Genomic DNA, 51,598 nt, shown 5'->3' with positions numbered 1-51,598 from the left:
GCCCTGAGCTTGCTTGAGGGCCCGCCCCGTGGCCCAGAACATCCTGATCGTCGACGACGAGTCTTCCCTCTGCTGGGTGTTGGGCCAGTTCTTCTCCGGGGCCGGCTACCGCGTGGACTCGGCGGGCGCGCTGGATGAAGCGTTGGACTTGATGACGACGGGCCGCTACGACCTGGTCATCAGCGACCTGCGCTTGAGCGGAACGCTCTCCGAAGAAGGGCTGATGCTGGCGGACTTCGTGCGCCGCTTCACCCCCCAGACGCGGGTGGTGCTGCTGACGGCGTTCGCCACCCAGGAGCTCACCGACCGCGCGCAGGTGCTGGGCGTGGACCTGGTGCTCTCCAAGCCGCAGCCGCTGCCCGCGCTGGCCGAGCACGTCTCACGCCTGCTCGCCGCCACCGCGGTGTAGTTCGCGCCCTGCCGCCGCGCGCGAGTCCACCCGGGCTCCAAATCAGCAATCCCTGACTTTCGTTCGCCGTGGCCGCGAAGCGCCCCACCGCGCGCGTTTCCAGATTCCAGAAACCAGATCCAGGCTTCGGACAACCACCACGCTGTTGCGTTCCAAGCTGGCTTCAAACGCAGACAACTCGGCTGAGATTTCACTTTTTCACGTTGGCACCCCGGTTGCTCTGGCACCTCGGCGTGACTGAGCGAGCCCCGTCCCCCAGCGAGCCTTCTCCCCGGCGGCAGGTATTTGTCAGGGACTTCACGCCCCACGGCGATTCCCCGGCTTTTGCCGCACGTCTGCCCTGGGCACTTGCCCTCCTGGTGGCGGTATCGGCGGCCCAGGCAACGGCGGCCCCCGTCCTGCGCCACACCGCGAATCAGCGCGGCGACATCCTCATGGTTGGCAACACGCTGGCCCAGGACTGCTCCAACGACGTCCCCAGCCCCATGGTGGGCACCGTGGGGAGCTGCGGGTCGAACACGTCGGACGACTCCGTGGACGTGTATTGGACCATTCAGACGGGCACGGCCTTCGCACACACGTCCGTGTCGGCCACCCAGGCCCGGACGCGGGCCGCGCTGCAGGTGCCCGCGGGCGCCGTCGTGACGTATGCGCGCCTGTACTGGGCGGCGCACCTGTCCACCACCACGTCGAACCGGACGCCGGACACCACCGCGGAGTTCAGCCGGCCGGGCGTGTTCTCACAGTTGCTGACGGCCGACGTCACGCACAACTACTCCCCGAATGGCCGGTACATCTACGAGTCCTCCGCGGACGTCACCAGCCTGGTCGCCGCCCATGGCACGGGCGTCTTCGAGGTGAGTGACGTGGATGCGGCCCCCATCAGCAGCCTCAACAGCACGGACCCGTTCAGCGCCTGGGCGCTGGTCGTCTTCTACCGGCACCCGGCCTCGCCCATCCGCAACCTGACGCTCTTCGATGGCATGGACTACGTCAGCAACGGCAATCCCCAGACGGTGACGCTGTCTGGCTTCAACGTCCCGCCGTCGGGCTTCGACGCCAAGCTGGGCGTGCTGGCCTTCGAAGGTGACGCCACGCGCACCGGCGACCAGTTCCGCGTCAACGGCGTGGCCATCTCCGATGGCAGCAACCCCTCGAACAACTTCTTCAATAGCACGCGCTCGGAGCTGGGCAGCTCGGCCACCCATGCCAATGACCTGCCCCGGCTGACGGGCGCGCAGGGGAGCATGTCCGGCGTGGACCTGGACATCGTGGACATCACCGACCGTGTCTCGGGCGGCGCCACCTCCATGACGGTGACCGCGACGTCCTCCGGTGACTCCTACATCCTGGGCGCCTTCGCGACGTCCATCGCCACGCTCCGGCCGGACTTCACCAACACGTACAAGACGGCGTCGCCCGTGAATCCCCGCGCGGACGGCTCGCTGCGCGGCGGCGACGTCATTGAATACACCATCGTCACCACCAACACCGGTGACGACGTCAGCATCGAGACCGTCCTTACCGACCCGCTCCCCTCCCAGCTCACCTACGTGCCGAACTCGCTGGAGGTGGTCTCCGGCCCCAACGCGGGCGCGGTGACGGATGCTTCGGGAGACGACGTGGGCGAGGTCAGCGCCGCGGGCGTCATCACCGTGCGCCTGGGCACCGGCGCGACGGCCACCCTGGGCGGCAGCCTGGCGCTGAACCAGAGCACGAGCATCCGCTTCCGCGCCGTGGTGAACGCGGATGCCTCCGGTGTCGTCGCCAATCAGGCCACCATCACCGCGGAGGGTGAGCGCGGCGCGCCCGCCAGCTCCGCGACCAGCTCCCCTTCCCCCAACACCACCGGTCCGACGACCATCGTCGTGTCCGTTCCGGACGCGCCCGAGGTGACGGCCCCGGCGCCCGGCAGCACCGTGGTGACGAACGCGCCCGTCTTCACCGGCACGGCCGAACCCGGCAGCACCGTGAGCGTGGTGATTGATGGCGTCGAGGTCTGCAGCGCCACGGCGCACGCGACCACCGGCGCCTGGTCCTGTACCAGCGCGACGCTTCCGGAGGGCACGCACACCGCCACCGTCACGGCCAGTGACCCGGCCGGCAACGTCGGCCCGCCCACGCAGGTGAGCTTCACCGTCGACACCGTCGCCCCGGACACGAGCATCCTCACCGGGCCCACCGGGGCGGTGGCCTCCACCAACGCGAGCTTCACCTTCGCGTCCAACGAGAGCCCCGTCACCTACGATTGCAGCCTGGACGGCGCGGCCTTCGCGTCCTGCGCTTCGCCGGCTGTCTATGCGTCCCTGGCGCAGGGCAACCACACGTTGGCGGTGCGCGCTCGGGACGTGGGTGGCAACGTGGACCCGACGCCCGCGACCCGCGCGTGGACGGTGGACACCGTGGCGCCAGACACCACCATCGTCAGCGGCCCGTCCGGCCTGACGAACTCCGCCAGCGCCACGTTCGACTTCGGCTCCAACGAGAGTGGCGTGACGTACCAGTGTGCGCTGGATGGCGCGGCCTTCACTGCCTGCTCGGATCCGCGGACATTCACGGGCCTGTCCCAGGGCAGCCACACCCTCCTGGTGCGCGCGGTGGACGCGGCGGGCAACATCGACGCCACGCCCGCCAGCCGGACCTGGACGGTGGACACGTCCGCTCCCGACACCAGCATCGTCAGCGGTCCTTCGGGGACGACGAGCTCCGCCAACGCCGCGTTCACCTTCACCGCCACGGAGAGCCCCGCCACCTTCGAGTGCAGCCTGGACGGCGCGACCTTCGCCGCCTGCGCCTCGCCCACGTCCTTCACCGGCCTGGCCGAGGGCACTCACTCCTTCGCGGTGCGCGCCCGCGACACCGCCGGCAACGTGGACCCGACGCCCGCCACCCGCTCGTGGACCGTGGACACGGTGGCGCCGGACACCACCCTGCTCACGGGACCGTCCGGCATGACGACCTCCAGCAGCGCGGCGTTCACCTTCGACGCCACGGAGAGCCCCGCCACCTTCGAGTGCAGCCTGGACGGCGCGCCGTTCACCGCCTGCACCTCGCCCACGTCCTTCACCGGCCTGGCCGAGGGCACTCACACCTTCGCGGTGCGCGCCCGTGACGCCGCGGGCAACGTCGACGCCACGCCCGCCACCCGCGCGTGGACGGTGGACACGGTGGCGCCGGAGACGACCTTCGCCAGCACGCCGCCACTGCTGTCCAGCTCCGCGGACGCGACGTTCGACTTCAGCGCCAACGAGAGCGACGCGACGTATGAATGCCGGCTGGACGGGGCGGTGCTGTTCACGCCCTGCACCGACCCGATGACCTTCCCGGCGCTGGCGCAGGGCAACCACACGCTGGAGGTCCGCGCCGTGGACGCGGCTGGAAACACGGACCCGACGCCGGCCGTCTACTCGTGGACCATCGACAGCATCGCGCCGGACACCACCCTCTCCGGTGGCCCCTCGGGCGCGACGACGGACACCGAGGCGACGTTCAGCTTCACCTCCAGCGAGACGCCGGCCACCTTCGAGTGCTCGCTTGACGGTGGGCCCTTCACCGCCTGCACCAGCCCCGTGACGATGACGGGCCTTGCGGACGGCGCGCACACCTTCGCGGTGCGCGCGGTGGATGCGGCGGGCAACGTAGACCCCACGCCCGCCACTCGCACCTGGACGGTGGACACCACCGCGCCGGACGCGCCCGCCATCGACGTGCCGGCCAACGGCGTCTCGGTGCCCACGCAGCAGCCTGTCATCTCCGGTACGGCGCAGCCGGGCACCCTGGTGACGGTGACGGTGGATGGCGACGTGCTGGGCACCGCCCCCGTGGATGCGAATGGCGACTGGACCTTCACGCCGCCCGTGATGCTGGACCAGGGGCCGCACACCGTCACGGCGACGGCCACGGACGCCGCGGGCAACGTGAGCGACCCGATCGCCCCCACCTCCTTCACCGTGGACACGGTGGCTCCGGACGCTCCGGAAATCACCATGCCCGGCAACGGCGCCACCCTTGCCATCGCGACGCCTGTCTTCGAGGGCACCGCGGAGCCTTACGCGCAGGTGACGGTGGTGGTGGACGGTGACGTGGTGGGCACGGTGACGGCGGATGGCGACGGAAACTGGAGCATCGCCAGCCCGGAGGCCCTCGACGAGGGGCCGCACACCGTGGAAGCCACCGCGACGGACGCGGCGGGCAACACCAGCGAGGAGACGTCACATGACTTCTCCATCGACCTGTCCACGCCGGAGACCTTCATCGACTCCGCCCCGGCGGCCTTCACCCGCGAGACGTCCGCGACCTTCACGCTCCGCACGGAGAACGGCGGCGTCAGCTTCGAGTGCAGCCTGGACGGCGCGGCGTTCACGTCCTGCGTCAGCCCCGCGGTGTTCAGCGGCCTGGCGGAAGGCCCCCATGCGCTGGCGGTGCGGGCCGTGAATGCCCTGGGCACCGTCGACCCGACCCCCGCGACCCATGCATGGACGGTGGACCTGGTGCCGCCGTCGGCGCCGGCCATCGTCTCGCCGGCCAGCGGCGCCGAGGTGGGCACCGCGACGCCGACCCTCACCGGCACGGGTGACGCGGGCAGCTCCGTCTACCTGGAGGTGGGCAGCGCCACGTATGGCCCCATCCCGGTGGATGCGAACGGCGAATGGACCTTCACGCTTCCGGATGCGCAGCCGGAAGGCCCGGTCACCGTCATCGCCACCGGCGTGGACGCGGCGGGGAACGCCTCCAGCCCGGTGTCCCACGGCTTCGTCATCGACCAGACGGCGCCGGAGACGTTCATCGACGCCGCTCCGGCGGCGCTCACGCGCGAGACGTCGGCCCCCTTCGAGCTGCGCTCCGAAGGGGGCGGCGTGGGCTTCCAGTGCAGCCTGGACGGCGCGTCGTTCGCGCCCTGTGCCTCGCCGGTGACGTACACCGGCCTGGCGGATGGCGAGCACCTGTTCCTCGTGCGCGCGGTGGACGCCGTGGGCAACGTGGACCCGACGCCGGCCGAGCACGCGTGGACCGTGGACACGGAGGCGCCGGACACCGTCATCGTGTCCGGTCCCACCTCGCCGACGAACGCGACGTCCGCGACGTTCGAGCTCGCGGCCAACGAGGCGGGCTCCACCTTCGAGTGCAGCGTGGATGGCGCGACGTACGCCGCCTGCGCCAGCCCGGTGACGTTCCAGGGCTTCGCCGAGGGCGAGCACACCCTGTGGGTCCGCGCGGTGGACGGCGCGGGCAACGTGGATGCCTCGCCTGCCACCTACACCTGGACGGTGGACCTGACGCCGCCGGCCGCGCCGGTCATCGTGTCGCCCACCTCTGGCGCGGTGCTCGATGATGGCACCGTGACGCTCACCGGCACCGCGCAGGGAGCGGTGTCCGTCCACGTGACGCTGGGCGGAACCACCTACGGCCCCATCGCCGTGGACGGCTCCGGCAACTGGAGCTTCACGCCGCCGGTGTCGCTGGGTGATGACACGTACACGGCCGTCGTCACGGCGACCGACTCCGCGGGCAACGAGAGCGCCCCGGCGAGCGTCACCTTCACGGTGGACACCTCGGCGCCGGACACTGCCATCGACAGTGGCCCGGAGGCGCTGACGAACGAGACCTTCGCGTCCTTCGTCTTCTCTTCGAACGAGTCCCCGGTGACGTACGAGTGCAGCCTGGACGGCGCGGCCTTCACGGCGTGCACGGCGCAGGCGCAGTTCGGTCCGCTGGCGGATGGCAGCCACACCCTGGCGGTGCGCGCGGTGGACGCCGCGGGCAACGTGGACGGGACGCCGGCCACGCACACCTGGGAGGTGGACACCGAAGCGCCGGCAGTGGCCATCACCTTCCCCGCCAGCGGCGAGGTGCTCGACACCGCGACGGTGACGTACACGGGCACCGCGGAGCCGCACAGCACGGTGGTGGTCGTGGTCGACGGAAACACCGTCGGCACGGTGGAGGCGGATGCCTCGGGCCAGTGGACGCTCCCAGTCGATACGACGCTGGCGGAGGGGCCGCACACCGTCTCCGTCACCGCGACGGACGAGGCCGGCAACAGCAGCGACGCGGTGACGCACACGTTCACCGTGGACGCCGAGCCGCCCGAGACGACCTTCACCCAGACGCCGCCTGCGCTGAGCGCCTCCGACATGGCCACCTTCGGGTTCGCGTCGGATGAGGCTCCCGTCACCTACGCGTGCAGCCTGGACGGCGCGCCCTTCTCGGCCTGCGACAACCCGGCCGAGCTGACGGGCCTGACGGACGGCGAGCACGTCCTGGAGGTCCGCGCCCGCGACACCGATGGCAACGTGGACCCGACGCCGGCCAGCTACACCTGGACGGTGGACACCACGGCGCCGGAGACGGTCATCACCGCCGGCCCGCCGCTGACGGAGGCCCCGGCCGTGGCCACGTTCGACTTCGACGCCTCGGAGCCGAACGTCACCTACGAGTGCAGCCTGGACGGCGCGGCCTATGCGCCGTGCACGGACCCAGCCACGTTCAACGACCTGGCGCTGGGCTCGCACACGCTCCACGTGCGCGCCGTGGACGCGGTGGGCAACGTGGACGCCACGCCGGCCACCTACACCTGGGTGGTCACCGCCGACGCGGACAACGACGGCCTCACGGACGCGGAGGAGCTCGCGCTGGGCACCGACCCGAACAACCCCGACACGGACGGTGACGGCCTGCCGGACGGCATCGAGGTGCAGGTCGCCGGGACGGACCCGCTCGACGACGACACGGACGACGACGGCCTCCTGGACGGCAACGAGGACGCCAACCACGACGGCATCGTCGACGAGGGTGAGACGGACCCGAAGAACGGGGACACCGACGGCGACCTGCTGTCGGACGGCCTGGAGCGGGGCCTCACCGAGCCCCAGGGCACGGGCACGGACATGACGCGCTTCGTGGCGGACGCGGACCCGGCGACGGTGACGGACCCGCTCAACCCGGACACGGACGGTGGCAGCGTGCGTGACGGCATCGAGGACGTCAACCACAACGGCCGGGTGGACCCGGACGAGACGGATCCGCTGCTGGCCGCGGACGACATCGACGCCGACCTCGACGGCATCGACGATGCGACCGAAATCGCGCTGGGGCTCGATCCCCACAACGCGGACAGTGACTCCGACGGCGTTCCGGACGGCATCGACGGCATCACCGACACGGATGATGACGGCCTCATCGACGCGTTGGATCCGGACAGCGACAACGACGGCATCCTGGACGGCACGGAGCTGGGCGTGACGCTGGAGAGCGCTCCGGCGGACACGGACCGCGACTCGCCCCACTTCCTTCCGGACGCGGACCCGGCCACCACCACCGACCCGAAGAACCCGGACACGGACGATGACGGCCTGATGGACGGCGAGGAGGACGCCAACCACGACGGCCGCGTCGACGCCACGGAGACCGACCCCAACAACGCGGACACGGATGACGACGGCCTGAGCGACGGTGTGGAGGTGCAGGGCACCAACCCCACCGACCCGCTCGACCCGGACACGGACGGTGACGGCCTGAACGACGGGGTGGAGGACGCCAACCACAACGGCGCGCTCGACAACGGCGAGACGGACCCGAACAACGCCGACACGGATGGCGGCGGCGCCAGCGATGGTGAGGAAGTCTCCGGCGGGACCCACCCGCTGGACGCCAACGACGACTTCACCATCGCGGGCCACGGCTGCAGCACCGGCGGCGCGGGCACCTTCGCTCCGCTGGCGCTGTGGCTGCTCGCCCTGCCCCTGCTGCGCCGCCTGCGCCGCACGGGAAGCCGCTCCGTCCGGGCCGCCTGACTCAGCACCGCCGCTCTGTCACGACGCCGGCGGATGTTCCTGCTCATCGTTTCTTGAGTCGGTCATCCGCCGGTGACAACCTTCGCGGCTCCTCGACGGGGCCCGTCTCAGCCTCGACCTGCCATGCCCCTTCCCGACTCCACACCGTCCGCACCGCGCAGCTTCCTTCGCCGCGTGACACGGCTCGCCGCCCCGTTGCTGCTGGTGGCTTCGGCCACCGCCAGCGCCCAACCCGCGGCGTCGCAGGCCATCGACGTGCAGCAGTACAAGCCGGCCCCGGGCGCCTATGACGTGCTCGGCATGCAGGGCGCGCGCATCGCGCCGCATCTGTCCTGGAACCTGGGCGCGTCGCTCAACTACGCGGATGACCCGCTCAACCTCGTGGACCCGCGCGCGGACCGGTTCCTCTACCGCATCGTGGACAGCCAGCTCACGCTGGACCTGATGGGCGCCATCTCCCTGTTCGACCGGGTGGAGCTTGGCGTGGCGCTGCCCGTCTCCCACACGACGTCCGAGCCCGCCGCCGCCGTGGCACCGGACCTGTCGAACGGCGTGGGGACCACGGGCGTGGGTGACCTGCGGCTGGTTCCGAAGGTCCGCCTGCTCTCCACGGACAGCGGCCTCCACCTGGCAGTGACGGCGCCCCTGACGCTGCCCACGGGCGGTGGCTCGAAGTTCCTGGGCTCGGACACGGTGACGTTCCAGCCGCGCTTCGTGGCCGAGTGGGCCACCACCGCCGTCCGCCTGCTGGCCAACGTGGGCTTCAACGTCCGGCGCGAGGAGCAGCTGCGCAACCTGCGCGTGGGCAACGAGTTCGCCTACGCGGTGGGCGCCGAGGTGCCCCTCACGCAGGCCCTCACGGCGCAGGCCACTCTCGCGGGCGCGCTGGGTTTGAAGGAGACGAGCTCCGAGGAGCGGCCCATGGAAGTCCTGGCCGCGCTGAAGTACCGCTTCACGCCGGGGATGGCCGCGCATGTGGGCGCGGGTCCGGGTCTGACGCGGGGCTATGGCACCCCGTCCTTCCGCGTGCTCGCGGGTGTGGCCTTCACGCCGTTCGAGTCCAAGAGCGGCCCCGCCACGGCCGCCGCGCCGGTCTGCGACCTGGGGCCGGAGGACCACGACGGCTTCCAGGACGACGACAACTGCCTGGACCCGGACGACGACGGCGACGGCATCCCCGACGTCGCCGACGTGTGCCCCACCGAGCCGGAGACCCTCAACGGCTTCCAGGACGAGGACGGCTGCCCGGATGACCCGAACGCCCACCAGCCGCCCTCCGAGGCGGGCCAGCCCGCGCCGGCCCCGGCCCCCCTGGCGCTGCCGCCCGCGCCAGCGGACACCGACAAGGATGGCATCGTCGACTCGGAGGACCTGTGCCCCAACGCGCCGGAGGACCTGGACGGCTTCGAGGATGAGGACGGCTGCCCCGACGCCGACAACGACCAGGACGGCATCCCGGACGCCGTAGACCAGTGCCCGCTGGAGGCGGAGACCATCAACGGCGTGAAGGATGACGACGGCTGCCCGGACAAGGGCAAGGCGCAGGTGCGCGTGGAGGGCGCGCGCATCGTCATCCTGGACAAGGTGTACTTCGGCACGGGCCGGGACGTGATTCTGGCCAGGTCCCACGGCCTGCTGCGGCAGGTGGCCTCCACGCTCAAGGCGAACCCGCGGATTCAGGGGGTCCGTGTGGAAGGCCACACGGATGCCCAGGGCAACGACGCGAAGAACCTGGACCTGTCCCAGCGGCGGGCGAAGAATGTGGTGGCCTTCCTGGTGAAGGAAGGCATCGCGGCGGAGCGGCTGGACGCGGTGGGCTATGGTGAGGCGAAGCCCGTGGACACCAACAAGACGGCCAAGGGGCGCGAGAACAACCGTCGCGTCGAGTTCAACATCGTGAAGGTCGCCGAGCCTTCGACGGGAGGAGGCACGCGTTGAGGCGGACAGCCCCTTGGATGATGGCGGTGGTGCTCGCGGGTGCGCCCGCGTTCGCCGCACAGGCGCAGGCACCGTGCGGCGGGCTACGCTTCGAAAGCGGCCGGATGGTGTTCGGCCGGCCGCTGGCGCCCCAGGGCGCGGAGACGGACGCGTGCCTGGCGCACGTGGCCCAGGCGGTCCTGGCGCGCCCCGCCATCCGTTCCGTGACGGTGGCGGCGAAGCTCCCGGACGCGGACCGGCTGGACGGCCGGGGCCTGGCCGCGGCGAAGCGGGCCGCGGACGTGTTGGTGGCGGCGGGCGTGCCCCGCACGCGCGTGTCCGCCGTGGCGCCGTCGTCCGTGGAGGGTGAGCCCGCACAGCTCCAGCTCGCCTACGTGGAGCGGCCCGCCCAGCCCGCGGTGGCCCGGCTGCGGGCGGCCAGCGGCGCGGTGGAGGCCGGCGCGACGGAAGCCCAGCTCCTCGCGCGGACGGTGGGTGACTCGCTCTACCCGGGTGAGCTGCTGCGCACCGGCGCGGGCGCCCAGGCGGAGCTGGCCCTGGCGGACGGCAGCACGGTGCGCGTGGTGGAGAACAGCCTCGTCAAGTTGGGCGCCATCGAGCTGATGGCGAACCTCCAGCGCAAGGTGCAGTTGGACCTGCTGCGCGGCTCCGTGGAGACGAACGCGGCGCCGGGTGGCGCGGGTTCCATCTTCGAGGTCCGCACGCGCGGCGCGGTGGCCGGTGTGCGGGGCACCCGGTTCCGCGTGGCGGCCCAGGACGACGGCACCAGCCGGCTGGAGACGCTGGAAGGCAAGGTGGCCCTCAGCGCGGAGCAGGCCGAGGTCGAAGTCTCTGGCGGACATGGCTCGCGCGCGAAGCCGGGCTCGCCCCCGGAGCCGCCTCGCCCGCTGTTGTCGGCGCCCACGCTGGTGGGCCCTCGGGGTGGCGCGTTCGCCACGGTCCCGAAGGTGTCCTGGCGGACGTTGGAGGGCGCCGCGACGTACCGCGTGGAGGTGGCTCGCACGGCGGACTTCGCCGCGGAGGTCCAGACGTATGCCACCGCCAGCGCGGAGCTGGCGATTCCCGGGCCCCGTCAGGGCAAGTGGTTCTGGCGGGTGATGGCCGTGGACGGTGATGGCTTCGTGGGCTTCCCCTCGAAGATCTACGCCTTCGACGTCCAGCCCTGAGACGGTTGCATTGCGTGCGCCCATCCGCGCACGCATGATGGCCGAGCCCTGCCTGCCAGCAGGCCCCGCCCATGGACTCCAGTCCCGCCGAGCCCCACCGCCGCGACGGTCTCCGTCTGCCCTCGCCCGCCGTCGCGCGGGGATTGGGCGCGTGCGTGGGCGTCGCGCTGGCGGTGGTGACGGCGGCCACGGGGGGCGCTCCCGGCTTCCTGGAGCGCTCGCTCTACGACCAGGCGGTGAGCCGGCTGCTGCCCGCCGTGCCGCCCAGCGCGGACCTGGTGCTGGTGGAAGTGGATGACCGCGCCCTCGCGACGCTGGGCGAGCGTTGGCCGTTGTCACGCACCACGTGGGCCCGCGCCTTCCAGGCGCTCGCCGCCCAGCGCCCCGCGGCCGTGGCGGTGGACGTCGTCTTCGACCAGCCCGGGCCGCGTGACGCGCTGGAGCTGGGTGAGGACATCCTGGAGGCGCTGCGCCGCTCGGGGTTGACGGAGCAGCCCGCGGGCGAAGCCTTGGCGGCGGAGTTGGAGGCGCGGCTCCGCGCGCGCGACGGCGATGCCCGGCTGGCCGAGGCGATTTCGGAAGGGCACGGTGTCGTGCTGGGAGCCGCCGCGCTCACGGACGACGTCCCGGTGATGGCGCCCCTGGAGGATGGTGCCCTGGGCACGCCGCTGGCCCTGCCCGCCCGGGCGCTGCGGCTCCAGGCTCAGGAGGTGGCGGGGAGCATCGCGCCCCTGCGCATGGCGGCCCGGGGCAGTGGAACCCTCAACATGCTGGTGGATGGTGACGGCGTCATCCGGCGCTATCCCTACGCCGTGGGCGTCAGCGGGCAAGCCTGGCCTTCCCTGGCGCTGGCCACCGCGCTGCAGCTGATGCCCGAGCGGGCGGAGCCCCTGCGCGAACGAGCGGCCGTGGACCATGGCGCACCGCTGATGCGGCTGCCCGCGCCCAACTGGCTGCCCCGGGTGAGCCTGGCGGACCTGCTGCACGCGGACCCGCGCTCGGTGGGCCTGGACCTGGCGCTGCGCGGCAAGACGGTCTTCGTGGGGGTCACCGCCACGGGACTGCATGGACAGAGCACCCTGCCCGGCCAGGTGGCCGTGCCCGGCGTGGAGATTCACGCCTTCGCCCTGGACAACCTGCGCTCGGGCCGGTTGATGCGCTCGTCGGGGCGGGTGGCGCTGCTGGGCGTTCTGGAGACCGCGGCGGTGCTCGCGGCCTTCGCCTGGTGCTGCCGGCGCGCGCGCACGTCGGGCGCGGTCCTCCGGTGGGCGGTGACGCTGGCCGTCCTGCACACGGCGCTGGTGGCGTGGCTGGCGTCGGACCCGGGCTGGGTCCTTCCCCTGCTCCCCTCGTGGGTGGGCCTGACGCTGATGCTGGTGGTGGACGCGGCGTCGCGCGCGCAGGAGATGGGCCGGCAGCGCGGCGCCCTTCGCCGGCTCTTCATCCGCTACCCCCAGGCCTCGATAGTAGACGCAAATCAAAACACGCCTGCTCAACCATCGACGTCCGACAAAGCCACCTCAACACCACGAGGCACCAACCAATAGAAGCAACAACTCCAGACAAGCCCAAACAACCCAACCCAAACGCCATGGCTACGAGCCTGAAGGCCGAGCTCGCCATCGCCGCTGATTGATGCCTCCGAAGCGCTGTCCTCCCTCGAACCCACGACACAAGCTTCGGGACTTGACCGCCCTGTCAGTCAAGGGTGCCAGTGAGCGGGGCACGCCAGCCGTCTACGGGGGGAAGTCGTCCACCCAGTGGAACGCGGGCCATCCCCGGGAGGGTCGGATATTCGCGAAACGTCTCCAGCCCGCACAACTCAGCGAGCCTCAGGAGCGCCAATCCGTTCATGAAGATGGCCCCCTCAGTGCGACGCAGCTCGTCGTTGGGCCCCTCGTCGCGAGGCTTTTTCTTGAAGGTGAGGATGCGCTCCGCGATGACGCCTTCCATCGCTTGGTTGAAGTCCAGGGCGCTTCGCGCCTGCAGCGCCCGGCAGACCATGAGGTAGCCGTCCTCCTTGCCTTGGAGTACGGACTCCCACCGGTCCAGAATCCCTGACAGCTCGGAAGCCACGCCTGCGTGCAACTGCATCGTGAAACGGTGCAGGAAGTGGTGCAGGAGGAAGTCCTCCTCGTACTCATGAGAAGGGTCACTCCTGCCCGCTTCGAGGCGGGCAATCTCCACAGCCAGGTCCAGCTGCCCCGCCGTCAGCGCATCAATAAAGGAGAAGGCTTTGCTGGCGCAGCGATAGAGGGGCTCACTTCCATGCCCGGCGGCGACGAGCCGCAGGAACTGGAGGCGAGCCCGCCCGGAGTGACAGAGGTGGGTGGCAAACCTGCCGACATCGGCCTGAGCGAGCAGGGCGCAGAAAGCCAGGCGGCGGTGGCAGAGCGCCACCGTGGAATAGACCTCACCGGATTGTTCGCGAGCATCTCCAACCCGCAGGGAGCGAAGGGCCTCTCCCAGCGAGAACAGCGTGTCATCCCGGATGACTTCCAAGGGGGTAGGTCGGAGCGAGGACATGACGAGCCCAGCAAGCGGGGTCAGTAGATGCTACAGCGCTTACCCATGGCGATGTAGTTGACTCCCGTCATGCCCTTCGCCTCAAGCGCGGCGCGCAAGTCCTCGCGGATGACGAGCACAGTGCCCATGGGTTTGATGCGGAAGAGCTTCGCGTTCGCGGGGATCTCGTCCTCGCGAAGGCTGAGCCGGAACAAGCCGGTGAACTCGTCGGGATTACTCGCGAAGGTGTCGAAGTCGCTCTTGTCACGGTCAACGCAATCGTAGGTATCCAGCACGTTCGCGATGAAGTACTCGCCAGGCACGCGCCGCCCCTTGTGATTGGCGATCGCCGCGGGAAGGAACTCGATGTTGGCGCCTGACTCTTGCTCGAGCAGCGCCTTGAGTCTGCCGGAGACGATGCACAGGTGGAGGGTGTTGGCGACCAGGTCGGGAACGTTGAGGCCCCGGTGCTCCTCGTCCATCTGCAGCGTGACATCCGGCGGGTAGCGTTCATCCATCCGCAGCCCTTCCGCAATCCTCCAGCGCTTCTCATCCAATGCTTCGGGGCACTTTCCGAGGAGGCAGTTCTTCGAGTCGGAAGCTTCATGAAAGATGACGTATGAGGCCATGGTTTCGTGCGTGGGGATGTGGCGTGCTAGCGTGAGTTCATCCACTCGAAGAGCTGATTGATATGCGAACCGGGGCTGCTGAGCCCGAACTCCCGCAGGTCCGCGCGAGTCCTCTTCGAGAACTGGTGCAGGTGATTGGCGAGGTCCGGGGCCGTCTCCTTGGTGACGGCCTTGTGGTTCTTCTTGTCCTCGGAATCCTTCGCCTTGGTGAGCTTCAGTTTGACCCTGTCGACCGCCAGCCGGACATCCCTGCTGTAGGTGCTGTGATACTTGGGATGCCTGGGAAGTTGATAGAGCCTGCTGCGCCTCTCTGACTTGGGCAGGTAGATGATGTTCACGCCCTTATGGACGTTGTACTTCGCTTGTTGGAGCAACTGGAGTTCGTCGAACTTCAGGAGACTCGTCAACACGTCATCAACCGGGATGATGTGGTGGGCGTTGTTGGCCCAGGGCCACCAGTCGCTGCCCTTGAAGTTGAGATGGGCATAAGGGCCGGCCCCCATGTACCAGACCTTGTCGACCTTCGTGGGGTCACGGTACGCGGCCTTGATGGGGGTATTGAAAATCTGGTCGAACCGCTGCCGGGCCTCGCCTGGGTTGTAGAAGTCCAGGTTGTACCAGTCCGCCTCATTGGCGAGCTGATAGTTGTAGCCGTTCTCTTTGTGGTCGTGCCCTGCCTTCTTGCAGACGAACTTGCCTCCCTGCCTCTCCCAAATGCAACGGGTGACACAGCCGTTGCCCTCCCCATCCTGATGGGACTCGTCAGTCTTGAGTTTCTCGATGTGGTCTTCATTATCGCCACTCATGGGGCCCTCCCGCCAGACTGCTCGTGGGCGTTCTCCAGGACGAAGGCGCCGCGGGCTTCCTGCTCATCAAGCAGGGCCACGAGGATGCTCGGGCTCCTGGCGTAATTCCGCGCAAATCCTCTCACGCCCAGGCAGATTGAAGCAGCCCCCGTGGCCGCGCCAACCTCTCCAAACTGCTCAACCGGATACCATTGCCGGAAGTGGGACGGTAAACCCACGCCAGCCAACCGGACGAGTGTCGTACCGAAGTCTCTGGCGCGGAACTCATCGCCGTTCAGGTTGACAATTGCGAGGTCAGGCTGCCGGGTGGCGTCCTTGCTCTGCTCGAGACAGCTCGACATGGACTTGAAGAGCGCGGTGCCCACGGGAGCTGCACCTGAGAACCGGTGAAACGACTCCCGATGGAGTGCCATGGCACCCAAGGCCGCCTCGATACGCCCACCGCGCGCTCGGGCCTCCTCCGTCCGCTCCAGCAACACGAAGGCAGCCGCTTCGCCTGGAAAGAACCCTACGGGCTGTCTCGGGGTCCTCACGAGCCCCAGCTCGTACGCACACGTCAAGACGTCGAGTTCCACGTAGGAGTCGATGCCGCCGACGATGCATCGGTCGAGCTGCCGAGTCCGCAGAAGCTCGCTGGCGTGGGCGAGCATCTGGACGAAAGTCGCGGGCCCGCCGAACACGCATTGCTGGATGGCGTGGACGGGAAGGGACAGCCCGTTCAGTTGCAGTGTTTCGGGAATCACCCGGCGTGAGAGTAGCGCCCGAGCGCGCGCCTGCTCGTCGCGGAACTCAGCGAGGACGCTGCCCCGCAGTTTCGCATCCGTCAGGGCCGCGAGACTCCGGGTGACGTGTGTCTCCAGGAGGTCCCCTCCCGGGAGTTGCACGAGGAACCCCGTCCTTGGGAGCGCTACGGCATCAAGGCCGGAGTACTCCAGGAGATCCGCGAGCGCGGCCTGCCCGAGTTGGATAAGCCTGCCAATGCCCTCGAACCCATCGGTGAGCCAGGGGATGGACTTCCCCTTCAAGGGAACGCTCTCCAGCGCGTCCTCATCCGAAACGAGGACATCCAGCTCCGCCCATTGGGAGAGTCCTGCACGCGCGGCGGCACAACTGGTGACCACATCGCCTGCCAGGGCGGACACCAGCCCCAGTCCCGTAATCGAGATCCCCTGCCCCTGCCACGAACCAGAAGCCGCCTGAGGCGAGACGCGATGGCTCATGCCTGAAGCCTCGTGAGGGGGGACGCTGAGTCCCTGGTAGCGTACGCCCGGTCCTCGTTGCAAGGAAGCCTGAGGCCCAGCGCGCCCGCGCCGACGCGATGCGCCAGGACTAGCGGACAGCCAAACAGCCGCTCCAGGCGCCCCTGCGTCACACGGAGCCTTGAGCCAGCCAGCAGCCGTGGCAGCATCCCCGCTCCCGCATGCGCCGCTACGCCCTCATCGCCGAGCCCGACCCGCAGCGAGCCGCTGGCCTCTTGTCCCTGGTGACGGCGGAGGGCCTGGAGGGCGTCGTCGCCAAGGATGGTGCGGAGGCCCAAGACGTCATGCGCCAGCGCGGCGCGCCCCTGCTGCTCGTCACGGACCTGGCGCTGCCCAAGCTGGACGGCTTCACGCTGCTGACGTGGCTTCGGGAACAGGAGGACTCCGCCGAGACGCAGGTCGTGGTGATTACCGCCTTCGACGAGCTGCGCGTCCGCGCATGGCAGCTCAAGGAGGTGCTGGGCATCCACGCGTTGCTCAGCCGCCGGACGTCCTCGGAGCTGATGCGGGAGACCCTGCGGCGCGTGCTCACCGGACAGCTCGCGCCACAGCCACCCGCGGCGGAGGTGTCCGGTGAGCAGGAGCGGCAACGGCTGGCGAGCATCGCGGCCATGCACCTGGTCGACAACGGACCACCCGAGGCGGAGCTCCAGCAGCTCGTGAAGGAGGTCGCCCAGGCCTTCGGTGTTCCCGTGGCGTTGCTGACGCTGATGCTGGGCGAGCGCCAGTGGTTCAAGGCCCACGTCGGACTGCCACCCTCTCTCGCGAAGGACCGGGGCACGCCGCGCGACTGGGCGTTCTGTCACCATGTGGTGCAGGGGCGCGAGCCGCTCGTCGTGCCGGACGCCCGGCGCCACCCCTACTTCCGTGACAACCCGCTGGTGCGCGACGGCGTCGTGGGCAGCTACGCGGGCGCGCCGCTGCTGACGTCCACGGGCGAGGTCCTGGGCTCGCTGTGCGTCATCGACACGCGCCCGCTCGTCCTGGGCGCCGAGGACCTGGCCGCGCTGCGGGAGCTCGCGAACCGCGTCGCCGAGGACCTGGAACAGCGGGCCCGGGTGAACCAGGCCGCCGGGAAGGCCCAGGCGGAGCCCGCGCTCACCGAAGCGTCGGCCCTGGGGCTCCTGCGCGATGCGGTGCAGGCCCTGGACGTGGCGGCGCTGCTGGTGGCGCCTGGGCGCAAACCTCACGCGTGCAACGCCGCGATGACGGACCTGCTCGGCCTGCCGCCAGAGCCCTTCCCGGCCATGACGTTCGAGGCCTTCTGCCAGCACGTCGCGGGACTCACCGCCGACCCGGCGAGCACGCTGCGGCAGCTCGACCTGGCCTCCGAGTCGTCCCGAGGCCTCCGCCTCACGCTCGTCCTGGAGCGTCCCCAGCCGCGCCGGCTGCGGTGGGTGGCTCGGCCCTTCCCCATCCCTGGCGGCATGGCGCAGATGCTGGCGCTCGCTGACATCGGACACACCCGGCCAGCCCGTGAGGAGCGGGAGCGACAGCACCGGGTGGACGCGCTGACGGGACTGGACTCGCGGCGCGCGGGCGAAGAACGGGTGCTGCGCGAGATTGGCCGCTGCCGCAGGGATGGAAAGCCCTTCAGCGTGCTGCTCGCGGACCTGGTGGGCCTGGGACACATCAACGCGACGCAGGGCTTCGACGCGGGAGACGCCACGCTGCGAGACGGCGCACGCATCACCGAAGCCCTGGGCGTCCCTGGAGGCTTCGCGGTGCGCTGGGAAGGCGGGACGTTCCTGCTGGCCCTTCCTGGCGTGGACGCGACGCGAGCCGAAGCGCAGCGCCAGAAGCTGCACGCCACCCCGGGCGCGCCCGAGGTGGTGTCCGCGACCGTGACTGTCGAGGGCGAGGAGGATCCGCAGGGGACGCTGGCCCGCGCCCAGGCGGCGCTCCTCCGGGCCAAGACGGAGCACCGGCCTCCGCGGCTGGCATGAGCCACGCTGAAACCCTTCACCGCGACGAGGAGCACCGCATGTCGACGCCCGTGCCCGACCGCCTCCGCCTGCCCTTCCACTTCGACGCCGCGCCGCTCCAGCAAGAGCTCGCGGCCCTGCCCGCCGAGGCGTGGGTTCCCCACTTCAACAAGCGCGAATACGAGGGCGATTGGAGCGGCGTGCCCCTGCGCTCCATTGGCGGAATGGAAGGCCGCATCTATCCGGACCCGACGGGGCGCGAGCGCTACGCCGACACGCCGCTGCTCGCGCGCTGCCCCGCGCTGCGCGCCGTGCTCGCCACGTTTCAGTGTCCCATCGGCGCCGCGCGGCTGTTGAAGCTCGCGGCGGGCGCGCGCATCCGCGAGCACACGGACTACAACCTGGGCTACGCGGACGGCGAGGTGCGGCTCCACGTCCCCATCACCACGCACCCCGACGTGGCCTTCTTCCTCGGAGGCGAGCGCGTCGTCCTCCAGCCCGGTGAGTGCTGGTACCTGGATTTCAACCGTCCCCACCGGGTGGACAACCCCAGCGACACCGACCGCGTCCACCTGGTGCTAGACTGCGACGTGAATGACTGGCTGCGAGACGTCTTCACGGGGGCCGTGAATGGGCGCTGAGGCCTTCGAGCGCTTCCGTCTCCGCGTCCTGGAGGACGTCACGCTCCAGGACGCGCTGCGGGAGACGCCGGACACCGCGGCCTTCATCGCACGCGCCATCGAGCTGGGCGCCGCGCACGGCTGCCACTTCACCGCCGAGGACCTCCACGAAGCCCTGCGCGCCGCTCGCCGGGTCTGGCGGGAGCGATGGATATGACACCGGACCTGGAGGGCTGGGTGCCCGCGCGCATCCATGTGGACGAAGGGCAGCCGCGCGTGGACTGGTGCCACCTGGGGGGCCAGCGCTTCACGGACCCGTTCTTCGACGAGACGCTGGAGCGGCGGCTCCGCCACCCCTTCGCCCTGCTCTTCCGGCATCAGACGTCCATGGACGCGCTGGTGGAACGACACGCCCGGCAGCCCGGCCTGCCGGTGCGCGGGCTCGTCTTCCACATGTCCCGCTGCGGCTCCACGCTGGTGGCGCAGCTGCTGGCCGCGCTGCCACGCCACATCGTGCTGTCCGAAGCCGGCCCCGTGGACACGGTGCTGCGCGCGCACCAACGCCTGCCAGGCGTCACGGACACCCAGCGCATCGAATGGCTGCGCGCGGCGGTGGGAGCCCTGGGACAGCAGCGCCATCCGGAGGAGCGCGCGGTGTTCCTCAAGCTGGACGCGTGGCACATCCTGGAGCTTCCGCTGCTCCAGCGCGCCTTCCCTGGCGTGCCGTGGATGTTCCTCTACCGGGACCCGGTGGAGGTCATGGCGTCGCATCAGAATCACCGGGGCGCGCACATGCTGCCGGGACTGCTGGACCCCGCGCACCTGGGCCTGGAGGCCGGGCAACTCGAAGGCATGCCGATGGACGAGTACGGCGCGCGCGTCCTCGCGGCCATCTGCGACGCGGGCCTGCGAGGCTATCGCGCGCGGACAGGCACGGCGCGGCTGATGGACTACCGGCAGCTCCAGCCGGAGGGGCTGCGAGTGCTCACGGAGTTGTTCGGTCTGGAGCCGACGGCCGAGGACGCCCCGCGCCTGCGCGATGCCCTGGAGCGGAACGCGAAGAACCCCGTGCTGCCCTTCGAGGACGACACGGAGGAGAAGGCTCGCCGCGTCTCATCGCATGGACGGGCCCTGGCGGAGCTCTGGGGCCGTCCCATCCACGACGCGCTGGAAGCCGAACGCCTGCGCGAGGATGGCGGGCTGTAGCACGGGCCAGGGCCGCCTGCGCCCGCTCAGTGCCGCCGCCGCGCCGCGACGGCGTCCTGGATGAGCCCGGCGAGCAGCACGAGGGACTTCGGATCCTTGCTCGCGCGCACACGCCAGGAGCCGGCGCGGGTATGCAGCACCAGCCGGTACGACTCCTCGGCCAGGACGAGCCGCGCGATGCACCCGAAGATGACCATGACGACGGCGACCAGCGCCGCCTCGTAGCCCCCCTTCGCCGCACTGCTGGAGACGGACAGCGCGGACAGTGCCGGCAGCCCCACGCTCATGCACAGCGCCAGCGTGGCCAGCACGGGAACCATGCGAGGCGTGCGCCGCACCGTCTCCACCCGCTGGACGTCCGCGAGCAGCAGCGTCCTGCCCCGGGCGACGACCCGCTCGGTCGTCACTCGCAGACCGGCGTCCTGGAAGAGCGACACTTCGGAAGGAGCGGACGGCGCGACGAGCGGGCGGTCCGGAAACGCGGGAGTGGCGGACACCGAGGACACGGCGAGAGGCTCAATCATGGGGCGACTCGGTCGACGGCGGCACGGCCCCGCCGGGAGAGATGAATACGGAGCTCCGGTGACCTGAAACGTGGGCCAGCAACACCCGGCGCAGCTCACCGAGCGGACGGCCCAGCGCGAAACAGTCGCGGGCGCCCAGCCGCAGGGCGAGTCCCATCAGCCGCTCATCGGCGAAGGGCACCAACGCGATGATGGGCCGCTGAGGCGAAAGCTCCCGGGCGCGCTGAAGCCGACGCTGGAGACTCTCACCCCGCTCGACGTGGACGAGCACGAGGTCCGGACACCCACCGGCCGGCGCGCCCGACTCCAGCGCGATGCCCAGCTCCGCCAGCACGTCCCTCAGGAGCGAGCTGAGCGACGCATCCCCTCCGAGCAGGAGGGCACGGGCGATGGACGAAGACTTCACGTTGCAACATCAAGCAATGCCCATGCCCGCTGGCCCCGCCCCGAGCGCCCAGGCGACATGCGGGCGAACCGTTGCATCACGCCAGACGCCCCTGGCGGATTACCACGGTGTCCCGCGCGCCCCTACCCGCGCTCCCGCTCGCGACGATGGATGGTGGATACATCGATGCCGAGCACCTCCGCGGCGCGCGTCTTGTTCCCGCCGCAGCGTGTCACCATCCACGCGATGTACTCCGCCTCCAGCCGCCGCAGGGGCCACAGCGCGTGCTGCGCCATCACCAGCGGCTGCACCTCCGGCGCCTCGGGTGGCAGGTGTGGGCGCAAGTCCTCCAGACTCACGACCTCGCTCGCCACCATCACCGCCAGCCGCTCGATGAGGTTCTCCAGCTCACGCACGTTTCCCGGCCAGGGCAAGGTGGCGAGCGCGGCCACCGCCTCCGGAGACAAGGACTGCATCCGCGAACGCGGGTTGCGCGCGCGGGCGCGAGCCGTGAAGTGCTCCACCAGCAAGGGGATGTCCTCGCGTCGCTCCGACAGCGGCGGCAACAGCAGGCTCACGACGTTGAGCCGGTAGAACAGGTCCGCGCGGAAGCGGCCCTCGCGCACGCGGGCGTCCAGGTCCTGGTGCGTGGCGGCGATGATGCGCACGTCCACGGTGCGGCTGCCGTCGGCGCCCACCGCGCGCACCTCGCCGTCCTCCAGCACGCGCAGCAGGCGGGCCTGGAGCTCCAGCGGCATGTCGCCAATCTCGTCCAGGAACAGCGTGCCCCCATCCGCCTCCACGAAGAGGCCGCGACGAGCGTGGGTGGCGCCGGTGAAGGCGCCCTTGAGGTGACCGAACAGCTCGCTCTCCAGCAAGTCATGCGGCAGCGCCGTGCAGTTGACGGCCACGAAGGGCCCGGAGGCGCGAGGCCCCTGGAAGTGCAGCGCGCGCGCGACCAGCTCCTTGCCCGTGCCGCTGGGGCCCCGCAGCAGCACCGCCGCCTGGGCGTAGGCCACGCGGTCGATGAGCGCGTAGAGGTTCCGCATCGCCGCGCTGCGGCCCACCAAGGCGCCCAGCCCGCTGCGCTCGGCGGCGGCGCGCCGCAGGGCCCGGTTCTCCACCTGGAGCCGGCGCTCCTTCAAGGCCCGCTCGAGGAAGAGCAGCACCTCATCCAGGCGGAAGGGCTTGGTGAAGTAGTGGTACGCGCCGCGCTTCATCGCCTCCACCGCGCTCTCCACGCCGCCGAAGGCCGTCATCATCAACACGGGGATGTCCGCGTCGAGCGCCCGCACGGCCTCCAGCACGTCCAGGCCGTCCACCCCCTCCATGCGCAAGTCACACAGCACCGCGTCGTAGGCCCGCGCGCGCGCCATCTGGATGGCCTCTTCGCCGCCCGTGGCCAGGTCCACGGCGTAGCCCGCGTCCGTGAGGGGCTCCCGCAGCATGAGGCCCATGTCCACGTGGTCATCGACGACCAGGATGCGTCCCTCAACCGACATACCGCTCCTCCGCGCTGGGCTTCGCGATGGGCCAGAGCACGGTGACGCAGGTGCCCCGCCCCTCCTCGCTCTCCAGCTCCAGCCGGCCACCATGATTGCGCACGACGTGGGCCACCATCGTCAGGCCCAGTCCCGTGCCCTGTCCCCGCTTCTTGGTGGTGAAGAAGGGGTCGAAGACCTGATTGAGGTGCTCCCGCGGAATGCCGCAGCCGTCGTCGCGGAGGGTGAGCGCCACCAGCCCCCACGGCTCCGCCTCCGGCACCGCCGCGGTCAACGTCACCTGTCCGCCCTCACCACACGCGTGGCAGGCATTGAGCGCCAGGTTCACCAGCACCTGCTGGAGCTGGTCCGGGTCCGCCGCCAGCGGAGGCAGCGTCTCCGGCACCGTCACCTCGAAGCGAACCCCGCGCCGCTCCACTTCCATGCGCAGCAGCTCCTGGATGTCGTGGAGCAGGGAGATGAGCGGCACCGGCCGCACCGCAGTGGGCTGAAGGCGCGAGAAGTCCAGGAGCTGCCGCAGCGTGCGGCTCACCCGGTCAATCTGCTCGATGATGACGGCGATGCCGGGCCCCTGCGGATGCTCCTTGCCCAGCTTGCCCAGCACGTACTCCGCGCGCCCGCGCACCACGCCCAGCGGCGTGCCAATCTCGTGCGCGATGCCGGCGGCCAGCACGCCCACCGTGGCCAGCTTCTCCGCGCGCAGCAACTGCGTCTCCAGCGCGCGCACGTTGCTCAGGTCCTCCACCACCAGCAGCGTGTGGACCTCCGGGTGGCGCGCCTCCAGCGGCACCGCGTGGAGGTTGAACCGGCCCTCCTCGCCGAAGAGCACCAGCGTCTCTCCCAGGATGCCGTGGGCGCGCGACTCGCTCACGGCCGCCGCCACCAGGGCGCGAATCCGGGACACCACCGGCGCCGGCGCCTGGGGGAACGCCATCTCCAACGGCGCGCCAATGGCGTCCGGGGGCATGCGCTCGCGGAGCACCTGGTTCACCGCGCTGATGCGCCCATCCACCGTGAGCGCCAGCACCCCGGAGGGAATGTGGTCGAGAATCTTCTGCGTCTTGTCCTGCAGGTGCGCCAGCTGGTCCGCGTGCTGACGGCTCTCCCGCAAGGCGGCCGCGCGGCGCTGCGCCAGCACCACGTACACGGCGAACGTCACCAGGAAGAGCGCCACCAGCAACGCCGCGGCCATGAGCCGCCAGATGAGCGCCTGCTGATGCGAGCGCAGCGTCGCGGTGGACACCAACGTGGCCGCGGCCCAGTGGCTGCCGCCGCGGACGCGGATGGGGGTGAACACGGCGATGGCCTCCGAGTGGCCCAGCCCCAGGCGCTCCGCCTCCTCCGCGCGAAGCGGCAACGCGCCGCGCTCGCCCTCGCGCATCCGCGCCGCCAGCGCCATGAAGCCCGGCACCCGCGAGCCCTCCGTCTCCAGCCGCCGGAACCAGTCCGCCAGGGTGGGGTCGCTCGCGGAGGTCGGCTGGCCATACGTGCCCAGGAGCAGCAGCCGCGCGTCCGGGTCCGACGTCACGATGCGCAGCGGCGTGAAGAAGGACGTCGTGTCGACCAGCACCGCCACCGCGCCCTCGGGCCGGCCTTGCGCATCCACGGGCAGCGCCGTGGCCATGACCCGCAGCGAGTCAAAGCCGCCATCCTCCATGGGCGGTGACAGCGTGACGTCCCCCGGCGGCCGCAGCAGGGCCCGCCGTCCCGCCTCCGCCATCTGCGCCAGCACGGGCGCTCGCGCCACCTGCTTGCCCATGCGCCGGTCCAACATGCGCAGCCACTCCTTGCCGCTGGCGTCGTAGGCGATGAGGACCTTGTACTGGCCTACCGCCTCCAGCAGGGCACGCATCTCCCGCCGGTGCTCCGCCTGCGTGCCGGGCTGGGACATCAGCTCCCCGGCGAAGCGCAGGTCCTCCGCCACGTCCTCCAGCGTCTCCGCCACCCCGCGCGTGGCCTCATCCAACTGGGCCTGGCGCTCCACCGCGAACTGGTGCCACTGGGCCTCCCGGTTGCGCTCCAACAGGGTGAACACCCCCACCCCCACCGTCGTGAGGGCAACACAAAGCAGCAGGATGGGAACGAGCGCGTACCGCATGGCCCGCCGAGTCTAACCGCCAGCCCCTCCCCAACCCCTTGAAATAGCAGGGAAACCCAGAGGACCGTCGGCCCGGGGGCCTCCTTTGGCGATTGACACCCCGCGTCGTGCGCTGCTACCTACCGGTCGGTAGGTCTCAAGGAGGGAGCAGACGTGACGAACACCGGAGGACGGAAGCCGGACGAGGGCGAGCGCTACCGCGCCATCCTGGAAACGGCGGCGCGGCTCATCTGTGACCGGGGGTACGAGGGCACGTCGATGCAGGAGATCGCCGCCGCGTGCCGGATGACGAAGGCGGGCCTCTACCACCACATCCAGAACAAGGAGCAGCTGCTCTTCGCCATCATGAACTACGGGATGGACCTGTTCGAGGAGCAGGTCCTCTCGCGGGTGCAGGACATCGCGAATCCGCTGGAGCGGCTCCGGGCGTGCATGCGCCACAACATCCTGCTGGTGACGCGGGGGTGGAGCAAGGAGGTCATCATCATCCTCCACGAGCACGCCACGCTCACCGGCGAGACGCGCGCCTTCATCGACGCCCGGAAGAAGAAGTACGTGGCCTTCCTGGAGGAGGCCTTCGCACAGGCCTCGCAGCAGGGCCTCATCCGCCCCGTGGACCCGACGGTGGGCGCCTTCTCGTTCCTGGGAATGGTGCTGTGGATCTACAAGTGGTTCAAGCCGGACGGGCGCCTCACGGACGAGCAGATCGCCGACGGCATGGTGGACATGCTGTTCCCGCCCTTCGCCGCCGCGGGTGACACCGCCGGACAGGCCGGGCCCTCTCCGCTGCGCATGGTGCCGGGCGTGCCGGCCACCGGCACGGATTCGGAGGGCGCATGAAGACGGCGCGCTGGTGCTCGCTGGAGGAGGCGGTGGCCTCCATTCCGGATGGCGCGTCGCTGGCCACCGGCGGCTTCATGCTGGGCCGCGCCCCCATGGCGCTGGTGATGGAAATCATCGCCCAGGGCAAGCGCGACCTGGGCCTCATCTCCCTCCCCAACCCGCTGCCCGCGGAGTTCCTCGTGGCGGGTGGCTGTCTGGGCAAGCTGGAGCTTGCCTTCGGCGCGCTGAGCCTCCAGGGCCGCGTGCGGCCCATGCCGTGTCTCAAGCGGGCCATGGAGCAGGGCACCGTCGCCTGGCGAGAGCATGACGGCTACCGCGTCGTCCAGCGGCTGCGCGCCGCGTCCATGGGCCTGCCCTTCATCCCCGCGCCAGACGCGGACGTGTCCGGGCTGGCGCAGGCCGAGCCGCCTCCCATGGTGGAGGACCCCTTCACCGGACTGCGCGTGGCGGTGGAGCCGGCCTTCTATCCGGACGTGGCGCTGATCCACGCGCGCGCCGCGGACGAGCGCGGCAACCTCTACATGGAGGACCCGACCACGGACCTGCTGGTGGCGGGCGCGGCGAAGCGGGTGATTGCCACGGTGGAGGAGCGGGTGGCGAAGCTGCCTCGCGCCACCCTGCCCGGCTTCCAGGTGGACCGCATCATCCTGGCACCCGGCGGCGCCCTGCCCACCGGCTGCGCCGGGCTCTACCCGCACGACGACGCGATGCTGGCCCGCTACCTGGCGCTGGCGGAGACGGGCCGCGAGGCGGAGTTCCTGGAGACGCTGCTGACGCGGAGGGCGGCATGAGCGCGGCGCTGGACATCACCCCGGCGGAGACCGTGGTCGCCCTGCTGGCGCGGCAGATTGAGGATGGCGGCGTGGTGGCCACGGGCGTGGCGTCACCGCTGGCCATCCTGGCCATCGCCGTGGCGCGCGCGACGCATGCGCCGGACCTGACGTACCTGGCCTGCGTGGGCGCGTTGGACCCGGAGCTCCCCACGCTGCTGCCCTCCTCCGAGGACCTGGGCTACCTGGATGGCCGGTCCGGGGAGATCACCATTCCGGACCTGTTCGACCACGCGCGGCGCGGCCGGGTGGACACCGTCTTCTTCGGCGCGGCCGAGGTGGATGCGGAGGGCCGCACCAACATGACGGCCAGCGGCAGCCTGGACACGCCGCGCACGAAGTTCCCTGGCGTGGCGGGCGCCGCGACGCTGCGGCAGTGGGTGCGCCGGCCGGTGCTGCTGGTGCCGCGCCAGTCGCGCCGCAACCTGGTGCCCCAGGTGCAGGTCGCCACCACGAGAGACCCACGCCGCCCGGTGACGCTCATCTCCGACCTGGGCGTGTTCGAGCTGGGCGCGTCCGGCGCGCGGCTGCTCGCGCGGCACCCGTGGGCCTCGGAAGCGCACATCGCGGAGCGCACGGGCTTCGCCTTCCAGGTCCCCGAAGCGCTGCCCGTCACCCCGCTGCCGGATGCCCGCACGGTGGCGGCCATTCGCGCCATCGACCCGCGCGGCTACCGCGACGCGCTCGTCGGCGCCTGAGCCGGGCCCTTCCCCTTTCACGAATCCAGATGCACGGAGGAACCCAGATGAAAGCCGTCGTACTGCGCAGCTTTGGTGAAGCGGGCAACCTGCGGATGGAGAGCGTCCCCATGCCTCGCCCCGGGCGTGGCGAGGTCCTCCTGCGCGTGCATGCCTGTGGCGTCTGCTACCACGACGTCATCAACCGCCGCGGCAACCTGCCCCGCACCAGCGTGCCCGCGATCCTCGGCCACGAGGCCGCCGGTGAAGTCATTGAAGTCGGCCCGGACACGCCGGGCTGGAAGACGGGAGACCGCGCCGCGACGCTCCAGCGCATGTCCTGTGGCGACTGTGCCCTGTGCCGCGGCGGTCGCAACAGCCTCTGCAAGACGGACAACCGCTTCTTCGGCGAGGAGCTGGCCGGTGGCTACGCCCAGTTCATGGTGGCCCCCGTCGGCGGCCTGGGCCGGGTGCCCGCGTCGCTGCCCTGGAACGAGGCGGCCACGGTGTGCTGCACCACGGGCACGGCCGTCCACACGGTGCGCACGCGCGGCAAGGTGCGCGCGGGCGAGACGGTGCTCATCACCGGCGCCAGCGGCGGCGTGGGTCTGTCCGCCGTACAGCTCGCGCGGCTGGACGGCGCGCGCGTCATCGCGGTGACGTCCAGCGAGGCGAAGGTGCAGGCGCTGAAGGAGGCGGGCGCGGACGAGGTCATCGTGTCGCGTGGGCTGGACTTCGGCTCGGACGTCCGCAAGCGCACCCAGGGCGCGGGCGTGGACGTGGCCGTCGAAATCGTCGGCAGCGCCACGTTCGACCAGACGCTGAAGTCCATGGCGCCCGGAGGCCGCGTGGTGGTGGTGGGCAACCTGGAGTCGGGGATGGTGCAGCTCAACCCGGGGCTCGTCATCGTCAAGGAGCTGGAGATACTGGGGGCCTACGCCACCACGCAGGCGGAGCTGGACGAAGCCCTGCGCCTGACGGCCACCGGCGGCGTGCGGCAGTTCGTGACGGACGCGGTGCCCCTGGAAGAGGCCGCGAAGGCCCACTTCCGACTGGAGAACCGCGAGGTGGCGGGCCGGCTGGTGCTGGTGCCCCCCGAGGCGTGAGCGAAGCGGCGGCTGGAATCCAGAGCACGACCAGGAATCGAGGAGTCGAATGAAGAAGCGCGTGGGAATCGAAGCGTTGGCGGTCGCGGTGCCGTCCCGGTACGTGGACATCGAAGACCTGGCCCGGGCCCGGGGCGTGGACCCGGCCAAGTACACGGCGGGCCTGGGCGCCCGGGAGATGGCCGTCACGGACCCTGGCGAGGACACCGTGGCCCTGGCGGCCACCGCGGCGGCCCGCCTCCTCCGTCAGCAGGACGTGGACCCCTCTCGCATCGGCATGCTGGTGGTGGGTACGGAGACGGGCATCGACCACTCGAAGCCCGTCGCCTCGCACGTGCAGGGCCTGCTGAAGCTGCCGCGCGCCATGCGGACCTATGACACGCAGCACGCGTGTTACGGCGGCACCGCCGGGTTGATGGCGGCGGTGGAGTGGATTGCCTCCGGCGCGGGCGCGGGCAAGGTGGCCGTGGTGGTGTGCTCGGACATCGCGCGCTACGGGCTGAACACCGCGGGCGAGCCCACCCAGGGCGGCGGCGCGGTGGCGCTGCTGGTCTCCGAGCAGCCGGACCTGCTCGCCATGGACGTGGGCCTCAACGGCGTGTGCACCATGGACGTGTATGACTTCTGGCGGCCCGTGGGCCGGCGGGAGGCGCTGGTGGACGGGCACTACTCCATCACCTGCTACCTGGAGGCCCTGTCCGGCGCCTACCGGGGCTGGCGCGAGAAGGCCCTGGCGGCGGGACTGGTCCGCTGGTCGGACACGCTGCCCGGCGAGCAGCTGGCGCGCATCGCCTACCACGTGCCGTTCTGCAAGATGGCCCGGAAGGCGCACACCCAGCTGCGCCTGTGCGACCTGGAGGATGCGGCGGGCGCGGCGGCTTCGACGCCGGAGTCGCGGGAGGCGCAGGCGAAGTCGGCCGCCAGCTATGACGCCCAGGTGGCGACGTCCCTGGGGCTCAACTCGCGCATCGGCAACGTGTACACCGCGTCCCTCTACCTGGCGCTGGCGGGGCTGCTGCACCGCGAGGCCGGCGCGCTGGCGGGACAGCGGATGGGCCTGCTGTCCTACGGCAGCGGCTGCGCGGCCGAATTCTATTCCGGCACGGTGGGCGAGAAGGCCGCTGAGCGGATGGCGAAGGCGGACCTGGAGGAGGTGCTGGCCCGGCGCGAGCGCGTCTCCATCGAGGAGTACGAGCGCCTGATGAAGCTGCCGGCGGACGCGCCCGAGGCCGTGGCCCCGGCGCCCGGTGCCTTCCGGCTGACGGAGCTTCGCGACCACCGCCGCCTCTACGCCGAAGGGACCTGAGGCAGGGCGCCAGCCGCCCACCCCAGGCGCGTGACGAGGCACCGGCAGGCTTCCCGGTGCCTCCCCTTCCGCCGCCGTCTCCCTACCGTGAAGCTTGAACCCCCGCCTCGACGACCGGGGCGCGGCGAAAAAGGAGACGGAATCATGGCGGACCTACCTGCCCGTAGAGGCGGAGGCGTGCTCGGAGCCCCACGCGGCTGGGACCCCTTCGAGCGCATGCAGGAGCTGTTGGGATTCGACCTCGGCCGGATGCTCGTTCCCCAAGGCGCACGGGAGGGAGGCTTCGTCCCCGACTTCGAGGTGAAGGAGACCCAGGACGCCTTCATCTTCAAGGCCGATGTCCCGGGCGTGGAGGAGAAGGACCTGGAAATCACCCTCGCGGAGAACCGGCTGACCATCAGCGGCAAGCGGGAAGAGGAGCGCCGCGAGGAGGGTGACCGCTACTACGCCTACGAGCGCAACTATGGCTCGTTCAGCCGCACCTTCACGCTCCCCCGCGGCGTGAATGCGGATGACGTTCAGGCGGACTTCAAGAGCGGCGTCCTCAACGTGCGCATCCCCAAGAAGTCCGAAGAGCAGCCCAAGCGCATCAAGGTCGGCGGCGAACGCAGTGAGAAGGCGAAGGCCTGAGCCGCGTCGAGCCTTCGAAAGAAGCCGGCTGTGATATGGGATTGGGCACGACTCCCGGCTTTTTCCGAAAGAAGGCTACCGAATGATGCGCCGTGCCCTTTCCCTGCCCTCGCTGGCCACCCTCCTCCTGCTGGCGTCCGCGTGCGCGACCACCGGCACGTCGCCAGCGGAGGCGGACCTCCTCCAACTCGTGAGTGACCAGACGGAGGCCTGGAACCGCCAGGACGCGGTGGCCTGGTCCAAGGACTTCGCCCCGGACGCCTCCTTCATCAACATCGTAGGCACCGTCTTCGAGGGCCGCGATGAAATCCAGCAGCGCCACGCGGGCATCTTCGCAAGCATCTTCAAGGGCAGCCAGAGCCAGGTCACGGTGCGCAAGGTCCAGTTCATCCAGGAGGACCTGGCCATTGTCGACACCACGCACGCGGTGACGGGCCACCCCGGCCTGCCCCCGGGCGTCCAGGACACCGAGCCCGGCGTGCTGCGCACGCAGATGCGCTACGTGATGAAGCACGTGAACGGGCAGTGGCAAATCCTGGCCGGCCAGAACACGGACGTGAAGCCCAGGCCCCAGGCGGCCGTGCCCCAGATGCCCTGAGGCTCAGTGGGTGTTGGCGTCCTCGCGCTGGGCGGCGCGCGCCTGGCGGAACAGCGGCGCCAGCGCGGCGAAGCCCGCCACCACCGTGGAGCCGTTGTTGACCACGGCGGCGGCGACAGGCGGCAGCCACCCCAGCGCCGCGAGCACCATGGCCACGGCGTTGGGCACCAGCACCAGCCCGAGCCCCCGGTGCACGCGGGCCAGGGTGTCGCGGCCCGCGTCGAACGCCAGCAGCAGGTCCTCAAGGCTGCCACGCAGCAGCACCACGTCCGCCGTCTCCAACGCCACGTCCGTCGCGCCCCGCAGGGAGATGCCGACGTCAGCGAGCGCGAGCGCCGGGGCGTCATTGATGCCATCCCCCACCATGGCCACGATGCGTCCCTGGCGCCGGAGCGCGCGCACATGCGTGGCCTTGTCCTCGGGGAGCAGCTCCGCGATGGCCTCGTCCACGCCCAGCCGGCTCCCGACCTCCGCCACCCGGGCCGGTGCGTCCCCGGACAGCAGCACGATGCGCCGGCGCCCATTCTCCTTCAGGGCATGGACCACGCCCGCGCTCTCCGGCCGCAGCGTCTCCACGTAGCGGATGCACCCGGCCAGCGCCCCATCCACGGTGACCCACAGGGTGGAGACCTCGCGCGGCACGGACCGGGCCAGCGCCGCGCCCGTCACGTCCACGCCTTGCTGCTGCATCCAACGCGCGCTGCCCACACAGACGCGGCGCCCGTTCACCTGGGCGCAGACGCCTCGTCCCAGGACGACCTCCTCCAGACCCGCCTCGGGCCGCGGCACCTCCACGCCCTGCGCCTGGGCATGCCGGCGCACCGCCTCCGCCACGGGGTGGGACTGACGCAGCTCGGCCGCGGCGCTCAGCGACAACACCTGGCGCGCATCCCAGCCCCGCGCGGGGATGACGTCCACCACCTCCGGGACACCCAACGTCAGCGTGCCCGTCTTGTCGAAGACGATGGTGTCCGCCTGGGCCAGCCGCTCCAGGTACTGGGCCCCCTTGATGAGGATGCCCTGGCGCGCCGCGAGCGTCATCGCCACCAGCGCGCTCGCGGGCACGACGATGCGGACCCCCGTCCCGAAATCCGTGATGAGGATGCTGATGGGCCGGGACGCCTCGCGCGTCCACAGCCCTGTCGCCGCGGCGAGCCCGAAGGTCGGCAGCACGACGCCGTTCGCCACCGAGTCCACCTTCGCCTGCAGCGTCATGGGCTTGGCGCCCGCCCCTTCCAGGATGTGGAGAATCTTGGCCGCCGTGGTCTCCACGCCCGCGCGCACCACCCGCACCCGGAGGCTGCCCTCGCCCACCACGGACGCGGCCAGCACGCGGTCTCCCGCCTCGCGCACGCGGGGCTCCGACTCGCCCGTGAGCGCCTTCTCATCCACCCACGCGGTACCGGACAGCACCGTCCCGTCGGCGGGCACGCTCTCCCCCGTGTGCACGATGATGAGGTCGCCCTCCTTGAGCCGGTCCGCCCGGACCTGCTCCACCTCTCCGTCCACCCTCAGTCGCCACGCGTACAGCACCTCCAACCGCATCAACCGGGAGATGGCGGACCGGGCGCGGTCCGCGCTGCGCTCAATCAGCAAGTCACCAATGCCCAGCAGGGAGGTGATGAGCGCCGCCGTCCGCACCTGCCCCGTGGCCAGGGACACCCCCACCGCCACCAGGTCGAGCAGGTCCACGGTGATGCGCCGCTCCGCGACGGACTGGAAGGCGCGCTGGGCCAGCGGCAGGCTCGTCAACGCGACGCCCGCGGTCAGCATGGGCATGGGCGCCGCGTTCACGACGCACGCGGCGAGCACCGCCGAATTGAAGGCGGTGGCGGCCCACTCCCGCCGGGGCGGCTCGGGCGCGGCGGGCCAGGTGGACGGCTCGCTCGTGCGCAGGGCCGTCATCAACTGGCTGGCGTTGAGCACCTCCGGGTCGAAGCTCACCACCAGCGAATGGATGGCCGGCGAGGCGCTCGCCTTGTGCACACCCGGCAGCGTCGCGGCCCAGGCCGCCAGCTTGAGGATGTCGTCGTCCTCCAGCCCGCGGACGCGCAGCCGCACGCGTCCGGGCAGCGCGTGTTGCACCTCCACCTGGAACGGCTTGAGCGGGAGCTGGTGCAACGTGAAGACGAAATCCCGCACCCGCAGCGCGAACGCGCCCGGAAGGCGCGACGCCTCCTGGTAGTGCACCTTGACCAGGCCCGTGCTGCGCTGACACGTGGCCACCTGGACTTCGGGGCGGGACTCCAACCAGCCGAGCACCTGGCGCAGCGTCTTGGAGTCCTCCGCCGCGCCCCGGATGAGGAGCCGGCCCGGAGCCACGTCCGTGACGTGGACGGACACGGGCCGCTGATGCCCATCCAGGGCCTCGTGCGCGCGCCCCTTGAAGCCGCGCGCCATGCCACTCAGGAACTCCACCTCCGTCCGCATGAACGCCCCCCGGCCTGAACGCAGTGCAACCGCGGCCTCACGCGTGGGGCCGGGGCCGGAAGGCCACCGTCCCGCTGACGCGCGCGGCGTCTTCCAGTTCCTGCTCTCGCACGCCGTCACGGAACACGCTGTAGGCCCAGTACAGCGCGTTGTCCCAGCGCGGCAGCCAGCCCTTCTGAGACGGGTTCGCCACCAGCGAGTAGATGCCCGTGGCCGTCAGCACCACGGGGATCAGCTCGTAGAGGCTCGCCCCCGTCACCTCACGGGCCAGTCCGTCCAGCCACCGGGCGCCGCTCACCACGTGCTCGGCGGGGGCCTTGCGCGACTTCGCCATGAACTTGGCGTCGACGATGCCGTCCAGGCCCGCCGTGTCGACGATGGCCGCCAGCAGCGACTCCACGTCGGCCGCTTCCGGGCTGTATTCGATGAGCAGGCTGCCCGTGAGTGGGGAATGGACGGTGCCGAACACCCCCTGCGTCTCCCCCAGCTCACCGCGCACGCGGTCCGCGAGGTCCGAGTCCGCCTGGAAGCAACGCGCGCGCACACGAAGCCGGCCCGGGGAGTGGTGCACGAGCAGCAACCACTCCCCTTCAATGGCGCCCGAGTCCGGGTCGAGCCTCATGCGTGCCCCTCCCGGCTTTCCGCGACGGGCCGCGCCCCACCGTCCGCCGCGCGCCGGCCGTGGGCCTGATGGAGGTTCGCTCGCGAGCGCGCCTCCGCCAGCAGGTCGGAGAGGAACTCGCGCTCGGTGGCGATGACCCGCCGCGTCCACCCCACCAGGTCGAACGCCGCCGTCGCCACGGAGACGACCGCGCCGCGCGAGTTGTCGACGGTGCTCCGGGCCATCCAGCCGGTGGCCACGCCCGCCAGGAAGGCCACCGTCGTCTTCATAGGGCCCCCGGAGCGCCATGGATGTCGGCGCCCAGCCCGACACCCTGGGACAACGGCATCCGCTCGTCGCGCGACTCGGCCTGGTCGCCCCACGGCGCGAGCACGACGCCATGGACCCGGAGCTGCTTCAGCAAGGTCTGCACCCGCTCGCGGCGCAGCGGGCGGTTGAGCGCGGCGGCGGCCTGCCGCAGCAGCAACCACTCCGCGTTCGACATGGACAGGTCCACCGCGACCATCACCTCCAGCGCGTGCAGGAACGCATCCCGCGCGGCCTCGGGCACCTCCTTGAGGCGCTCAACCCACTGCGCCTCATCTTCTCCCAGGCGCTCCAGCACCCGCTTGCGCGCCGCGGAAGGGCTGTTGCGCAGCAGGTGCGCCAGCATGACCGTCTCCTCGGCTCGCAGCACCCCATTCGTTCCGAACAGGCACCAGGCGCCTTCGATGAGCAGCTCCAGGCACCGCGCGTCCACGGCCCGCACGGCGGAGAACGCATCGTCCAGCGCGCGGCGGTAGCGCGCATACGCCACCGCGGCATGTCCGAGCCGGCGGGTGCGCCGCCAGCTGGTGACGGAGGAGGTGACGACGCTGGCGAAGGGAAGGAGGTTTCGCAGCACGCCCTCCCCTATCAAGCGGTTGCCCAACTTCCGCTCCGCCGCCTCCGTGTCCTCGGTCAACATCCGGCCCACGAGCCCCGCACCGCCGCGGTCCTCGTCCTCCCACACCTCCGAGCCCGAGATGATGGCGTGCAGGTGGAGCACATCCCACGGGTCATCCGGATCGATGCGCACGCCGAACGCGGACGCCACGTCACACATCATCCGGGCCTGGATGAGCGAGCGCAGCATCGTGTCCAGCCCCATGGCGGCGCCGGCCACGGGAACGGCCACGAGCGCGCCCACGAAGCCGGTGTCCAGGGTGAACACGGCGGCGCTGGTGGAGATACCCGCGGCGCTCGCCCCCACCAGCGCCGCTTCCTTGCTGGCGCGCCGGATGAGGGCCTCCGTCTCGGAGGCACGGACGGTGGACGCAGTACCGGCGCGCCGCGCCTCGTAATGCCGCACATAGGCTGTCAACAGGCGGGCGTGCCACGCGCCCGAACGGAGGTCCTCGAAGCGCAGCTCACGCCCGAGCTTCTCGGCGAAGTCTCGCAGCGGGTGCAGCGCGGCCGCGGGCATCGCGGTGTCTTCCGGGTGGAATGGAGTGGTTCGTGTCATGGGCATGAGTGCGAAGCAGCCGCGCGCGCCAGACCTGGAGGGCGCGACACGGCTGGTGGGGGTGCATCCGAGGTGGGCTTCCAGGAATCGGCGCACTCAAGCTAGGGGGATTCGAGGGCCGGGAGAACCGGTCCCGCGGGGCAACACCCGCGCCGCCGGGTTGACGGCTGCCTCAGCGGGCGATGATGGCGGCCCGGGCCGTGCGCAGGAGTTCGGTGAGCTCGACACGCGCCCGCGCCTTCGCCGCCGGGTCCTCCGCGGCCTCTCCTCGCTGCTCCAACAGGGCCGTCACCATGGCGCCCGCGGCTGCCTTGGCGCGGGCCCAGGGATTCGTCTCCGCGTCCGCTTCGTTCGTCGTCACCGCGGCCCAGACTTCACACAGGTGGCTGGCGGCGTCCGCGAACGCGGCGACGGCGGGCTTCTGTTCGAGGATGGACGCGTTGCGCAGGTCCCCCAGCCTCCCCGCGATGACGTGCCCCTGGCGCGGCGCCGCACCGCGGGCCTGGGCGAAGAGGTCCGCGGCGGCGGCACCGCCCTCGACGCGCGCCGCGGCCTGCCGCAGCCACTCCGCGCAGACCTGAAAGGCCGTGGGCTCGGGAAACCGCGCCGTCAGCCAGCCCAGCAAGGGATAGAGATACTCGGAGCGCTGCCAGGCCTCGTCCACGGAGCCGCAGGCCAGGCCCGACTTCTGGAACATGCCGAGCAGGAACGCATCAGGGGAGTCCGTCATCGCGGCGCCCACTCTCTCCCCTCGATGGGCGCGGAACAACCCCGAACGCGACCCTACGGCGCGCGAGTGGGCAGTGACAGATAGTGCTCACCCAATTCGGTCAACGTGCCCGCGGCGCCGAGCAGGCTCGCGAAGCACGGGTCGTTCGTCCACCGCCCCGTGAACCACGCGTAGCGGAACACGTCCTCGCGCCGCTCGCAGACGGCCACCATCTCCGTCATCTGCACCCGCTGCTTGGCGACCGAGTCAATCTGCGCGCCATCCGGCTGGCTGTGGCAGTTGGCGAACTCGGTGACCCAGAACGGCTTGCCGTACTTCGTGAGCCGGTCCAGGTGGTACTCCAGGCCATAGTCGTACCAGTGGAACCCGAGGTAATCGATGTGCGGGTCGCGGTTCCCGTTGGCGGCGCGATAGGCGGCATAGAAGGCGTCCAGCCAGACGACAGGGTCGCCATGGCCCGGCATGGTGCCCCAGTTCATCGCCGGCCCCACCAGCTTCACGCCGGTGTTCTGGGCGACACGCTCATACCGTGGCCACAACTCCGCCGCGGCCTGCGGCGACATGTTGGCCTGGTCGGTGAGGTTGGGCTCATTGAGGAGCAGCAGGTACTGGATGCGCGGGTTCGCCCGGAGGATGGACTCAATCCGCGCCGCGTCGAAGTTCCCGTTCCAGAGCATGGGAATGAAGTCCATGCCGTAGCGCGTCTGGAAATCCGCGGGCACGCCCGGATGCGGCGTGGGGCTCCAGTTGTACCACCAGCTCACGCCGGGAGCGACGGCCGCCAGGTCCTCGGGCGTCGAGAGGTCGAAGGCGATTCCCCGCTTCGCGCTCTTCGTCGTGGTGACGCCGGCGTCGGGCAACTCGGTGCCAGCATCCGGCGTCAGACCTGGCTCCGGCGCATCCCCGCTGCATCCCACGACGAGCGCGGCGAGCGCCACGATGAAGCCGCCGATGATGTTCATTCCCATGGCGCGGCATCCTATCCCGCCCCACGCTCTTCAAGACGGCGCGACTGACGCGTCAAGCACCTCCACTTGACGTGTCATGACGCGCGCCAGGCCTGCTGTCGCGCGGATAAGGCCTTGACCCGGTTGGGCAGCCACCCGGCACGTGACTTGCTGATGCCCTCCGCACTTGAAGCGGAGGATGCATTGCGATTCATGAGCGGAGTGGTCGTCACGGTGGCTCTTCTGGGGTGCGGTGGTCCGGAGCTGGAGCGGGACCCCGTCGATGCGGTCGGCCGCCTGGACCAGGAGATTGTGGGAGGAATCGAGGCTCGGCCTCACTCCCACCCCTGGATTGTCAGCTTGCAGCAATACAACAGCCACTTCTGTGGTGGTGCCCTCGTGCGGGTCGGCGCCAAGGAAGAGAGCGATATCGTTCTCACCGCTGCCCATTGTGTCTACGACGGGCTGTCCGCCGCCACCGCGGTCGCGGGGGCTCATGACCTGGACCGGCCCAGCACGGGACAAGTCACGGTCCGGGTGGTGAGGGCGGTCTATCACCCGCAGTACAATCCAGACACGACGATGAACGACATCGCCGTTCTCAAGCTCGAACAGCCCATCAAGTTCAACCAGGCCGTTGCCGGTGCCTGCGGCCAGTCATCCACCATGCGCCCCAGTCAGGCCCCGAAGTACGCCTCTGGAGGCAAACGCGCACCTGTCTGCCTCCCTGCCAGCGGGGAGCGGGTTCCAGACAACACGGTAACGACTGTCGCGGGCTGGGGCCTGACACGGGAGACCGGGAATGCCTCCCCTCTCTTGATGCAGGTGAACGTCCCCACCCTCAATCATCGGTCCGTGGCCAATAGCTACCACCGCCATGAAATCACCATCAACGAGTCGGCGATGCTCGGGGCTGGGTACACAGCAGGAGGCAAGGACGCATGCCAAGGGGACAGCGGAGGGCCGCTCGTCGTACCGGGTCCCCAAGGGTACGTGCTCCAGGGAATCGTGAGCTTTGGCCTGGGCTGCGCGAGGCCGGGGCTGCCCGGCGTCTATGCGCGGGTCTCCAATTACATCCCGTGGATCAACACGCAGATCAGGAACCTCAGCACCGTCAGGTAGGGGGGCGCGCGCGAGGGCTCCGGCAGGCCCTCGCGGCGTACACGGGAAAGGCTCCGCCTTGAATCAGCCCGCGCCTGGAGGACGCGCCTTCGCGACGGGCCCCAGCTCCACGCGGAGCGCCTGCGCGAAGGCCTCAGGCAACGGCTTCGGTGGCTCGTCCGCCAGGCCGTATTCCTCGATGCGAGGCGCCGAGCCCAGGAGGAACTCCAGCCACCGCTCCCGCAGCCGGACTGTTCGCTCAAGACGCTCGTCGATGGTGTTGGCAATCAACGGCAGGTGAACGTCCAGGGTGGTGTCCGGCTGTCGCGCCCGCAGCCGCTGGACGAGCGAGCCCAGCCGGTCGACGCGCCCCACGCGCTGCTCGAGCTGCGCGGGGTTCCACGCCAGGTCGTGGTGAACCACCCGGCGGCAGTGGTGATGCAGGTCCAGCCCCTCTTGCATGACCTCGTTGGCCACGAGCACCATCGGGTACAGGGGCGTGTTGAACGCCTCACGGAGCCGCTCCCGGCTCACACCCTCCACGGTGTGACGGACAAGCGCACCCGCGCGAACAGCGTCATCGAGCACCTCTCGCCGCCGCTCCTCGTCGAGCTTCCCCGCATAGGCCAGGAAGCGCTTCAGCAACTCGAACCACGGCCGTCCCCGAGGCGTGGTCCAGAAGCGGTCCACCACTGGCGACAGCGCCCGGGACTCCACCGCCTCCACGTCAACGCCCTGCTCCCTGGCGAAGGCCAGCAGGTCCGGGAGGAACGGGACGTTGCGCGCGACGAGGTAGCTGGCGAGCCGCTCGACGGTGCGGACCCGCAGCTCGGGAGGCACCTCGAGCAAGGGTGCCTTGAGATAGGACCAGAGGTGCTCGCGGCGAAGCACGAGCGCCGCGTCCCCGGCGCCAATCGACCAGGACGGCGTCCTGTCTCCCTCGGCGGAGTCCTCGACGTCGTCGGCGACCAGGTCGAAGCCGAGCGCCACGAAGCGCGCGTCCGTCAGGCGCCGCAGCACCTCCGGGTCGACATCCCCCGCCAACACGCCGTCTCGCACGAAGAGGGCCACGGCCTGCTCGACACAGCGCTTGACCAGGGACCAGTCCATCCGCTCCGCTTGCGTCTTCGAGACGCGTTGCTGGCGCAGCAGCTCGTTCGCCCGCGCGATGACGCGCTCGAGGTGGGCCCCCTCCACCGACATGCCCTCCAACAACGTGCCGACGTACCGCTCCCGCAGCGCGAGGTAGAGCGCATCCTGGGCGCGGCCGAACCGGTCTCTCAGGCGCGAGTGATGCCCGTCCACCCGCTTGCCGTCCACCTCGTGCTCGAAGATGTCGCCGTGGCTCGCGGCCGGAAACACCTTTCTCCATCGCTCCAGCAGCAGCTTCTCCCACTCCGCCTCGATTCTCCGCTTCAGCTCGTGGAGCGTCTCGATGCGGGCGCAGAAGATGAGCGTCTTCTCGTCGCGGGCGACGGCCTCCAGCGCGTCCCGCACGACGTGGTCCACCTTCGGGTGGCCTCCCTGCTCCCCGCTCAGCGCCCCCAACACGCTCCGCAAGAGCCCGCGGTAGGCCTCGGCGTCACCGCCGGGCAAGGCCTGTCGCTCACCGGAGAGCAGCGCCCCCTCACGCGCGGCCCCATAGGAAGAGACCATGTTGATCTGCACCGCCGCCTTGTGGGTGCGGCTCTTTTCCCGGAAGAGCTCCGCGATGAACCGCTCGTAGAGCATGAAGGGAACGCCCTCCCCTCCCTGGGCGCGCAGCCTGGGGCGGTGGCTCCTGCGGTAGACGCGCTTGTCCTCCCGGAGGCTCCGAATCATCCATCGCCGGAAGCCTGGCTCGATGCGCTCCGACTTCAGGGCCAAGAGCCGGCGCGCGCACAGCACCACCGCCCGCAGCGAGGCATCCGCCGGCTCCTCCTCGAGCCGGGGGTCCCTGGCGAACAACGCGCCGAAGTCCGAGATGGCGGCCTCGTCCGCCTGCGACCAGACACGCTCGAGTTCGCCATAGGCCTGCTTGTAGTCCCCCACGTCGTCCAACAAGCGCTGGGCCTGCTCCAGCAGGTCGGCAGGCGCGGACCGGGCCAGGGCAAAGAGTGAGAGCACCTGCTTCAGCTCGTCGACGGCGAGCTGGAACGGCGTGGCGGTGAGGAACAAGGCCTTGTCGAAGCGCCCCTCGAAGATGGTGCGCACCCCGGTGGCCCGCACGGAGTCCACGTTCTTCAGCTTGTGGGCCTCGTCGACGATGAGCAGGTCGAAGTCCGGGATGAGCTGCCCCACCAGGCGGAAGCGCAGGTCCATCAGCGCGTCATCAACCCGCCGCTGGTTCGCGAAGCCGTCGTAGGCCTCGCGCGCCCAGAGCGCGTCGAGTGAGCCGTCTCCCGCCCCCTGTTTGTGCCGTCTCAGCGTCGTCCGGACATGGGGCCTGATGACCGACCACTCGAAGGTATCGAGGAACGGCTGCTGCTCGATGTCCACACGCGCCACCGCGCCCTCCCGGTAGCGACGGAAGATGGCCGCCACCTGATTGCCAGCGAGGCCCTGTGCATCCGCCCACAACGACAGCAGCCAGGCCTGGTCCGCCAGGGAGCGACTGCCCGCGAAGATGTTCACGGGCGCGATGGTGATTCGCGTCTCGCGGGCGGTCGCGACGAGCTCGGCCAGGGTACTCGCGGCCTTGGACTGCCCGGCGAAGCCCCGGTACATGGGGCGGCTGACGTCACTGAAGGCACGCAGCTCCTTGGCCCACTTCATATTGAGGTCGGGCCCCGGGGTGAGAATCAGCGCTCGGGCCTCCGGCATCAGATGCAGCCGGGCCGCCAGGACGCCGAGCGCCTCATACGTCTTCCCCATCCCCACTTCGTCCGCGAGCACGACGCCTGGCTGGTCGTCGAACAGCTCCAGCGCACGGAGGACGGTGTCCTCCTGTCGCTCGATGTCGCGCAAGGGCACCGTTGAGTCGGCCCTTGCATCCAGGCGAAGGAAGCCCCGCAGCCAGGTCCGCTCACGTCTTTCCATGGGTGCCCTCAAGCCCGTAGAACCGCACCACACCGTCCAGCCACCCGGCACCTCGCGGCCGCAACCGCGTCAGGTCCGCGCGCAGCAGGGTCCGCAGCTCCGCGAGCAGCGCCTGCTTCGACTCCAGGTCGGCGCTCTCTGGCAACACGAACTGCTCCAGCTCGCGCAGCAGCTCGCAGCCGTAGACCCAGATCTCGTCATCGGACACGGAATCCCGAGGCAGGTCGCGCAGGCGCTCCCAGAGCGTCCGGGCCCCCGTCGGTCCCAGCAGCCGATAACGGAACGCGGAGACCGTCGTCGCGGCGAGCAGGTCCTCCTTCAGCCCCCACCAGGCCTTGAAGACATCCGTGGGGCCAAAGCCCTCGCCAAACACCGTGTCCAGGACGGAGTCGACCCCCGCCACGCCTCGCTGTTCGCGCAGGGTCGACAGCCGCTCCGCGCCCACGCGCCGGCCCAGCAGCGCCAGCAACTCCCGGACGCCCAGTCCCGCCAGGTGGGCACTCGTGGGCAGCATCGCGAGGTCCGCGACGCGGATGGGAACCAGCCACTTCCGCCCCGCCGCGCGGACCTCCAGCTCGGCGCCCGCCGCGGCCAGGTCGAAGTCGGGGAGCACCACCGGAGCCGCGCCCGGCCCCACGCCCTTCGCGAGCTCCCGGTCCAGGTACCACCAGGACCAGGCCCCCAGGCCTGCTGGCCCGTGCTGACTCCAGGTGACGGTCAACGTGCGGGCGGCCGCGTCATGGACGACGTCCTCGAGCCACGCCGAGAAGTCGATGTCGGCCGCGGGCGCCTCGCGCTCCTCGAAGCGCGCCGACTCGAAGGGGGCGCACACCAGCGAAGGCAGCAGCTCCGGCAGGCGCACCTCTCCGTCCAGGCAGAGCAGGACGCCCGCCTCGACATTGCCCCCCTGCTCCACCCCAGACGAGAGCGCGGCGTCAGAGGCGTTGGCGGACCCGACGAGCGCATAGGTCAGCGTCCTGCCCGCGCTCGTCACCGTGAGAAGGAAGAGCTTGGCATGCAGGGGGCGGCGGCTCGCGCGCCCGGAGGGTGTCAGCGTCGCCGTCGGATGGAGCCAGAGGTGGACCTCGTGCTCGCGGACGATGCGCTCGAGGATTCGCCTCGGCGCATGGACCGTCGGGGGCTCCACGGGCCACATTCGCCCCTCGGCGATTTCATGCTCGAACGCCTCGCGCTCGTGCCGCCCGGGCCGCCCGGAGCCGAGCTGGACCTCCACGCGTTTCGCCGTGACGCGCTTGAGCCCGAAGTACGCCAGGCGCTCGATGCGCTCGCCGTCGACCTCCTCGCGATAGCGCGAGGCCCACAGCCGCCCTTCGCCCTCCGCGAGCACGGGCAGTGCCCCGCGAATGGGAGGGGCAAGGGGTGCGTCCTCCCAGGGCACGCCAAGGTCCAGCGGAGGCGGACTCCCGGGGCGAAGCGCGAGCAGCTTGGAGAGCACCGACGAAAGCCCCTTCGTGTCATTCGCGATGTCGAGGTCATCCTGTTCGAAGAACGGGGACAGGATGCCCACGCGAGTGACTCGCGCATCCTCGGGGAGCGCCTCGCGCAGCTGGTCGAGCATGGACGCGCTGAACGTGTCCACGAAGAGCGCCTCCGTCGGCGCGTGGCCGCTGGGGGACGGCGTGCCGGAGATTCTCGACACGAGCGCGGAGCGGACCAGCGTCAACTGGGTCCCCGGGTGGGTCGCGAGCGCCGCGCAGCTCCGGAGGAACCCGTCCACCGCTCGGAGGAACGCGGCGTCGACGGGGACGTCGTAGCGCAACGTGCGCGTGAAGAAGAGCTCGGCGTTCTGCTCGTGGCCCGGCCTGGTGGCGTTGCCCGAGCCCACGGCGACGCGCGCCTCCTCGTCGTACAGCACCAGGATGACCTTCGGGTGGAACGTCCGCTCCCGGATGAGCTGGAGGTCATACGGCAGGCGACGGCCCCCCCGGCGGACATGGGCGTCGACGAAGCAGGCCACCGGTGTCTCGCGAAGCGCCGCGCGGGCCTCCTCGTGGTAGCGGACAGCCTCCTCCTCCGGGTCCCCCTGCAGGCGCAGCAACGCACGCAGGATGCGGTCCTCGAAGTAGGAAGGGTCGAACGTGTAGGAGCAGAAGACGGCCCCCAGGCAGGGCTGCTCGGAGACGAGGACCTGCTCGATGAGCCTCCGGGACTCGAGCATCATGCGGCACCTTCCGGGGCATCCAGCTCCCGGTTCATGGGCAGCCGTCCCAGGTCCGTCAGCAACGTGCGGACCACATCCAGCTTGAACGCCGGGAAGCGCGCCGCCTCCGGACGCGCGGTGTACGACGTGACGACGAGCACGAGCCTGCCGGCCTCGTTGCGAATCCAGCCTTCGCCACGTCGCCGCTCGCGCTGGACATCGGAGTGATAGGCCAGCAGCAGGTCGAGCGCCGCGAGCGAATCCGCCTCCACCAGCGCCTCGACCAATCTCAGCAAGGCGGCGCCATGCATGGGCAGGCGCCGGATTTCGCCAACCCTCGGCGAGGACAGCAGCGCCGAGCATGCGCCCTTCAGCGAATCGAGTGTCCGCGCATCGAGGGCCTCGCGCCCGATGCGCTCGCGGGGAGCGACCCAGCCGGCGCCATCCAAACAGGCATAGACGCGGTCGAAGGCCCCGACGAGCTCCTGCATCACCTCACCGAAGCGGCGCGCCGTCAGCAGGAGCGCCAGGAGCTCATCCGAGAGCCGCCCCAGCCGGCCCGCCAACGCCGCGTCGAGGATGTCTCGCGGCGCAGAGAGCCCGGCCTTCGCGGCGGACTCAACCAACTGGCTCATCGCGAACGAGTGCGGGTCCCGTGCGTGGACAAAGAGCGCCTCGAACAACCGGTGCTGCTGCGCGGTGCGTTCCCGCTCGACCAGGGAGGTCAGACGGCTGAACCGCCCCACCTGGGCCAGCGTCAGTCGCCCATGGGTCCGCGCGATGCGCGGCGCCTTCCGGTCCAACGCCTGCAGCGCGTACTCCTCGTATCGCCCCCAGTGTCTGTTCTCCGAGGGCTCGTCCCAAAACGCGTCGATGAGGGCCAGCGCGCCCGGGCCCGGCCGCAGGGAACCCTCGATGACGAGCCCGGAGCGCCGCAACGGCGCCAGGTAGGCCCCCAGGTTTCCCAGCTCCTGCTGACGGGAGATGAGCTGGAAGTCGAGTGGCAGGCTCGACGCTCCGGAGCGCCACGCATTGCGGGCACCTCGCACGCCCCGCATGGAATCCCAATCGCCCCGAGGAAGCTGGCCCTCGCGGAACTCCAGCGTGGCCAGGGCCCAGAAGCGCTCCCAGCGCTCGAAGAGCTCGCGCCGCACCTCGTCCGTCGCGGGGTAGGAATGGTGCTCGATGGCCCGCTCCACGAGCTGCAATCCATAGAGCACCATGGCGTAGGCCTGGGCCCTGCTGGAGCGCGTCGTCAGCGTGGGCAACCCCCAGAGCCCCACCTGCTGCGAGACATAGTCGAGCGCGAGCGGGTCTTCGGAGGTCAGCTCGGGGTTCTCCGCGGGCGGCGCCACCCAGCAGAGGGCATCAACGGGACTCTCCAACGGCGTGAGCATGGGCATGCACGCTCAGGCTCGCATCTCGACGCCATGCTGGAAAGACAGGGGACCTACCACCCAGGGAGTATGGACCGCATGCCCTTGGGGACAACCACGACCCATGACGCAGTGGCCCATGACGAGGCTTCAAGAAGCCGTGTCTTGGAAATGTTCCAGTTCTCTGGGAGTCAAAATTGTCACTATCCCGAGTATGTCTAGTTTGGTACACAAGCCGCGGCCTCGCTGATTACTGCCGGATGGGGGCTGGCAGCGGGCGCTTCAACATCCCTGGACCTCATCAGCTCGAGGAATGCCAAATGTCGGGTCAAACCAATCTTCAGAATCTCCATTTGGAAGTCAAGACGTGGCTCTATTCCCACGACATGGACAGCGTGGCCGTGGGGGCCCGGAACCAGTTGCGAGAGCAGGTGGAACTCCTGGCGCGCGCCGCCTTCCTGGAGGGAGACGACGCGGCGCTGACCGAGGCGCACCGGGTGCTCTACGCCATCAACATGGCGCTGCTCACCGCCCCGTGGTCCGTCGAGCGCCTGAACGTGGGCGATCCGCTATTTGGCCAGATGAAAGGCATCCTGGAGAAGTGTTGGCATCAGGCCTCGCGGAGGAAATACGCTCCCATCCTTGACGCGCTGCCTCCTGCGTCACAGTTTCGTGATTGGGTTACGCAGCGCGTCCAATCTCATCCCTCCAACGTCACGCACCCCATCTTCGCGTTCCTGCGTGACCAGGCCACCTTCGAGCAGATGCGGGAGTTCATCCTCCAGGAGACGCCGCTCGAATCGCTCTTCGGTGACATCATCGCGTTGATGATGCCGGGCGTCTATGGCGGCATCAAGCTCGAGCTGGCCAAGAACTTCTGGGATGAGGTCGGCCACGCACAGGACGACCGCGTCCACCGGAACATGCGCTTCCGGTTGATGGAGTTCCTGGACCTCCCGAAGGATGTCTACACCCACCAGTTCGACCTGCTGGTGCGCGAGGAGCTGGCGCTCGTCAACATGTACATGAGCATGGCCACGAACCGCTCGCGTCTGACGGAGATCCTCGGCGCGCTGCTCGCCACGGAGACCATGATTCCCGGGCGCTTCGAATGGCAGATTGAAGGCTGGCGGCGGCTGGGCGTGGGCGACAAGCCGCTGGAGTACCTGCTGGAGCACACCACGGTCGACGTGGAGCACGCCAACGCCTGGATGGGGGAGATCATCCTGCCGCTCCTGGAGCGCAACCCGGCCGTCATGCCCGACATCGTCCTGGGCATCCTGCTCCGCCTGGACACCGCGGGGGCCGTGATTGACAGGCTCTACCCCCACCTCAAGGGCCTCAAGGAGTCCACCGTCGGGCCGTACCGCGGCTCGCACGTCGTCCCTTGATGCCGGGCGCCGTGGCGCCCACGCTCGAATCGACGCGTACCGACTGTCATTCCTGGCCGCCCCGTGTCCCAGCAGGGCGGCCACGCCGAGGGCTCAAAATTGCCATACGTCAATGTCCAGCTCACTGGAGATAAGCTTGCCGCGGAGCAGAAGCTGGAGCTCATCCAGCGCATCACGAAGGTCTTCGTGGATGTGCTCGGCAAGGACCCCGCGACCACGTTCATTGTCATCCAGGAAATCGATCCGGAGAACTGGGGCATTCATGGTACGAGCGTGGCCTTGCGCCGCGAGGCCCGCGCTCGGGGTGAGAAGCTCTAGGCAATGAGTCAACCAAATCCCATCTCCGGGGAGCCCGCTCCCGCGCCCATGGCGCGGCCGGACTGGCCCGAGCTGGGGGCGCAGGCCAGTCATCTGCTCCCCAAGGACGTCTGGCAGCAGGTCCGGGCGCTGCACAAGGCCCGGCCCTGGCGCAGCGTGCTGCTCTATCTGGAAGTCTATGCTGGGATTGCCCTGGCCATCGCCGCCGAGGCCTGGTTCCAGCATCCCCTCGTCACGCTGCTCGCCATCGTCGTCATCGCGGGGCGGCAGCACTCGCTCTACATCCTGAACCACGATGCGAGCCACTACGGCCTCTTTCGCTCTCACAAGGCCAATGCCATTGTGGGCACGGTGTTCTCGAACCTGGTGATGTTCCACCACCCGGAGGCCTGGTCCTTCGTCCAGTGGCGGCGGGTGCACATGCTGCACCACCGGCACCTGTTCACCCCGGAGGACCCCAACTGGCTGGGCAGGCACCTGCGGGGGGACACCCAGCGCGCCTATTCACCGGGGCGCCTGCTCTGGACGTGCGTGAAGGCGGGGCTCCTGAGCGTCCTCGAGTTCTTCAAGGGCCGCCAGGACTACGTGCCGCCCCAGGGGAACCACACCGTCAAGTGGCGGGACAACCACCTGCGGGCGCTGCTCCTCCCGTTCCGGGACGACGCGGAGATGGAGCGGGAGCGGCGCCTCAAGCTGCTCTTCTTCGCCGTCGCGCTGGGCGCGGTGGCGTACTTCGGCCTCTGGCGCCCCTTCCTGCTCCTGTGGCTGCTCCCCATGTACACCGTGTACCCCATGATTCTCACGCTCATGGACCTCACGGAGCACCGGTGGACCCGCGAGGAGGGCGACCTCAACGTGAACGCCCGCTCCACCCGGCTGGGGCTGCTGCCAGCGCTGCTCATCAGCGGGCTGCCGCGCACGCTGCACCGGGAGCACCACGTCTTCCCCGGCGTCGTGGCCCGGGACCTGCCCCGGTTGAGCGCGCTGCTGTGCCAGGCCCGTGTCTCCCCCGAGCCCGCCCCGGGGCTCTCCGCGCTCATGCGGGAGCTCGCGGACTCCCAGCCTTCTTCCCCTCGGTGAACCCGTGAAACCACAGCAGCGCGAGCGTCCCCCCGTCCCCCACTCCGCGGATGAGTTCAAGGTCCACGTCCACAACTCGGGGAGCGAGGGGCTGTTCACCAACGCCTTCATCGTGGAGACCGCCCGGTCCGTGGTCGTCATCGACGCGATGATGCGCGTCTCCGATGCCCGGGGGGTGCGGGCGCGCGTCGAGGCGACGGGCAAGCCGCTCGTGGGTCTCATCGTCACCCACGGGCACCCGGACCACTACAACGGCGCGGCCGAAATCACCCGGGGCCTGGACGTGCCCATGATCGCGACGAAGGGCGTGGACGCGGTCATCCGCCGCATCGACGACGCCAAGGAGAAGCAGTGGAAGCCCGTCTTCGGCGAGGACTGGCCCGCCACGCGGCGCTTCCCCAACCAGTTCGTCAAGGAGGGACAGACGCTGCACTTCGACGGCGTCCCCTTCACCGTCGGGGAGCTGGGAGAAGGCGAGTCCCACTGGGACAGCTACTGGGTCGTCGGCCGCGCCGCGTCCGTGGCCTTCGTGGGGGACATCGTCTTCGGCGGCGTCCACTCCTTCATGAATGACGGCCACTCCGCCCTGTGGCTGAAGAACCTGGACCGGCTCGAGGCGAAGCTCTCCAAGGACGCGCTGCTGTTCACCGGGCACGGCGCGCCCAGCGCCTCCAAGGCCAGCCTGGAGGCCCAGCGCCGCTACCTGCACCTCTACCGGAAGACGGTCCGTGAGCTCGCCCAGGGAAAGAGCACGCTGGACGACAAGGCCAAGGCGCGGCTCGTCCAGGTGATGAAGCAGCACCTGCCGACGTCCGACCTGGAGACATTCATCACCGCGGGGGCCAACGCCGTCGCAGCGGAACTGGCTCGGGAAGCGGCGGAACGCGCCGATGACTGAGGGCGCCGAGGCCAAGGGGCGCTCCCAGGCCGCGGGCATGTCCGCGGCCGAGTTCCGGGAGCTGGGGCACCGGCTGGTGGACCAGCTTGGCGATTTCCTGACCGCGCTGCCGGAGCAGCCCGTCCGGGCCGAGGACTCGGCGCCTCGCATCCGCGCGCTCCTGGACGCGGACGCCTTCCCGGAGCAGGGAATGGCGCCTGGCGTGGCGCTGGAGCGGGCCTTCACGCTCCTGCGTGAGCACGCCGTCTCCACGGCGCACCCTCGCTTCTGGGCCTACATCATGGGCGCACCGAGCCCGCTGGGTGCCCTGGCGGACCTGCTCGCGTCCGTCATCAACCCGCCCGTCACCAGCTACCCGACGTGCGCCCTCACCGTGTCGCTGGAGGCGCAGACGGTGCGTTGGCTGGCCCGGCTCGTCGGCTTCCCCACGGACTGTGGCGGGCTGTTCCTCGGCGGCGGCTCCCTGGCCAACCTGGTCGCCATGCGCGCGGCCTTGCACGTCAAGGCCGGCTGGGACGTTCGCGCGGAGGGCGTGCGAGGGCCAGCGGGCGCGCCCCTGTGCCTGTATGCCAGCGCCGAGGCCCACACGAGCATCGTGTCAGCCGCCAACCTCTGCGGCCTCGGGTCGAACGCGGTGCGCAAGGTCGACACCGACCGAAGCGGCCGGATGCGCTTCAGCAGCCTGGCGCAGCGGCTCGCCGCTGACAGGAAGGCGGGGCTGCGGCCCTTCATGGTCGCCGCGACCGCGGGGACCACGGGCACGGGCGCGGTGGATCCGCTGCCCGACATCGCCGCCCTCTGCCAGGCGGAGGGACTGTGGTTCCACGTGGACGGCGCGTACGGAGCGCTGGCCGTGCTGTCACCCGACGCGCCCCTGGAGCTGCAGGCCCTCCGGCTCGCGGACTCGCTGGTCGTCGACCCGCACAAGTGGATGTACGTGCCCGCGGATGTCGGGTGCCTGCTCACGCGAGACCGGCACGTGCTGTATGACACTTTCCACCAGGGCGCCTCCTACTACGCGGACAGCGACGAGCAGCTCCTGCTGGGAGGCCCGGAGACGCTCCAGCTCCGGGACCTGGGGCCGCAGACCACCCGCAGCCTGCGCGCCCTCAAGGTGCGCTTGTGCCTGCAGCACGAGGGACGGGCGGGCTACGCGCGGATGATTGGTGACGACATCCGGCTCGCGCGCCGGCTCTACGCCTGTGTCGAGGCCGAGCCCGAGCTGGAGCCGCTGACCCACGGCTTGAGCATCACCACGTTCCGCTTCATCCCGGCGGACCTGGAGCCCCAGGCGGAGGCGCACCGCGACTACCTCAACACCCTGAACAAGGCGCTGCTCAAGCGGCTGCAGCGCGGCGGCGTGGCCTATCCCTCGCATACGGACGTGGAGGGCCAGGCCGCGCTGCGCGTCTGCATCGTGAACAACAACACCACGCTCGCCGACATCGAGCGCCTCCCGAGCCTGGTGCGGCGACTGGGCACCGAGGTCGACGCGGAGCTCCGGCCGGGACGCCAGCACCGGACGGCGTGAGCCTCGGCGTGCCCGTCAGCGGGCCGGCCCTTCGGGCTCATCCAGGCCGAGGGTGTTCTCACACAGGTGGATTCGACCGCGCGCCCGGTTGGAGGCATCCAGGACACCCTCCAGGAGACCGAAGGCATCGTTCAGCCAGGCGTGCTCCGCGCTGTTGCTGCGGAACATCACGGACGCGGTGCAGACGCGAGCCTGGTCGCGGGCTCGCAGCAGCGAGACGCCATTCACCTCCAGGTAGACCTTCCCCCCCGACGGGGTGGTGAGCACGCCGCGCAGCGCGGGCAGATTCACGTTGTCGGGCCGCTTCACCGGCGTGTTCAAGAAGCGGACCGGGCCCGCGAGCCGCTCGCCGGTGAGGGCTCCGTCGACGATGGCGAGGTACTGGCCACCACTGCCGAAGTCCAGGTACTCCATCCAGGTGTAGTGCAGGTCGAAGTCGGCGAGCGTGCTCAGTCTCACGTGTGATTCCTCTTTGGGGCGGACCGCGCTCGCTACGTGGGGCCGTGGTGGGCCATCCAGGTTTCATGGATGTGCAGCCACACCACACCGCCGGGCGCGGCAGGATCCGCCTGGAAGAGAACTGTGGCGTACCTGCCTGTCTTCTGCCCGCCTGCCTCGCGCCACTCCACGTACCGCACCAGGGCGACCTCATCCCGGGCCCACACCGGAGCGAAATCATCGATGGTGATCTTCATGTCCGGCTGTGCGCCGAGGGCCTTGGAGAGCCGCTCCAGCAACACCGACTTCTTCTCGGCCACGCCGCCCGGAGCATACAGCGTGCAGTCCGGCGCGAAGGCGCTCGCCATCCGGGCCGTTCCGGACGCGGCGGCGGGGCCCGTCCCCCGAAGCCACGCTTCGAGGGCACGGTGGAATTCAATGACTTCCGTTCGACTGAGCTCGACGATTCCAGACATGGTTCAAAGGCTCCGCTGGAGGGTGGCCTGGCGTCAGACCTGGCCTGACGCGCGCTTGCCTTGAGGCTCCACCGGCGCATGCGCTTCACCCGGGGGCGGAAAGCGGCGCCTGAAGTCGAACGCACGGGACGAAGGACCTTCGCTCGCGAGCAGCTCGAGCCGCTCCTTGGCCTCCGCGACCGTGGGAATATGGCCGACGGGCACCCACCAGAGCACATACGGCGGTCCCTCGACGGGGAGGAACCATTTCCGGCGGCTGCGGAAGGGCACCACGTGCTCACTCTTGTAGACGAAGTCGAAGAGCGACTCGACCGACTCCCACGTCGACATGTTCAGCAGGATCAGCGGGTTGTCGAACCCACGGACTCCCGTGGCATCGCCGGCCCCCGTTTGAAGCCGCCAGACAAATCCAGGTGAGCGGTCCGCCAGCTCATTCACCGGCCGGAGCTGCGCGACAAAGTCTTGCATCAGGGGGTGGTCGAGGGGTTCGCGTGCCAGCGAAATCGCCAGCTGCGCGACATGGAATTTCTGGGTCGTCATGGGTGCTTGCTTGGCGTGTTGAAGGGAGCCGCGAGTATAGCCATGGGGCTGTCTGGCACCAAGCATTCTAAGGGCATGACGCACGGCATTGCCTTGCGGCCCTTTCAGAATCGATTGGGTGCCCCCTCACCTGAATCCGGAGGCGTCGCTCCACTCGCTCACAGGGACGAAGCGCAGGCCCTTCGGAGACGGAGAGAGGGAGAGCACCCGCTCCACAACGGAGTGGGTCAAGTCCCGAATCGTGTGTAGTTGGTCCGGAGGGGGTTCGGGGGAGGGAAGCTCCTTGGCGGCATCATGCAACGG

Annotated in this window: 42 protein-coding genes; 22 read left to right on the top strand and 20 right to left on the bottom strand. The window is 70.2% G+C overall.

Annotation, left to right across the window (positions count from 1 at the left end; all coding sequences use genetic code 11):
- The first annotated feature begins 28 nt into the window (after window positions 1-28).
- The 5 genes from G4D87_RS01220 to G4D87_RS01200 all read left to right on the top strand — a co-directional run bounded on the left by G4D87_RS01220 (window position 29) and on the right by G4D87_RS01200 (window position 12,853).
- On the top strand, window positions 29-409 hold the full coding sequence (locus G4D87_RS01220) for a response regulator (RefSeq protein ID WP_240357923.1): 381 nt from the start codon (window positions 29-31) through the stop codon (window positions 407-409).
- 359 nt (window positions 410-768) lie between these two features.
- A complete protein-coding gene (locus G4D87_RS01215) occupies window positions 769-8,202 on the top strand; it encodes an Ig-like domain-containing protein (protein WP_240357922.1) in 7,434 nt (2,477 codons plus the stop codon).
- A 123-nt stretch (window positions 8,203-8,325) separates the two neighbouring features.
- Complete coding sequence (locus G4D87_RS01210; RefSeq protein WP_240357921.1) at window positions 8,326-10,140, top strand: OmpA family protein; 1,815 nt, start codon at window positions 8,326-8,328, stop codon at window positions 10,138-10,140.
- On the top strand, window positions 10,137-11,306 hold the full coding sequence (locus tag G4D87_RS01205; RefSeq protein WP_163777444.1) for a FecR family protein: 1,170 nt from the start codon (window positions 10,137-10,139) through the stop codon (window positions 11,304-11,306). The genes G4D87_RS01210 and G4D87_RS01205 overlap by 4 nt, the downstream gene beginning before the upstream one ends.
- A gap of 71 nt (window positions 11,307-11,377) precedes the next feature.
- Window positions 11,378-12,853 (top strand): CHASE2 domain-containing protein, encoded by a 1,476-nt coding sequence (locus G4D87_RS01200; protein ID WP_275902253.1) that lies wholly within the window; start codon window positions 11,378-11,380, stop codon window positions 12,851-12,853.
- Between the two features lie 151 nt (window positions 12,854-13,004).
- Here G4D87_RS01200 and G4D87_RS01195 read toward each other — a convergent pair whose 3' ends face one another.
- The 4 genes from G4D87_RS01195 to G4D87_RS01180 are packed head-to-tail and all read right to left on the bottom strand — an operon-like array spanning window position 13,005 to window position 16,466.
- Window positions 13,005-13,808, bottom strand: coding sequence for an immunity 49 family protein (locus tag G4D87_RS01195; protein ID WP_240357920.1), 804 nt, complete (start codon window positions 13,806-13,808; stop codon window positions 13,005-13,007).
- A gap of 44 nt (window positions 13,809-13,852) precedes the next feature.
- On the bottom strand, window positions 13,853-14,485 hold the full coding sequence (locus G4D87_RS01190; RefSeq protein WP_240357919.1) for an imm11 family protein: 633 nt from the start codon (window positions 14,483-14,485) through the stop codon (window positions 13,853-13,855).
- Complete coding sequence (locus G4D87_RS01185; protein WP_163777439.1) at window positions 14,467-15,246, bottom strand: AHH domain-containing protein; 780 nt, start codon at window positions 15,244-15,246, stop codon at window positions 14,467-14,469. The genes G4D87_RS01190 and G4D87_RS01185 overlap by 19 nt, the downstream gene beginning before the upstream one ends.
- Window positions 15,243-16,466 carry a hypothetical protein gene (locus tag G4D87_RS01180; protein WP_163777437.1) on the bottom strand — a complete coding sequence of 408 codons (1,224 nt, stop codon included), beginning with the start codon at window positions 16,464-16,466 and terminating at the stop codon, window positions 15,243-15,245. The genes G4D87_RS01185 and G4D87_RS01180 overlap by 4 nt, the downstream gene beginning before the upstream one ends.
- Before the next feature lie 200 nt (window positions 16,467-16,666).
- Here G4D87_RS01180 and G4D87_RS01175 point away from each other — a divergent pair, with 200 nt between their 5' ends.
- Genes G4D87_RS01175 through G4D87_RS01160 form a run of 4 tightly spaced genes read left to right on the top strand, consistent with a single transcriptional unit; the run spans window position 16,667 to window position 20,256 of the window.
- Window positions 16,667-18,451: a GAF domain-containing protein gene (locus G4D87_RS01175; RefSeq protein WP_163777435.1), complete on the top strand. Its 1,785-nt coding sequence runs from the start codon at window positions 16,667-16,669 to the stop codon at window positions 18,449-18,451.
- A 38-nt stretch (window positions 18,452-18,489) separates the two neighbouring features.
- The gene (locus G4D87_RS01170; RefSeq protein WP_163777434.1) at window positions 18,490-19,071 is read left to right on the top strand and encodes an aspartyl/asparaginyl beta-hydroxylase domain-containing protein; all 582 of its coding nucleotides are present in this window, start codon (window positions 18,490-18,492) and stop codon (window positions 19,069-19,071) included.
- Window positions 19,061-19,267 (top strand): Nif11-like leader peptide family natural product precursor, encoded by a 207-nt coding sequence (locus G4D87_RS01165; protein ID WP_163777433.1) that lies wholly within the window; start codon window positions 19,061-19,063, stop codon window positions 19,265-19,267. Before G4D87_RS01170 ends, G4D87_RS01165 begins: the two co-directional genes overlap by 11 nt.
- Window positions 19,264-20,256 carry a sulfotransferase family protein gene (locus G4D87_RS01160; RefSeq protein ID WP_163777432.1) on the top strand — a complete coding sequence of 331 codons (993 nt, stop codon included), beginning with the start codon at window positions 19,264-19,266 and terminating at the stop codon, window positions 20,254-20,256. Before G4D87_RS01165 ends, G4D87_RS01160 begins: the two co-directional genes overlap by 4 nt.
- Before the next feature lie 26 nt (window positions 20,257-20,282).
- Here the strand turns inward: G4D87_RS01160 and G4D87_RS01155 are convergent, their stop codons facing one another.
- From G4D87_RS01155 to G4D87_RS01140, 4 genes are all read right to left on the bottom strand, one after another.
- On the bottom strand, window positions 20,283-20,780 hold the full coding sequence (locus G4D87_RS01155) for a DUF6232 family protein (RefSeq protein ID WP_163777430.1): 498 nt from the start codon (window positions 20,778-20,780) through the stop codon (window positions 20,283-20,285).
- A complete protein-coding gene (locus tag G4D87_RS01150; RefSeq protein ID WP_163777428.1) occupies window positions 20,773-21,186 on the bottom strand; it encodes a DNA-binding response regulator in 414 nt (137 codons plus the stop codon). The genes G4D87_RS01155 and G4D87_RS01150 overlap by 8 nt, the downstream gene beginning before the upstream one ends.
- A 122-nt stretch (window positions 21,187-21,308) precedes the next feature.
- Entirely contained in the window at window positions 21,309-22,667 is a 1,359-nt protein-coding gene (locus G4D87_RS01145) for a sigma-54-dependent transcriptional regulator (protein ID WP_163777426.1), read from the bottom strand.
- Complete coding sequence (locus G4D87_RS01140; protein WP_163777424.1) at window positions 22,657-24,765, bottom strand: two-component system sensor histidine kinase NtrB; 2,109 nt, start codon at window positions 24,763-24,765, stop codon at window positions 22,657-22,659. Before G4D87_RS01140 ends, G4D87_RS01145 begins: the two co-directional genes overlap by 11 nt.
- 153 nt (window positions 24,766-24,918) lie before the next feature.
- Between G4D87_RS01140 and G4D87_RS01135 the strand changes: the two genes are divergently transcribed.
- The 7 genes from G4D87_RS01135 to G4D87_RS01105 all read left to right on the top strand — a co-directional run bounded on the left by G4D87_RS01135 (window position 24,919) and on the right by G4D87_RS01105 (window position 30,755).
- Window positions 24,919-25,605 carry a TetR/AcrR family transcriptional regulator gene (locus G4D87_RS01135; RefSeq protein ID WP_163777422.1) on the top strand — a complete coding sequence of 229 codons (687 nt, stop codon included), beginning with the start codon at window positions 24,919-24,921 and terminating at the stop codon, window positions 25,603-25,605.
- Window positions 25,602-26,399 (top strand): CoA transferase subunit A, encoded by a 798-nt coding sequence (locus tag G4D87_RS01130; protein WP_163777420.1) that lies wholly within the window; start codon window positions 25,602-25,604, stop codon window positions 26,397-26,399. The genes G4D87_RS01135 and G4D87_RS01130 overlap by 4 nt, the downstream gene beginning before the upstream one ends.
- Window positions 26,396-27,136, top strand: coding sequence for a CoA-transferase subunit beta (locus tag G4D87_RS01125; RefSeq protein ID WP_163777418.1), 741 nt, complete (start codon window positions 26,396-26,398; stop codon window positions 27,134-27,136). The genes G4D87_RS01130 and G4D87_RS01125 overlap by 4 nt, the downstream gene beginning before the upstream one ends.
- 47 nt (window positions 27,137-27,183) lie before the next feature.
- On the top strand, window positions 27,184-28,221 hold the full coding sequence (locus G4D87_RS01120) for an alcohol dehydrogenase catalytic domain-containing protein (RefSeq protein WP_163777416.1): 1,038 nt from the start codon (window positions 27,184-27,186) through the stop codon (window positions 28,219-28,221).
- A 49-nt stretch (window positions 28,222-28,270) separates the two neighbouring features.
- On the top strand, window positions 28,271-29,527 hold the full coding sequence (locus tag G4D87_RS01115) for a hydroxymethylglutaryl-CoA synthase family protein (RefSeq protein WP_163777414.1): 1,257 nt from the start codon (window positions 28,271-28,273) through the stop codon (window positions 29,525-29,527).
- Window positions 29,528-29,671: 144 nt separating this feature from the next.
- Window positions 29,672-30,157: an Hsp20/alpha crystallin family protein gene (locus tag G4D87_RS01110; RefSeq protein ID WP_163777412.1), complete on the top strand. Its 486-nt coding sequence runs from the start codon at window positions 29,672-29,674 to the stop codon at window positions 30,155-30,157.
- A gap of 82 nt (window positions 30,158-30,239) precedes the next feature.
- Window positions 30,240-30,755, top strand: a complete 516-nt coding sequence (locus tag G4D87_RS01105) for an SgcJ/EcaC family oxidoreductase (protein ID WP_163777411.1) — start codon at window positions 30,240-30,242, stop codon at window positions 30,753-30,755.
- A 3-nt stretch (window positions 30,756-30,758) separates the two neighbouring features.
- Here G4D87_RS01105 and G4D87_RS01100 read toward each other — a convergent pair whose 3' ends face one another.
- The 6 genes from G4D87_RS01100 to G4D87_RS01075 form a co-directional block, all read right to left on the bottom strand.
- Entirely contained in the window at window positions 30,759-33,185 is a 2,427-nt protein-coding gene (locus G4D87_RS01100) for a heavy metal translocating P-type ATPase (protein ID WP_163777408.1), read from the bottom strand.
- Between the two features lie 37 nt (window positions 33,186-33,222).
- Window positions 33,223-33,807 carry an HMA2 domain-containing protein gene (locus G4D87_RS01095; protein WP_163777406.1) on the bottom strand — a complete coding sequence of 195 codons (585 nt, stop codon included), beginning with the start codon at window positions 33,805-33,807 and terminating at the stop codon, window positions 33,223-33,225.
- Window positions 33,804-34,076 carry a hypothetical protein gene (locus G4D87_RS01090; protein WP_163777403.1) on the bottom strand — a complete coding sequence of 91 codons (273 nt, stop codon included), beginning with the start codon at window positions 34,074-34,076 and terminating at the stop codon, window positions 33,804-33,806. The genes G4D87_RS01095 and G4D87_RS01090 overlap by 4 nt, the downstream gene beginning before the upstream one ends.
- Window positions 34,073-35,290, bottom strand: coding sequence for a hypothetical protein (locus G4D87_RS01085; protein WP_163777398.1), 1,218 nt, complete (start codon window positions 35,288-35,290; stop codon window positions 34,073-34,075). Before G4D87_RS01085 ends, G4D87_RS01090 begins: the two co-directional genes overlap by 4 nt.
- Before the next feature lie 172 nt (window positions 35,291-35,462).
- Complete coding sequence (locus G4D87_RS01080) at window positions 35,463-36,020, bottom strand: hypothetical protein (protein ID WP_163777395.1); 558 nt, start codon at window positions 36,018-36,020, stop codon at window positions 35,463-35,465.
- Window positions 36,021-36,073: 53 nt separating this feature from the next.
- Window positions 36,074-36,988 carry a glycoside hydrolase family protein gene (locus G4D87_RS01075; protein WP_163777391.1) on the bottom strand — a complete coding sequence of 305 codons (915 nt, stop codon included), beginning with the start codon at window positions 36,986-36,988 and terminating at the stop codon, window positions 36,074-36,076.
- Window positions 36,989-37,180: 192 nt separating this feature from the next.
- Between G4D87_RS01075 and G4D87_RS01070 the strand changes: the two genes are divergently transcribed.
- Complete coding sequence (locus tag G4D87_RS01070) at window positions 37,181-38,089, top strand: serine protease (protein ID WP_240357918.1); 909 nt, start codon at window positions 37,181-37,183, stop codon at window positions 38,087-38,089.
- A gap of 63 nt (window positions 38,090-38,152) precedes the next feature.
- On the opposite strand, the gene G4D87_RS01065 is transcribed toward G4D87_RS01070, so the two are convergent.
- Genes G4D87_RS01065 through G4D87_RS01055 form a run of 3 tightly spaced genes read right to left on the bottom strand, consistent with a single transcriptional unit; the run spans window position 38,153 to window position 44,644 of the window.
- The gene (locus tag G4D87_RS01065) at window positions 38,153-41,086 is read right to left on the bottom strand and encodes a helicase-related protein (RefSeq protein ID WP_240357917.1); all 2,934 of its coding nucleotides are present in this window, start codon (window positions 41,084-41,086) and stop codon (window positions 38,153-38,155) included.
- Entirely contained in the window at window positions 41,073-43,268 is a 2,196-nt protein-coding gene (locus G4D87_RS01060) for a phospholipase D-like domain-containing protein (RefSeq protein WP_240357916.1), read from the bottom strand. Before G4D87_RS01060 ends, G4D87_RS01065 begins: the two co-directional genes overlap by 14 nt.
- Window positions 43,265-44,644 carry a hypothetical protein gene (locus tag G4D87_RS01055; RefSeq protein WP_240357915.1) on the bottom strand — a complete coding sequence of 460 codons (1,380 nt, stop codon included), beginning with the start codon at window positions 44,642-44,644 and terminating at the stop codon, window positions 43,265-43,267. The genes G4D87_RS01060 and G4D87_RS01055 overlap by 4 nt, the downstream gene beginning before the upstream one ends.
- Before the next feature lie 365 nt (window positions 44,645-45,009).
- Between G4D87_RS01055 and G4D87_RS01050 the strand changes: the two genes are divergently transcribed.
- The 5 genes from G4D87_RS01050 to G4D87_RS01030 all read left to right on the top strand — a co-directional run bounded on the left by G4D87_RS01050 (window position 45,010) and on the right by G4D87_RS01030 (window position 49,841).
- The gene (locus tag G4D87_RS01050; RefSeq protein WP_205507368.1) at window positions 45,010-46,014 is read left to right on the top strand and encodes an iron-containing redox enzyme family protein; all 1,005 of its coding nucleotides are present in this window, start codon (window positions 45,010-45,012) and stop codon (window positions 46,012-46,014) included.
- A gap of 63 nt (window positions 46,015-46,077) precedes the next feature.
- A complete protein-coding gene (locus tag G4D87_RS01045) occupies window positions 46,078-46,332 on the top strand; it encodes a tautomerase family protein (protein WP_275902252.1) in 255 nt (84 codons plus the stop codon).
- A gap of 3 nt (window positions 46,333-46,335) precedes the next feature.
- Complete coding sequence (locus G4D87_RS01040; protein WP_163777379.1) at window positions 46,336-47,412, top strand: fatty acid desaturase family protein; 1,077 nt, start codon at window positions 46,336-46,338, stop codon at window positions 47,410-47,412.
- Between the two features lie 4 nt (window positions 47,413-47,416).
- A complete protein-coding gene (locus G4D87_RS01035; RefSeq protein WP_163777377.1) occupies window positions 47,417-48,310 on the top strand; it encodes an MBL fold metallo-hydrolase in 894 nt (297 codons plus the stop codon).
- Window positions 48,303-49,841, top strand: a complete 1,539-nt coding sequence (locus G4D87_RS01030) for a pyridoxal phosphate-dependent decarboxylase family protein (RefSeq protein WP_163777375.1) — start codon at window positions 48,303-48,305, stop codon at window positions 49,839-49,841. Before G4D87_RS01035 ends, G4D87_RS01030 begins: the two co-directional genes overlap by 8 nt.
- 15 nt (window positions 49,842-49,856) lie before the next feature.
- On the opposite strand, the gene G4D87_RS01025 is transcribed toward G4D87_RS01030, so the two are convergent.
- From G4D87_RS01025 to G4D87_RS01015, 3 genes are read right to left on the bottom strand one after another with little or no spacing between them, the layout of a single operon-like run.
- Window positions 49,857-50,300, bottom strand: a complete 444-nt coding sequence (locus G4D87_RS01025; protein ID WP_163777373.1) for a hypothetical protein — start codon at window positions 50,298-50,300, stop codon at window positions 49,857-49,859.
- A 32-nt stretch (window positions 50,301-50,332) separates the two neighbouring features.
- Window positions 50,333-50,755: a DUF4440 domain-containing protein gene (locus G4D87_RS01020; RefSeq protein WP_163777370.1), complete on the bottom strand. Its 423-nt coding sequence runs from the start codon at window positions 50,753-50,755 to the stop codon at window positions 50,333-50,335.
- Between the two features lie 33 nt (window positions 50,756-50,788).
- Window positions 50,789-51,295 carry a DUF3291 domain-containing protein gene (locus G4D87_RS01015; RefSeq protein ID WP_163777368.1) on the bottom strand — a complete coding sequence of 169 codons (507 nt, stop codon included), beginning with the start codon at window positions 51,293-51,295 and terminating at the stop codon, window positions 50,789-50,791.
- Between the last annotated feature and the right edge of the window lie 303 nt (window positions 51,296-51,598).

The organism is Myxococcus vastator, assembly GCF_010894475.1.
Classification (GTDB): domain Bacteria; phylum Myxococcota; class Myxococcia; order Myxococcales; family Myxococcaceae; genus Myxococcus; species Myxococcus vastator.
This window is presented reverse-complemented; position numbering and strand designations above follow the sequence as displayed.

Coding starts and splice junctions, on each gene's coding strand:
- G4D87_RS01055 (WP_240357915.1), bottom strand. CDS start 44,644: ATGCTCACGCCGTTGGAGAGTCCCGTTGATGCCCTCTGCTGGGTGGCG.
- G4D87_RS01180 (WP_163777437.1), bottom strand. CDS start 16,466: ATGAGCCATCGCGTCTCGCCTCAGGCGGCTTCTGGTTCGTGGCAGGGG.
- G4D87_RS01070 (WP_240357918.1), top strand. CDS start 37,181: ATGAGCGGAGTGGTCGTCACGGTGGCTCTTCTGGGGTGCGGTGGTCCG.
- G4D87_RS01065 (WP_240357917.1), bottom strand. CDS start 41,086: ATGGAAAGACGTGAGCGGACCTGGCTGCGGGGCTTCCTTCGCCTGGAT.
- G4D87_RS01170 (WP_163777434.1), top strand. CDS start 18,490: ATGTCGACGCCCGTGCCCGACCGCCTCCGCCTGCCCTTCCACTTCGAC.
- G4D87_RS01185 (WP_163777439.1), bottom strand. CDS start 15,246: ATGAGTGGCGATAATGAAGACCACATCGAGAAACTCAAGACTGACGAG.
- G4D87_RS01175 (WP_163777435.1), top strand. CDS start 16,667: ATGCGCCGCTACGCCCTCATCGCCGAGCCCGACCCGCAGCGAGCCGCT.
- G4D87_RS01140 (WP_163777424.1), bottom strand. CDS start 24,765: ATGCGGTACGCGCTCGTTCCCATCCTGCTGCTTTGTGTTGCCCTCACG.
- G4D87_RS01200 (WP_275902253.1), top strand. CDS start 11,378: ATGGACTCCAGTCCCGCCGAGCCCCACCGCCGCGACGGTCTCCGTCTG.
- G4D87_RS01115 (WP_163777414.1), top strand. CDS start 28,271: ATGAAGAAGCGCGTGGGAATCGAAGCGTTGGCGGTCGCGGTGCCGTCC.
- G4D87_RS01050 (WP_205507368.1), top strand. CDS start 45,010: ATGGACAGCGTGGCCGTGGGGGCCCGGAACCAGTTGCGAGAGCAGGTG.
- G4D87_RS01120 (WP_163777416.1), top strand. CDS start 27,184: ATGAAAGCCGTCGTACTGCGCAGCTTTGGTGAAGCGGGCAACCTGCGG.
- G4D87_RS01080 (WP_163777395.1), bottom strand. CDS start 36,020: ATGACGGACTCCCCTGATGCGTTCCTGCTCGGCATGTTCCAGAAGTCG.
- G4D87_RS01030 (WP_163777375.1), top strand. CDS start 48,303: ATGACTGAGGGCGCCGAGGCCAAGGGGCGCTCCCAGGCCGCGGGCATG.
- G4D87_RS01095 (WP_163777406.1), bottom strand. CDS start 33,807: ATGAGGCTCGACCCGGACTCGGGCGCCATTGAAGGGGAGTGGTTGCTG.
- G4D87_RS01110 (WP_163777412.1), top strand. CDS start 29,672: ATGGCGGACCTACCTGCCCGTAGAGGCGGAGGCGTGCTCGGAGCCCCA.
- G4D87_RS01090 (WP_163777403.1), bottom strand. CDS start 34,076: ATGAAGACGACGGTGGCCTTCCTGGCGGGCGTGGCCACCGGCTGGATG.
- G4D87_RS01210 (WP_240357921.1), top strand. CDS start 8,326: ATGCCCCTTCCCGACTCCACACCGTCCGCACCGCGCAGCTTCCTTCGC.
- G4D87_RS01155 (WP_163777430.1), bottom strand. CDS start 20,780: ATGATTGAGCCTCTCGCCGTGTCCTCGGTGTCCGCCACTCCCGCGTTT.
- G4D87_RS01145 (WP_163777426.1), bottom strand. CDS start 22,667: ATGTCGGTTGAGGGACGCATCCTGGTCGTCGATGACCACGTGGACATG.
- G4D87_RS01105 (WP_163777411.1), top strand. CDS start 30,240: ATGATGCGCCGTGCCCTTTCCCTGCCCTCGCTGGCCACCCTCCTCCTG.
- G4D87_RS01100 (WP_163777408.1), bottom strand. CDS start 33,185: ATGCGGACGGAGGTGGAGTTCCTGAGTGGCATGGCGCGCGGCTTCAAG.
- G4D87_RS01165 (WP_163777433.1), top strand. CDS start 19,061: ATGGGCGCTGAGGCCTTCGAGCGCTTCCGTCTCCGCGTCCTGGAGGAC.
- G4D87_RS01075 (WP_163777391.1), bottom strand. CDS start 36,988: ATGGGAATGAACATCATCGGCGGCTTCATCGTGGCGCTCGCCGCGCTC.
- G4D87_RS01125 (WP_163777418.1), top strand. CDS start 26,396: ATGAGCGCGGCGCTGGACATCACCCCGGCGGAGACCGTGGTCGCCCTG.
- G4D87_RS01015 (WP_163777368.1), bottom strand. CDS start 51,295: ATGACGACCCAGAAATTCCATGTCGCGCAGCTGGCGATTTCGCTGGCA.
- G4D87_RS01060 (WP_240357916.1), bottom strand. CDS start 43,268: ATGATGCTCGAGTCCCGGAGGCTCATCGAGCAGGTCCTCGTCTCCGAG.
- G4D87_RS01160 (WP_163777432.1), top strand. CDS start 19,264: ATGACACCGGACCTGGAGGGCTGGGTGCCCGCGCGCATCCATGTGGAC.
- G4D87_RS01130 (WP_163777420.1), top strand. CDS start 25,602: ATGAAGACGGCGCGCTGGTGCTCGCTGGAGGAGGCGGTGGCCTCCATT.
- G4D87_RS01085 (WP_163777398.1), bottom strand. CDS start 35,290: ATGACACGAACCACTCCATTCCACCCGGAAGACACCGCGATGCCCGCG.
- G4D87_RS01020 (WP_163777370.1), bottom strand. CDS start 50,755: ATGTCTGGAATCGTCGAGCTCAGTCGAACGGAAGTCATTGAATTCCAC.
- G4D87_RS01040 (WP_163777379.1), top strand. CDS start 46,336: ATGAGTCAACCAAATCCCATCTCCGGGGAGCCCGCTCCCGCGCCCATG.